The sequence below is a fragment of the Actinobacillus vicugnae genome (genome assembly GCF_901687125.1).
GTDB classification, from domain to species: domain Bacteria; phylum Pseudomonadota; class Gammaproteobacteria; order Enterobacterales; family Pasteurellaceae; genus Actinobacillus; species Actinobacillus vicugnae.
In genome coordinates this window covers 1-57,671 of record NZ_CABFJY010000022.1, presented here as the reverse complement: position 1 = coordinate 57,671, position 57,671 = coordinate 1, and the positions used below count along the sequence as shown (strand labels likewise).

At 38.6% G+C, this 57,671-nt stretch carries 55 protein-coding genes (1 of these 55 running past the window's edge); 25 read left to right on the top strand and 30 right to left on the bottom strand.

Annotated features, from left to right (window positions below; genetic code table 11):
• From F8M47_RS06220 to mlaF, 6 genes are all read right to left on the bottom strand, one after another.
• On the bottom strand, positions 1-118 hold the beginning of the coding sequence (locus tag F8M47_RS06220) for a BolA family protein (RefSeq protein WP_150539279.1). 143 nt of this gene lie to the left of the window's left edge; only the first 118 of its 261 coding nucleotides appear in the window; it begins with the start codon at positions 116-118; the stop codon falls past the left edge of the window.
• A 4-nt stretch (positions 119-122) separates the two neighbouring features.
• Positions 123-491 carry an STAS domain-containing protein gene (locus F8M47_RS06215; RefSeq protein ID WP_150539278.1) on the bottom strand — a complete coding sequence of 123 codons (369 nt, stop codon included), beginning with the start codon at positions 489-491 and terminating at the stop codon, positions 123-125.
• Positions 492-501: 10 nt separating this feature from the next.
• The gene (gene mlaC / locus F8M47_RS06210) at positions 502-1,140 is read right to left on the bottom strand and encodes a phospholipid-binding protein MlaC (RefSeq protein WP_150539277.1); all 639 of its coding nucleotides are present in this window, start codon (positions 1,138-1,140) and stop codon (positions 502-504) included.
• A 70-nt stretch (positions 1,141-1,210) separates the two neighbouring features.
• A complete protein-coding gene (gene mlaD, locus F8M47_RS06205; protein ID WP_150539276.1) occupies positions 1,211-1,735 on the bottom strand; it encodes an outer membrane lipid asymmetry maintenance protein MlaD in 525 nt (174 codons plus the stop codon).
• A gap of 18 nt (positions 1,736-1,753) precedes the next feature.
• Positions 1,754-2,530: a lipid asymmetry maintenance ABC transporter permease subunit MlaE gene (gene mlaE / locus F8M47_RS06200; protein WP_150539275.1), complete on the bottom strand. Its 777-nt coding sequence runs from the start codon at positions 2,528-2,530 to the stop codon at positions 1,754-1,756.
• The gene (gene mlaF / locus F8M47_RS06195) at positions 2,523-3,326 is read right to left on the bottom strand and encodes a phospholipid ABC transporter ATP-binding protein MlaF (protein WP_150539274.1); all 804 of its coding nucleotides are present in this window, start codon (positions 3,324-3,326) and stop codon (positions 2,523-2,525) included. Before mlaF ends, mlaE begins: the two co-directional genes overlap by 8 nt.
• A 268-nt stretch (positions 3,327-3,594) precedes the next feature.
• Here mlaF and F8M47_RS06190 point away from each other — a divergent pair, with 268 nt between their 5' ends.
• Positions 3,595-5,010 carry a Do family serine endopeptidase gene (locus F8M47_RS06190; protein ID WP_150539273.1) on the top strand — a complete coding sequence of 472 codons (1,416 nt, stop codon included), beginning with the start codon at positions 3,595-3,597 and terminating at the stop codon, positions 5,008-5,010.
• Between the two features lie 31 nt (positions 5,011-5,041).
• On the opposite strand, the gene F8M47_RS06185 is transcribed toward F8M47_RS06190, so the two are convergent.
• Complete coding sequence (locus F8M47_RS06185; RefSeq protein WP_150539272.1) at positions 5,042-5,935, bottom strand: TIGR01777 family oxidoreductase; 894 nt, start codon at positions 5,933-5,935, stop codon at positions 5,042-5,044.
• A complete protein-coding gene (gene argR / locus F8M47_RS06180) occupies positions 5,935-6,396 on the bottom strand; it encodes a transcriptional regulator ArgR (RefSeq protein WP_150539271.1) in 462 nt (153 codons plus the stop codon). Before argR ends, F8M47_RS06185 begins: the two co-directional genes overlap by 1 nt.
• Positions 6,397-6,587: 191 nt before the next feature.
• Between argR and mdh the strand changes: the two genes are divergently transcribed.
• Both mdh and F8M47_RS06170 read left to right on the top strand, forming a co-directional pair.
• A complete protein-coding gene (gene mdh, locus F8M47_RS06175) occupies positions 6,588-7,541 on the top strand; it encodes a malate dehydrogenase (protein ID WP_150539270.1) in 954 nt (317 codons plus the stop codon).
• Between the two features lie 101 nt (positions 7,542-7,642).
• Positions 7,643-7,909 (top strand): hypothetical protein, encoded by a 267-nt coding sequence (locus tag F8M47_RS06170; protein WP_150539269.1) that lies wholly within the window; start codon positions 7,643-7,645, stop codon positions 7,907-7,909.
• A 74-nt stretch (positions 7,910-7,983) separates the two neighbouring features.
• On the opposite strand, the gene adk is transcribed toward F8M47_RS06170, so the two are convergent.
• The 4 genes from adk to galE form a co-directional block, all read right to left on the bottom strand.
• Positions 7,984-8,628 carry an adenylate kinase gene (adk, locus tag F8M47_RS06165; protein ID WP_150539268.1) on the bottom strand — a complete coding sequence of 215 codons (645 nt, stop codon included), beginning with the start codon at positions 8,626-8,628 and terminating at the stop codon, positions 7,984-7,986.
• Positions 8,629-8,747: 119 nt separating this feature from the next.
• A complete protein-coding gene (locus F8M47_RS06160) occupies positions 8,748-10,718 on the bottom strand; it encodes a TonB-dependent receptor domain-containing protein (protein WP_150539267.1) in 1,971 nt (656 codons plus the stop codon).
• A gap of 303 nt (positions 10,719-11,021) precedes the next feature.
• Positions 11,022-12,302 carry an AmpG family muropeptide MFS transporter gene (locus F8M47_RS06155; protein ID WP_150539266.1) on the bottom strand — a complete coding sequence of 427 codons (1,281 nt, stop codon included), beginning with the start codon at positions 12,300-12,302 and terminating at the stop codon, positions 11,022-11,024.
• A 111-nt stretch (positions 12,303-12,413) separates the two neighbouring features.
• Complete coding sequence (galE, locus tag F8M47_RS06150; RefSeq protein ID WP_150539265.1) at positions 12,414-13,430, bottom strand: UDP-glucose 4-epimerase GalE; 1,017 nt, start codon at positions 13,428-13,430, stop codon at positions 12,414-12,416.
• A 483-nt stretch (positions 13,431-13,913) separates the two neighbouring features.
• Between galE and F8M47_RS06145 the strand changes: the two genes are divergently transcribed.
• From F8M47_RS06145 to F8M47_RS06115, 8 genes are read left to right on the top strand one after another with little or no spacing between them, the layout of a single operon-like run.
• Entirely contained in the window at positions 13,914-14,783 is an 870-nt protein-coding gene (locus tag F8M47_RS06145) for a polysaccharide pyruvyl transferase family protein (protein ID WP_150539264.1), read from the top strand.
• Positions 14,783-15,967, top strand: coding sequence for an oligosaccharide flippase family protein (locus F8M47_RS06140; RefSeq protein ID WP_150539263.1), 1,185 nt, complete (start codon positions 14,783-14,785; stop codon positions 15,965-15,967). The genes F8M47_RS06145 and F8M47_RS06140 overlap by 1 nt, the downstream gene beginning before the upstream one ends.
• A gap of 12 nt (positions 15,968-15,979) precedes the next feature.
• Positions 15,980-16,873 (top strand): glycosyl transferase, encoded by an 894-nt coding sequence (locus F8M47_RS06135; protein ID WP_150539262.1) that lies wholly within the window; start codon positions 15,980-15,982, stop codon positions 16,871-16,873.
• Between the two features lie 9 nt (positions 16,874-16,882).
• Positions 16,883-17,929, top strand: a complete 1,047-nt coding sequence (locus tag F8M47_RS12150) for an EpsG family protein (RefSeq protein WP_208790036.1) — start codon at positions 16,883-16,885, stop codon at positions 17,927-17,929.
• 6 nt (positions 17,930-17,935) lie between these two features.
• A complete protein-coding gene (locus F8M47_RS12145) occupies positions 17,936-19,069 on the top strand; it encodes a glycosyltransferase family 4 protein (protein ID WP_208790035.1) in 1,134 nt (377 codons plus the stop codon).
• A gap of 1 nt (position 19,070) precedes the next feature.
• Positions 19,071-20,279, top strand: a complete 1,209-nt coding sequence (locus tag F8M47_RS06125) for an exopolysaccharide biosynthesis polyprenyl glycosylphosphotransferase (protein ID WP_150539261.1) — start codon at positions 19,071-19,073, stop codon at positions 20,277-20,279.
• 42 nt (positions 20,280-20,321) lie between these two features.
• Positions 20,322-21,479: a polysaccharide export protein gene (locus tag F8M47_RS06120; protein WP_150539260.1), complete on the top strand. Its 1,158-nt coding sequence runs from the start codon at positions 20,322-20,324 to the stop codon at positions 21,477-21,479.
• Positions 21,480-21,506: 27 nt separating this feature from the next.
• Positions 21,507-23,612 (top strand): polysaccharide biosynthesis tyrosine autokinase, encoded by a 2,106-nt coding sequence (locus F8M47_RS06115; RefSeq protein ID WP_150539259.1) that lies wholly within the window; start codon positions 21,507-21,509, stop codon positions 23,610-23,612.
• 86 nt (positions 23,613-23,698) lie between these two features.
• On the opposite strand, the gene ligA is transcribed toward F8M47_RS06115, so the two are convergent.
• On the bottom strand, positions 23,699-25,747 hold the full coding sequence (gene ligA, locus F8M47_RS06110) for an NAD-dependent DNA ligase LigA (protein ID WP_150539258.1): 2,049 nt from the start codon (positions 25,745-25,747) through the stop codon (positions 23,699-23,701).
• A 62-nt stretch (positions 25,748-25,809) separates the two neighbouring features.
• A complete protein-coding gene (gene zipA / locus F8M47_RS06105; protein ID WP_150539257.1) occupies positions 25,810-26,814 on the bottom strand; it encodes a cell division protein ZipA in 1,005 nt (334 codons plus the stop codon).
• A 120-nt stretch (positions 26,815-26,934) separates the two neighbouring features.
• Between zipA and cysZ the strand changes: the two genes are divergently transcribed.
• Entirely contained in the window at positions 26,935-27,816 is an 882-nt protein-coding gene (gene cysZ, locus F8M47_RS06100) for a sulfate transporter CysZ (protein WP_150539256.1), read from the top strand.
• A gap of 58 nt (positions 27,817-27,874) precedes the next feature.
• Here cysZ and F8M47_RS06095 read toward each other — a convergent pair whose 3' ends face one another.
• From F8M47_RS06095 to nudE, 9 genes are all read right to left on the bottom strand, one after another.
• Positions 27,875-28,180, bottom strand: a complete 306-nt coding sequence (locus tag F8M47_RS06095; RefSeq protein WP_150539255.1) for a hypothetical protein — start codon at positions 28,178-28,180, stop codon at positions 27,875-27,877.
• Between the two features lie 92 nt (positions 28,181-28,272).
• The gene (gene gnd, locus F8M47_RS06090) at positions 28,273-29,727 is read right to left on the bottom strand and encodes a decarboxylating NADP(+)-dependent phosphogluconate dehydrogenase (protein ID WP_150539254.1); all 1,455 of its coding nucleotides are present in this window, start codon (positions 29,725-29,727) and stop codon (positions 28,273-28,275) included.
• Between the two features lie 143 nt (positions 29,728-29,870).
• A complete protein-coding gene (locus F8M47_RS12360; protein ID WP_150539253.1) occupies positions 29,871-30,764 on the bottom strand; it encodes a PDDEXK nuclease domain-containing protein in 894 nt (297 codons plus the stop codon).
• Complete coding sequence (locus F8M47_RS12355) at positions 30,736-30,900, bottom strand: DUF1016 N-terminal domain-containing protein (protein ID WP_150539252.1); 165 nt, start codon at positions 30,898-30,900, stop codon at positions 30,736-30,738. Before F8M47_RS12355 ends, F8M47_RS12360 begins: the two co-directional genes overlap by 29 nt.
• 141 nt (positions 30,901-31,041) lie before the next feature.
• Entirely contained in the window at positions 31,042-32,364 is a 1,323-nt protein-coding gene (locus tag F8M47_RS06075; RefSeq protein WP_150539251.1) for an MFS transporter, read from the bottom strand.
• A gap of 131 nt (positions 32,365-32,495) precedes the next feature.
• Positions 32,496-33,194 carry a 6-phosphogluconolactonase gene (gene pgl, locus F8M47_RS06070; RefSeq protein WP_150539250.1) on the bottom strand — a complete coding sequence of 233 codons (699 nt, stop codon included), beginning with the start codon at positions 33,192-33,194 and terminating at the stop codon, positions 32,496-32,498.
• Positions 33,195-33,261: 67 nt separating this feature from the next.
• A complete protein-coding gene (gene zwf, locus F8M47_RS06065; protein WP_150539249.1) occupies positions 33,262-34,749 on the bottom strand; it encodes a glucose-6-phosphate dehydrogenase in 1,488 nt (495 codons plus the stop codon).
• A gap of 75 nt (positions 34,750-34,824) precedes the next feature.
• The gene (cysQ, locus tag F8M47_RS06060) at positions 34,825-35,637 is read right to left on the bottom strand and encodes a 3'(2'),5'-bisphosphate nucleotidase CysQ (RefSeq protein ID WP_150539248.1); all 813 of its coding nucleotides are present in this window, start codon (positions 35,635-35,637) and stop codon (positions 34,825-34,827) included.
• Between the two features lie 12 nt (positions 35,638-35,649).
• Complete coding sequence (gene nudE / locus F8M47_RS06055) at positions 35,650-36,207, bottom strand: ADP compounds hydrolase NudE (RefSeq protein ID WP_150539247.1); 558 nt, start codon at positions 36,205-36,207, stop codon at positions 35,650-35,652.
• 137 nt (positions 36,208-36,344) lie between these two features.
• Between nudE and hslR the strand changes: the two genes are divergently transcribed.
• The 3 genes from hslR (at position 36,345) to F8M47_RS06040 (ending at position 39,516) form a co-directional block, all read left to right on the top strand.
• A complete protein-coding gene (hslR, locus tag F8M47_RS06050) occupies positions 36,345-36,749 on the top strand; it encodes a ribosome-associated heat shock protein Hsp15 (RefSeq protein WP_150539246.1) in 405 nt (134 codons plus the stop codon).
• A gap of 121 nt (positions 36,750-36,870) precedes the next feature.
• A complete protein-coding gene (gene hslO / locus F8M47_RS06045; protein ID WP_150539245.1) occupies positions 36,871-37,761 on the top strand; it encodes an Hsp33 family molecular chaperone HslO in 891 nt (296 codons plus the stop codon).
• Positions 37,762-37,908: 147 nt separating this feature from the next.
• Complete coding sequence (locus F8M47_RS06040) at positions 37,909-39,516, top strand: Tle-like phospholipase domain-containing protein (protein WP_150539244.1); 1,608 nt, start codon at positions 37,909-37,911, stop codon at positions 39,514-39,516.
• A gap of 101 nt (positions 39,517-39,617) precedes the next feature.
• Here the strand turns inward: F8M47_RS06040 and sohB are convergent, their stop codons facing one another.
• Together sohB and lpxB are read right to left on the bottom strand one after the other, a co-directional pair.
• Positions 39,618-40,670 carry a protease SohB gene (sohB, locus tag F8M47_RS06035; RefSeq protein ID WP_150539243.1) on the bottom strand — a complete coding sequence of 351 codons (1,053 nt, stop codon included), beginning with the start codon at positions 40,668-40,670 and terminating at the stop codon, positions 39,618-39,620.
• Between the two features lie 37 nt (positions 40,671-40,707).
• Positions 40,708-41,886, bottom strand: a complete 1,179-nt coding sequence (gene lpxB, locus F8M47_RS06030; protein ID WP_150539242.1) for a lipid-A-disaccharide synthase — start codon at positions 41,884-41,886, stop codon at positions 40,708-40,710.
• A gap of 145 nt (positions 41,887-42,031) precedes the next feature.
• On the opposite strand from lpxB, the gene F8M47_RS06025 reads away from it, so the two are divergent.
• Positions 42,032-43,150: a porin gene (locus F8M47_RS06025; RefSeq protein WP_150539241.1), complete on the top strand. Its 1,119-nt coding sequence runs from the start codon at positions 42,032-42,034 to the stop codon at positions 43,148-43,150.
• A 240-nt stretch (positions 43,151-43,390) separates the two neighbouring features.
• Here F8M47_RS06025 and asd read toward each other — a convergent pair whose 3' ends face one another.
• The 4 genes from asd to dnaA all read right to left on the bottom strand — a co-directional run bounded on the left by asd (position 43,391) and on the right by dnaA (position 48,451).
• Entirely contained in the window at positions 43,391-44,503 is a 1,113-nt protein-coding gene (gene asd, locus F8M47_RS06020; RefSeq protein ID WP_150539240.1) for an aspartate-semialdehyde dehydrogenase, read from the bottom strand.
• 96 nt (positions 44,504-44,599) lie between these two features.
• On the bottom strand, positions 44,600-45,682 hold the full coding sequence (recF, locus tag F8M47_RS06015; protein ID WP_150539239.1) for a DNA replication/repair protein RecF: 1,083 nt from the start codon (positions 45,680-45,682) through the stop codon (positions 44,600-44,602).
• 299 nt (positions 45,683-45,981) lie between these two features.
• Entirely contained in the window at positions 45,982-47,085 is a 1,104-nt protein-coding gene (gene dnaN, locus F8M47_RS06010) for a DNA polymerase III subunit beta (RefSeq protein WP_150539238.1), read from the bottom strand.
• 16 nt (positions 47,086-47,101) lie between these two features.
• Positions 47,102-48,451, bottom strand: a complete 1,350-nt coding sequence (dnaA, locus tag F8M47_RS06005) for a chromosomal replication initiator protein DnaA (protein ID WP_208790034.1) — start codon at positions 48,449-48,451, stop codon at positions 47,102-47,104.
• 345 nt (positions 48,452-48,796) lie between these two features.
• Between dnaA and prfA the strand changes: the two genes are divergently transcribed.
• The 9 genes from prfA (at position 48,797) to lolE (ending at position 57,420) form a co-directional block, all read left to right on the top strand.
• Entirely contained in the window at positions 48,797-49,879 is a 1,083-nt protein-coding gene (gene prfA / locus F8M47_RS06000) for a peptide chain release factor 1 (protein ID WP_150539236.1), read from the top strand.
• 62 nt (positions 49,880-49,941) lie between these two features.
• A complete protein-coding gene (locus F8M47_RS05995) occupies positions 49,942-50,472 on the top strand; it encodes a hypothetical protein (RefSeq protein WP_150539235.1) in 531 nt (176 codons plus the stop codon).
• A 55-nt stretch (positions 50,473-50,527) separates the two neighbouring features.
• The gene (gene prmC, locus F8M47_RS05990) at positions 50,528-51,400 is read left to right on the top strand and encodes a peptide chain release factor N(5)-glutamine methyltransferase (protein ID WP_150539234.1); all 873 of its coding nucleotides are present in this window, start codon (positions 50,528-50,530) and stop codon (positions 51,398-51,400) included.
• A 13-nt stretch (positions 51,401-51,413) separates the two neighbouring features.
• On the top strand, positions 51,414-52,280 hold the full coding sequence (locus F8M47_RS05985) for a SirB1 family protein (protein WP_150539233.1): 867 nt from the start codon (positions 51,414-51,416) through the stop codon (positions 52,278-52,280).
• A 41-nt stretch (positions 52,281-52,321) separates the two neighbouring features.
• Positions 52,322-53,173, top strand: a complete 852-nt coding sequence (gene kdsA, locus F8M47_RS05980) for a 3-deoxy-8-phosphooctulonate synthase (protein WP_150539232.1) — start codon at positions 52,322-52,324, stop codon at positions 53,171-53,173.
• A 56-nt stretch (positions 53,174-53,229) separates the two neighbouring features.
• The gene (locus F8M47_RS05975; RefSeq protein WP_150539231.1) at positions 53,230-54,180 is read left to right on the top strand and encodes a 2-hydroxyacid dehydrogenase; all 951 of its coding nucleotides are present in this window, start codon (positions 53,230-53,232) and stop codon (positions 54,178-54,180) included.
• A 115-nt stretch (positions 54,181-54,295) separates the two neighbouring features.
• Entirely contained in the window at positions 54,296-55,468 is a 1,173-nt protein-coding gene (locus tag F8M47_RS05970) for a lipoprotein-releasing ABC transporter permease subunit (RefSeq protein ID WP_150539230.1), read from the top strand.
• A 21-nt stretch (positions 55,469-55,489) separates the two neighbouring features.
• Positions 55,490-56,170: a lipoprotein-releasing ABC transporter ATP-binding protein LolD gene (lolD, locus tag F8M47_RS05965; protein ID WP_150539229.1), complete on the top strand. Its 681-nt coding sequence runs from the start codon at positions 55,490-55,492 to the stop codon at positions 56,168-56,170.
• Entirely contained in the window at positions 56,170-57,420 is a 1,251-nt protein-coding gene (gene lolE / locus F8M47_RS05960; protein ID WP_150539228.1) for a lipoprotein-releasing ABC transporter permease subunit LolE, read from the top strand. The genes lolD and lolE overlap by 1 nt, the downstream gene beginning before the upstream one ends.
• Positions 57,421-57,572: 152 nt before the next feature.
• On the opposite strand, the gene F8M47_RS05955 is transcribed toward lolE, so the two are convergent.
• Positions 57,573-57,671, bottom strand: a 99-nt coding sequence (locus F8M47_RS05955) for an IS3 family transposase (protein ID WP_150538323.1), incomplete at its 5' end; no start/stop codon positions are given.

Sequence of the window (57,671 nt, the reverse complement as noted above, 5' to 3'; positions counted from 1 at the left end):
GAGCTAATTCATCACTTACTACGATAACGCCATAGTGCGAATTTTCGCCTTGTGCATGAATTTCTGCTGCTGACGATAAAGCATTTCTTAAAATTTCTTCAAGTTGTTTTGGTTCCATTTGCTTATTGTTCCTTAAGCTTTTCACAACATAATTTGCCTTTTTCACAAACTATAAATCGATTAAACCAATCTGATAAATCAAATAATTCTGCAAGCGTTTTTACTGTCTCAGGAATATTAATTAAGCAGTTTGGCGTATATTTTTGATAATGATTGAGTAATTCAGCAAGTAATGTAAAACCCGCAGAATCAACTCGTTCTAACTCTTTTAAATCCCAATAAATGTGTTGATTCCCTTTTGGGGATAAAAAAGAAGCACGTTGCTTCCAAAGAGGAAGCAACGTGTCTCGAGTTAATTCGCCTGATAATTTCACAAATAGGCTTTCATTGTTCTGCTGAACGCCCCATTGTAATGTTTTTTGTGGCTTCATAAAACTAAAATTATTTACTTAATGTGATAGGTTGTTTAGCGGCTTGTGCAACTTGTGCTGTTAAAGCCTCAATACCTTTTTGGCGTAATACGCCGCTCCATTCGTTTTGTTTGGTAGCAACCATACTTACACCTTCAGCTGCCATATCATAAGCTTGCCATTCACCTGTTTTGCTGTTTTTACGCCATTTAAAGTCTAATTTAATTGGGGCAGCATTGCCTGATGATAACACATTCACTCGAATACTTACGATAGATTTATCACCTACTGGTTTTTCATTTTCAATTTGAACTTGCTGATCTTGATATTGTGTTAATACCTGTGCATATGATTGTTCAATGAATTGGCCAAAAGCATTAAAGAATTGCTCACGCTGTGCTTCTGATGCAGAAGAAAGTGATTTACCTAATACTAATTGGCCCGCATATTTCACGTGAACACGAGGCATTAAATCGTTGCGTACAATAGTACGCAAATATTCAGGATTTGCCTTAATTTTACTTTGGCTCGCTTTAATATCGTTAAAGAGTTTATCCGCCGTTTGTTGCATTAAAACGTATGGGTTGGTTTCAGCAAAAGCTTGTGCTGAGAATAAAGTTGCTACTGCGACAAAACCAGTTACGATGACTTTCTTGATATTTTTTAACATTTAAAATCTCCAAATGTAAGGTGGTGTTCCCCACCTGAAATAAAATATTACTCAGTACATTACTGGGCAATTATTGTGCTTTAGGCTCAACTTCGCCTTCTGCTTTTTCTCCATCAGCTTTATCCGATTTTTTATCTCCGTATAAGAACTGACCGATTAAATCTTCTAATACCATTGCTGAGTTTGTATCAGCAAAACTACTACCTTCTTTCATGTATTCCGTTTCACCATCCAACATAAAACCAATGTTCAAGGCAATATATTGCTCACCTAAAAGACCAGAAGTTTTGATTGAAAGAGAACTCGTATCAGGAATCTTATTAAAGTTTTCATTAATTGCGAGGCTAACTTTAGGGGTGTAGCTTTGTTCATCTAAATTAATTTCTGAAACACGCCCTACAACAACCCCCCCCACCTTGATTGGAGCACGGACTTTTAGTCCCCCGATGTTATCAAAAGTTGCGTAAAGAGTGTAAGTCTTTTCTGAAGTAAAACCTTGCACATTCGCTACTCGTAAGCCTAAAAATACTAAAGCTGCTAAGCCAAGTAATACAAATAAGCCTACCCAAAATTCATATTTAATTGATTGACGCATTGTTTTTTCCTTTGTGAATTAGCCGCCAAACATAATTGCGGTTAAAATAAAATCTAGCCCGAGTACAACTAACGACGCATGTACTACTGTTTTCGTTGTCGCTTGGCTAATACCTTCCGATGTCGCAACCGCATCATAGCCATTGAATAAAGCAATCCATACGACAGCAAAAGCGAAAATAACACTCTTGATAAAGCCGTTAATTAAGTCGCTCCAATCTACCGTATTTTGCATTACCGACCAGAAGCTACCACCATCAACACCTTTCCAATCAACGCCAACTAAAGAGCCGCCCCAAATACCAATAGCGGTAAAAATCGCTGCTAAAATAGGCATTGAAATCACTCCTGCCCAAAAACGAGGAGCAATAATACGTCTTAGCGGATCAACCGCCATCATTTCAAGGCTCGAAAGTTGTTCGGTAGCTTTCATTAAACCAATTTCTGCGGTGAGTGCAGAACCAGCTCGTCCAGCAAACAATAATGCTGTTACCACTGGCCCAAGTTCTCTGAGCAATGACAATGAAACAAGAGTGCCTAAACTAGTTTCCGCTGCAAAATCCACCAATACAACATAGCCTTGCAATCCCAATACCATACCAATAAATAAGCCCGAAAGCATGATGATCAGTAATGATTGAACACCTAAAACGTATAATTGCTTAATAAGTAAAGGCGTATGTTTACGAAATTGAGGTTTTCCAACAATAGCACCTAGCAGCATAAAAGTTGAACGGCCAAACGCTCGGATAAAATCAATCGCTGAAGAGCCAATACCGCTAATAAAATTAATCACTAAATAGCTCCTCCGTATAATCTTTTGCTGGATAGTGGAAACGCACAGGACCATCTGCTTTACCCGCAAGAAACTGAATCACTTGTGGATTTTCACTTGCCATCAATGCCTCTGGTGTACCTTCAGCAATGATACATTTATCCGCAACAATATAAGCATAATCTGCAATACTTAGTACTTCTGTCACATCGTGGGAAACTACGATTGAAGTTAGATTTAATGCTTGATTCAATTTTCTGATCAATTCTACGATCACCCCCATGCTAATGGGATCTTGCCCTGCAAAAGGCTCATCATACATGATAAGTTCAGGATCTAACGCAATTGCTCGCGCAAGCGCCGCTCGGCGTGCCATACCACCTGAAAGCTCTGCGGGCATTAAATGTGCGGCCCCGCGTAGTCCTACAGATTCTAATTTCATTAACACTAATTTTCTAATTAATGCTTCGGGTAATCTTGTATGCTCACGAATAGGGAAAGCGACATTATCAAAGGTAGATAAATCAGTAAATAATGCACCTGATTGAAATAACATACCCATGCGTTGGCGAATTTCGTAAAGCTTCGAATTTGAGGCAGTACAAACATCTTCACCATCAAATAATATCTGACCTTGCTGAGGAATAATTTGTCCGCCAATTAAGCGTAGTAAAGTTGTTTTACCTATTCCTGAAGGTCCCATAATCGCGGTAATTTTACCCTTCTGCACCCGCAGATTTAAGTTGTCATAAATAACCCTTTCACCTCGACTAAAGGTCAGGTTTTTCACTTCAACTAAGTATTCATTATCTCGCATTTGAATTTTCTTTAGTAATTTATAATCAACATAAAATGGTTGGCAATACTCTATTATCTGCCACATAAAGTCAAAGTTTTTTTAAATTTTGACAGAATATGTACAATTTAATAAGCATTTTGAGATAATTTTTGCAGAAAAAATAGATTATTTTTTATAACTCTCTTGCTTTTTAAAGGAACCGCCACCAAATTAGGTGGTCTGAATGGACACGAGCCTTACTTGAAGCTCGTTGAATTTTTTGACACAACAAAAAGGATAAATATAAATGAATAAAGTAATGAAAAAATCGATTTTAGCCTCATTGGTATTAGGTCTCGGTTTATTCTCAGTTTCAACAACGACTTTTGCTACTTTACCCACTGCGGTGGAAGGTCAAGCGCTTCCTAGCTTAGCGAATATGATCGAAAAAGTACGCCCAGCCGTGGTAAGTATTTCTGTAGAAGGTAAAACAGAAGAGAAAGCTCGCTACCGCCGTGATCTTCCTGAAGAATTTGAATTTTTCTTTGGCCCAGATATGTTTGGTGAGCGTAATGTTCCACGCAATTTCCGTGGGCAAGGTTCTGGTGCAATTATTAACGCCGAAAAAGGTTATGTAATCACAAATAATCACGTAATTAAAAATGCAGATAAAATCACCATTAAATTAGAAGATGGGCGTGAATTTAAAGCAAAATTATTAGGTGCTGATCCGTTATCTGATGTTGCACTTGTACAAATTGAAGAACCTAAAAATTTAGTTGAATTAAAATTTGCTGACTCAGATAAATTACGTGTGGGTGATTTTAGTGTAGCAATCGGTAATCCATTTGGCTTAGGTCAAACTGTAACATCAGGTATTATTTCAGCATTAGGTCGTTCAACGGGTAATTCTGATGAAGGTTACGAAAGCTATATCCAGACTGATGCAGCAGTAAACCAAGGTAACTCAGGTGGTCCATTAATCAATCTAAACGGTGAATTAATTGGTATCAATACTGCAATTATTTCTCCAAGTGGCGGTAACGCTGGTATTGCATTTGCTATTCCGAGTAATATGGCAAACAGCCTTGTTCAACAAATCATTGAATTTGGTGAAGTTAAACGTGGTATGCTAGGCATTAAAGGGGGCGAATTAAATGCTGATCTTGCTAAAGAATTCAAAATTGATGCTCAAAAAGGCGCATTTATTAGTGAAGTATTAACAGATTCTGCCGCAGCTAAAGCAGGCTTAAAAGCAGGTGATGTGATTACTGAGTTAAACGGTAAGAAAATTAATAGCTTTAGTGAATTACGCGCTAAAATTGCTACTTCTGGCCCAGGTACAGAAATCGAATTAACTTACCTACGTGATGGTAAAGAAGAAAAAGCAAAAGTAACACTTCAATCTGATAGTACAGATAAAACTGCTCAAAAAGGAAAAAATGCAACAAAAGCAACCAGCAAAGATATTATCCCAGGTTTAAAAGGTGCTGAGTTTGCAAACCTTGATAAAGACGGTGTGAAAGGCATTGAAATTGCTAAAGTGAACAAAGGTTCTATTGCAGAAAATAGAGGCTTAGCTGAAGGCGATGTGATTGTTGGGGTAAACCGAGTAAAAGTGGACAATATCACACAATTACGTGAAGTCTTAGATTCAAAACCTTCGGTGATTGCACTAAATATTTTACGTGGTAATTCAAACTTCTACTTAATTCTCCAATAACATCAAAAATCCCACCTAAAGGTGGGATTTTTTATTGCCGAAAAATCTGTTGAAAATCCAAATAGGGCTGGCGAAAACTAAAGCCATTTGCTAGCAATTTAGTTGGCACAAGCGGTTGATTATCAAGTAATAATTGCGAACGCTCGCCTAATACCAATTTAAGAACAAAAGCTGGCACACTAAAAATCGCACATCGCCGAACAAAGCGAGCCAAGCGAGTATTAAATTCTGCATTGCTGATCGGTTGCGGAGCAACTAAATTGAAAGCCCCCTGACAATTTGCATTTTTTAGTAAAAATAAGACCGCTTGTATATGGTCTTCCAATGCAATCCACGCCCAATATTGGCGCCCAGAACCTAATTTCCCAGCTAAATTCAAACGATACAATGGCAACATTTTTAATAATGCACCACCTTGAGGTGCTAGTACCATGCCCGTTCGAATCAGGCACACTCTCGTTTTGGCACTTTGTGCTTTTAGTGCGCTAGCTTCCCATTTTCGGCAAATTTCTGCACTAAAATTTGTACCGCTCACGCCCGTTTCATCTATTAACTGATCAGTGTCAATATTGCCGTAATAGCCCGAAGCAGAACCTGAAATAAAAGTATGCGGAGGATTATCACTTTGTTGAATCAATGTTGTTAATTGTTCTGTAATTTGAACTCGGCTCTCCATCAATTTTTGTTTTTGTTCATCGCACCAAGCTCGATTAAAAATCGGTTCACCTGCAAGATTAATCACCGCATCAAAATCATCTAACTGCTTGAAATTTGCAAGATTTTGGCAAAATTCAACTGCTTGCATAAATGCAATATTTGGTTTGGCTTGACGAGTCACTAAAGTGAGTGAATGCCCTTCTGCTAACAAAGCCTGAACCACCCCCTGTCCAATAAAACCCGTTCCGCCTGTAACTAAAATTTTCATTAAAGTGATGACTCAAATAATTCCGTAATATTTTGGATTAATTGTTCCATTGAAGTTGAGCGTGTTGGGGTAATAAAAATGGTATCATCACCTGCGATTGTGCCTAAAATCCCTTCACTTTTGCCCATTGAATCTAACAAGCGAGCAATCAATTGTGCCGCACCTGGGCTAGTTTTAACCACAATTAATACATCATTATAATCAATATCCACTACCAAATTTTTTAACGGACTTGAAGTTGTTGGCACACTTAATTCAGCTGGTAACTGATAAACCATTTCCATTTTTGTGTTACGCGTTCTCACCGCACCAAACTTAGATAGCATACGAGATACTTTAGATTGATTGATATTCTCAAATCCTAACTCTTGTAAGGCGCTCACGATTTCGCCCTGTGAACCAAATTTCTCTTGTTTTAACAATGATTTAAACGCTTCAGATAAATTATCAAGCTTTTCCATCTCATCTCCTTTGGCAATATTTATTCAACTTTGACGCATAATTCTTGCTTACCAAGGGTAAAAAATCAATCTAAATCAAACATTAGAAATATTTTTGCCTGAAATTCGTTTTATTTGGCATCAATATTTATAAATGTTTGCTACACTTAGCGCAGTTTTATTTTATAACTATTATTGATTAGGAGTTGTTTATGAAAGTTGCACTTTTAGGCGCTGCTGGTGGGATTGGGCAAACTCTTGCTCTGTTATTAAAACTTCGTTTACCTGCAGGAACAGATCTCGCATTATACGATATTTCTCCTGTCACCCCAGGTATTGCGGTGGATATTAGCCATATTCCTACCTCAGTAAATGCGGTAGGTTATTCAGGTGAAGATCCGAGTGAAGCATTAAAAGATGCCAATCTGGTACTCTTAACAGCGGGTATCGCCCGTAAACCAGGTATGACACGCGCAGATCTATTTAATATCAATGCGGGAATCATTAAAAATTTAGTTGAGAAAGTCGCTGAAGTTTGCCCGAATGCTTGTATTGGCATTGTCACCAACCCAGTAAACACTCTCGTGCCAATTGCGGCTGAAGTGTTACGCAAAGCAGGCGTATACGATAAACGTAAATTATTTGGTGTAACGACACTTGATGTTGTTCGTGCCAAAACGTTTACGTCTGAACTAAAAAATAAAAATGTTGAAACTGTGAAAGTGCCCGTCATTGGCGGTCACTCTGGTCCAACTATTTTACCATTACTTTCTCAAGCGCTTGCCGAAGGTAATCCGCTGTCATTTAGCCAACAAGAAATTGAAAACTTGACTTACCGCATTCAAAATGCGGGTACTGAAGTAGTAGAAGCCAAAGCAGGCGGCGGTTCAGCAACCCTTTCAATGGCGGAATCTGGCGCTCGTTTTGCGGTTGCAGTCTTTAAAGCATTATTAGGTGAAGATTGTGTACGTTATGCTTATGTTGAAAGTGAAGAAAGTTCTGATTATCCAGAATTTTTTGCACACCCTGTTCGTTTCGGTTTAACAGGAGTAGAAGATATTCTGCCAATTGGTAAATTAAGCGAATATGAGCAAGCAAAATTAGATGAAATGAAACCTATTCTCAAGGCGGATATTGAATTAGGGAAAAGCTTTGTAAATTCATAACTTACAGTTTATAAAAGGGTTGAGCTATTCAACCCTTTTTTATAAACTCAAATACAGCAATCAGTATTAATTGTCGTCTATAATATACAAGGGATTTATGTATGAAAGCGCACAACTTAGTTTCTTTAATTGCTCTTGCAGTCACAATTACTGCTTGTAGCTCAAATCAACCTGTCCAAGTCGTTAAAGAACCCGCTGCTAAAACGGAATATGTTCCGATTCAAAATACTCATTCAGCTCAACAACCACTTCCTGCAAATGTTACTGCTATTTGCGTTGATGGAAGCTATTCAACATCACCAGTAAATGAAGCTTGTGTTGGTAATGGTGGAGCAAAACAAATCATTTCCCGCTATCGTTCCGAGTAAATAAAATAAGCGGTCATTTTTAACTAAAAATTTACAAATGCTTTAGTAAAAATGACCGCTTGTATTTTATGAAATTAGCCTAAAATTTTTGCTAATTCTGCGCTAACTTGTTCAACTGGCTTAGTACCGTCTAAACGCTCATAACGAGTATTACCCGCTTCTGCTTCAGCTGTGTAATAAGCGATTAATGGTTTAGTTTGTTTATGGTAAATTGCTAAACGTTCTAATACTGTTTCAGGTTTGTCATCCTGACGAATAATTAAATCTTCGCCTGTTACATCATCTTTACCTTCAACTTTCGGTGGATTATAAACCACATGGTAAGTACGACCTGATGGTTGGTGTACACGACGACCGCTCATACGTTCAACAATTACTTCATCAGCAACATCAAACTCTAATACTAAATCAATTTTAACTCCTGAATCTTTTAATGCATCCGCTTGTGGAATCGTGCGTGGGAAGCCATCTAATAAGAAACCGTTCGCACAGTCTGGTTGGGCAATACGATCTTTTACGAGCGCAACTGTTAATTCGTCTGGTACTAATTTACCTTCGTCCATTAACGCTTTTGCTTGTTTACCAAGTTCAGTTCCCTCTTTAATTGCGGCACGGAACATATCGCCTGTTGAAATTTGCGGAATACCGAATTTGTTCATAATAAATTGCGCTTGTGTGCCTTTACCTGCACCTGGTGCACCTAACAGAATAATTTTCATAGGAGTCCTCTTCTCTTAAATAATAAAAATGAAACAAAGGCAGTAACCTTACCGATTACTGCCTTAAATTGCAAATTTTTCTAATGATCATAGCTCATTAAATAATTAACTTGCTTCACTTAGAATGTATAGTTCATACCTAAAGTAAACTCACGACCCGTTGCAGGAAGCGAGTTCGTTCCATGGCGTTGGCTATGACTATAGTAATATTTATTAAATGCATTATTTAATGCAACATTAATATTTAGATTATCTTTACTTGTTGGTTTCCAGTTAATATAGAAATCACTTACACCATATCCTGCACGTTTATTAGTTGTTGTACCACCACCACGGTTGTTGGTTGCAGTATCATAGCTTGAACTTTCTACAAATCGACCATTCCAACCTAACTCAACACTTGGCTCAACAAATTCATAAGCAATACCAGTTGTCCAAGTACGCCCTACAGGAACAGCGGTAACAACAGCATCATAAGTAGTACCTTCAAGTTTTGGTTTACTGTGCGCAACACCTGCACGTAATGTTAAACCTTCAATACGATATGAAGCCCCGACTTCATAACCATTATTTTTTAGTGTACCTGAATTATAGATGTTATATACACCATTACCTACTGATTCACTATTTTGTAGATGCTGGATTGTTTGCCAGAAATAGCTACCATTTACTTCAAAGTTTTCATTAATACGATAGTTAAATCCTACTTCAGTATTACGAGCATGTTCTGCTTTTAAATTATTTGCCACAGAATAGACTGCTTTTCTACCTCGTGTAGCACCACTTGCAAGTTGTGCTTCATAGAAGCGAGGGCTACGTGTTGCATAGTTATGACTCGCATTAAAGCTTAAGCCATCTAATGCTTCCCAAATCAATCCAACGCTTGGATTTAATTTACCATCACTAACTTCTTTACCGTCCATTGCTCTAAACTTGAAGTGATCATAACGAGCTCCCGTTGTAAGTGTCACGGTTCCAAGCCCCCAAATACCTTCTACATAAGCTGCAGAGTCTGTTTTTTCTTGGTTATGTGTCGCATAAGTTTTAGTTGCTGGTTTTGCTTCCTGATGGCGATAATTTACGCCATATTTAATCATATGATTTTCACCAATAGGGCTATCTAAATTAATGTTAGCACTATCAGTAACAATACGTACCTTACTTCTAGTCGTACCATATGTTTCACGTGCATTTACCATATGCGATGCATTCATATCTACACGCGAAACAAATCCTAAATTTTTCCCTGTGTAAGCAAGATTAGTTGTATCTGTTGACGTTACTCGATAACTTGGTGAGTTATTTGCTTCATTATTTGATTGGGCAAAGTCAAATTCTTCACGTAAATTACGTTCACCATAGTGACGCTCTTGACGATGGCTTAATACTACTCTGTGTTCTGGAGTAATATCGATGCCAATTTTTCCAAGTAACCCACGTTGATCTAAACCACTATTTTTAACCAAATAACCATTACCCGCTTTATACTCTTGATTTGTTACCCAGTTACCACTAATTAAAGCATCTACATTACCATAACGTCCAAATACAGAGCCTCCTTCAGACCAACCTTTATTTGAACTATAAGTACCATTTACTTTAAAACCTACATCTTGCCCATCTTTCAGTAAATCTTTCGCATCAACAGTTGTTACAGAAATAGAACCACTCGTCGCACCAATACCAGCACTCGCTGAACCAGCTCCTTTCTGTACGTCTATACGCTTGATTAAAGTTGGATCAATTAAAGTAAAACGACCTTGATGGTGGAACATTTGTGCATCAGAATAAGCATTATCAATTTTTATATCAATTTGATCTTGCCCCCAACCACGTAATGTAATCCATTGTGATGTCCCATTACCACTACCAAAACCAATTGAAGGTTCATTTTTTAATAATCCTTTTAAATCAGTTGCATTGCTTTTTTGAATGTCCTTCAATGTAACCACATTAGTTTTGGATTTAGCTCCCGTATTACTTTCTACCACTTGAATCAGATCCAACTGAGTTGAGGCTTCTTGCGCATACACAAAAGGCGTTGTTACACCTAAAATTGCTAAAGTAAGTTTAGATTGATTAAACTGCATAAATGACCACCTATAATTGATAATAACTATCATTAATGAAAATGTTTCGTAAATATACTTAAATCAATAATGATAGTCAATATTATTTACTTATACAAAAATAACCGAGAAGCATAACTTTTAATCAAATTGAATATGATTTTTAATGCTTTCTTGTAAAAACAGAATGATATATATAAAAACTTACAATAAATCTCTCTAGTAATATGACATAAAAAAAGCCTGTTCTAAGACAGGCAGGAATAACAAGCTGTATTTTTAACCACTTATATTCAATACTTTTTAAGTATTTTAATTAAAAGATTAGTGATTCTCAAACCAAGGTGCAACTTTAATGAGTATTAACATCCCAGGAATCGCAACAAAAAAGCAGATCCAAAAGAATTGATAATAGCCAAATGCTTCAACCAAATGCCCTGTATAAGCACCTAAAAGTTTACTTGGAAGTGCTGCAAGGCTAGTGAAAATTGCTAATTGCATTGCGGTATACATCGGGTTAGTTTCACGTGCCATAAAAGCAACAAAAGCCGCTGTACCAAGCCCAACACCGAGATATTCCCCTGCCATTACAATCCCTAATTTAAAGAGTTCGGCAGAACCAATTGAAGCGGTCGGAAATACGCCAAAACTTGCAAGATAAGCAAAACCTAAAATCGTAATCAGTTGCACTGAACCAAAAATCCACAACGCACGGTTCACGCCCAATTTCAGCATCGCAATACCACCAATAATGCCACCACCAATACTGCACCAAAGCGATGTAGTTTTTACCACTGCAGCAATATGTGATTTGGTAAACCCCATATCTAAAATAAATTTGGTTTGTAAAGAAGTAGCAAGTGAGTCACCTAATTTATATAAGAAAATAAAGAGAATAAGCCCCAATGCGCCCCACACACCTTTACGGCGGAAAAATTCCTTAAATGGATCAACAAACGCCATATAAAACGGTTTGCTAGTATCAATCGGTGCAGATTTTGGTTCATGCGCAAACAGCGTTACCAATAAACATGGCAGCATAAAAGCTGCGGTAATCATAAATACCGTTTGCCATGGGTAATGATCTGCTAAGAAAAGCGATAAGCCACCAGGAATGAGTCCTGCAATCCGATATGCATTTACATGAATCGAATTGCCTAAACCTAATTCATTATCCGATAAAATCTCTCGGCGGTAAGCATCCACTACAATATCTTGTGTCGCAGATAAGAATGCCAATAGCACTGAAAGCAAGGTAATTAGCTTAATATCCACCACAGGATCAAAAAAACCAAAGCTGGCTAAAATGGCGAATAAGCCAAGCTGAGCAACAAAAATCCAACTGCGACGGCGCCCTAAAAACGGTGGAAAGTAGCGGTCTAATAATGCCGCCCATAAGAATTTCCATGTATAAGGCAAAGAAGTTAGCGTGAAAGCAGCGATAGTTTTAATATCAAGATCCACCGAGGTAAACCACGCTGGCATTAGCTGAATCAGTACAAATAAAGGTAATCCAGAACAGAAGCCCGTATAAACACAAAGCAACATATTTTTGGTGAAAATTTGTCGCCAAATTGAGGGTTGAGGAGAGAGAGAAGCGGTCATTTTTTCCTTGAATTTTGCAAGTAATCTGTTGATGAAACATCATAACAGAAATATTTAGAGATAAAAAAGGCACAAACTTAAATGTTTGTGCCGTACTTTTACTCCACTTGATTAGCCTTTATAACCATTTGGGTTATTTTTTTGCCAATTCCACGTATCCTTCATCATTTGCTCTAAACCACGTTCTGTTTTCCAACCTAACTCTTTTAATGCCTTAGAAGGTTCAGAGTAACAAACTGCAATATCTCCAGGGCGGCGATCAACTAATTTGTAAGGAACTTGAATGCTATTTGCGGTTTCAAATGCTTTTACCATATCAAGCACAGAATAGCCTGTACCTGTACCTAAGTTATAAACATGAAAACCCGCATCACCTTGATGGCGATCTAATGCTTTTAAGTGACCAAGCGCTAAATCTACGACGTGAATATAGTCACGCACACCTGTGCCATCATGAGTATCATAATCACTACCAAACACAGAAAGCTCTTTTAGCTTACCTACTGCTACTTGACTAATATAAGGCAATAAATTGTTTGGAATACCGTTAGGATCTTCACCAATTAAACCGCTTGCATGTGCACCAACTGGGTTGAAATAACGTAACACTACTGCGCTTAATTGTGGGAACGCTTTTACTGTATCTTCTAATACACGTTCTACCATATATTTTGATGTGCCGTATGGGTTAGTGGTATCGCCAACAGGGCAAGATTCCACAATTGGAATAATTTGTGGATCACCATAAACGGTTGCTGAAGAACTAAATACAATGGTATTTACCCCTGCAGCTAGCATCTCTTCAACTAATACGATAGAGCCTGTCACATTATTTTGATAATAACGTAATGGCTCACGCACACTTTCTCCCACCGCTTTTAAGCCTGCAAAATGGATTACAGAATCAATCCTATTCTCTGCAAAAATTTTGCGTAGCATTTCACGATCTAAAATATCACCTTGATAAAAAGTAACCGCTTTACCTGTAATTTGTTTTACACGTTCAAGTGAAACTTCGCTTGAATTAGATAAGTTATCTAATACTACTACTTCACGATTTGTATTTAATAATTCCACTAGCGTATGCGAACCAATGTAGCCCGCACCACCTGTTACTAAAATAGCCATACAGCCCCCTCATTAAGAATCATGCGCGCCATTATACCCTTTTTCGGCTAACAATGAACCCGCTTCGCGTAGGTTTACGCTTTATTTTACGATTGGAAAAATTTAAAAAAATTTAACCGTTTGTATCATAAAAATAATAAAAAGTTCAAAACAATTAACATATAAGACCTCCTTTATTTTTACATCTTATATGACATATAAGACCTCTATAACTATTGATCACACTATAAATATTAATCTATAATCCTAAGAGCCATACTTATATAACACAACAAGTTACAAAAACTTAATAAATAAACGATAACTTTATCCTAAAGTAAGATATTTTATAGAAAATATCGGACAAGTAATATAGACCCTATTTTATTAAAAATAGCCATTAGTCGTGGCTATTTATCGCCAAAGAATACTCAAAAGAAATAGATATACACATTATATTTATTGAGTAAAGCTACGAAAAATAAACAATTATAGAGGTCTTTTATGTCTAATTTACATAATGTATTTAAAACACTTTCAACATATCAACAAGGTAACATCTTTTACTACCCCAATGGAGGAAATGCTGGTGATGCGTTGATAGACATGGGATTTTACACTTTAGCTGAACAATTTAAGCTCAGCTTTTCTTTAATCTCACAGGATAAAATTAATCAACTAAAAAATGATGATATTGTATTAATCGGCGGAGGCGGTTGTTTGGTTCCTGAATGGGATTCAACACCTAACTTTATAAGATCTTTAATTAACTCAAAAATAAAAATTAAACTTATTATTTTACCTCATTCTATTCGAGGTATAGATGAATTAATTTCAAACTTACCTGAAGATAGCATTATCTTTTGCAGAGAAAAATACAGTTTTGAATATTGTCAGCAAACATCAAATGCTAAAGAAGTATATCTCGCTGATGATATGGCATTTTGCATTAATCCAATGCAAATTTTGACAAGCACCCCTCATTTTAAAATTAAATTAACGAGTAAAAACATTATTCGTAAAATATTGATCAATTTCCACCGCTTACGTGCATTATTTACCTCCAAAATAAATGCAATGCGTACAGATAAAGAGAGCAATCAAAATTTAGCAGTTAAAAGAAGTTTAGCCAATGACCTATCCTTAGTTGCAAGTTTTGGTACCGATAGCTACCAAGCCTCGCTCTATAGCGCAAAACAATTCTTACAACTGATTAATTTATACGAAGAAGTCTGTACTGATAGGCTACATGTCGCTGTTGGTGCATATCTTTTAAACAAAAAATTGAGCATTTATAACAATGGCTACTATAAATGCAAGGGGGTATATGAACAAAGTATGTCCCACTCGAATAACGTGACATTTATTGAATAATGAAAAAAGTATTTTTCCTTCTTGTACTTAAAGCAATCGGTGCAGGTTCATCGCTACTCTTAGGTATGGCAATCTCAAGATATTTTGGGGTTGATGTATTAGGTCAATATGGGTTGGTAACAACCTATATTTTGATCTTATCTCTTATCGCTAACTGGGGTAATTATGTTCACATTATTGAATTTAACCAACGCACAGTGGCGCCAAAATTTTTAGGGTTTTGGACACTCACCTCATTAATGGTTACTGCCTTTTCGGTTTGGTTATTTCAGTTTGAGTTTGGGCTTTGGTATATCGGATTTGTCGTACTGTTTTACTCTTTCTTTTACTGTAAATCCTCAATATTTATCGTAAATCAGCAACAGTATCTGAATACCGCAATTGATGATGGATTGCGGTATTTATTACCACTCATATTCATTTTGGTATTTAGTTATTTTATTAAAGACGTTGATTTTTTCTGGTTGTATTTTTATGCAACCTTTGCGCTATTTTTATTTGCAGCGCTACTGACCACAAAATATGTAAAAAACGATAAAAATCTTACCGCTTATCACTACAAAGATTTATTGAAATACGGCGCAATTCCAACATTGTCTGCGCTTTTTGTTCTATTAAATGCACAGTTCGACCGTATTATTCTCTCTTACTTTGTTGATGATAAAGCCATCGGAATTTATGTTATTTGCTATAGTTTTATGGCGCTAATTTCTTATTTTTCTGCGTCAGTAATGGCTGTCGTTACTCCGACTATCGTCAACTTATATAAGCAACAAAACTATACACAGCTTTATAGCTATACCAGAAAATATACGCTTTTCCTCTGTGTATTTAGTCTCTCAATCGTTGCTGCAAGCGCACTGCTTGGGGATTTCTTATTCTATTTATACGGTGTCGAGAATACCGATGAAGGATATATTTCGTTACTGATTTTAATACTTGGTGTCTCTGTCTCTCAAATTTGGGGATTTGGTATGACCCTAGCTAGTTACACAGAAAATAAAAAGATGTTACTTAAATATCAGGCTATTGTATTCTACATTAGCACGGTATTGTGTATTTATCTTTCTCATTTATACGGCATCATTGGCGCAGCCATTTCAACCGCGCTCGGTGTCAATATGATTAAAGCATTAGTATGGAACACTTACCGAAAGGAAAATATTAAACTCGGCATTATTTAGGTACATAAACAATTGAAAATCGGAATTACTTTAAAAAGGAACGCATATACTCCTGAAGCATTTGCTTATAGCGATTATTTAACGAAACGTAATCACTTAGTGCAATTAGATTATGAAGAAAATCTAGATCCGAATAACGATATTAATATTTATTTTTTAGGCATTCGCCCATTTTGGAAACGATATGCCTCACAAAAAGCAATTGAGATACATGAATATCAAAGTCTCTCAACCCCTAAGTGCGCCAAAATGAAAAATTTTATTAAGAAATATACGAATACCAAGCCTCAAGGGCGCATATTTCTTAATGAAATTGTAAAAGATGAGTTAGCCTTCTGCGATAAGCTACCCTATATTTATCGGGATATGGGAATTGATTCGGCACTCTTTCAAACGCCGAACCCACGCCCTGAATATGATGTAGTTTATGCAGGTTCAATCATTGGTCGTGCAGGATTAATTCAAAGTTTGGTGCATTTATCTTCATCTTATAAAGTGGTTGTAGTAGGTGAAGTCGATGATGAAACCAAACGTATATTTAAATCAGCTGGCATTTATATGACAGGCAAAGTTAATCGAACTGAGCTACCGCAAATTTATGCTAATGCTCGTTTTGGATTAAATTACACCCCAGATGTATATCCATTTAATATTCAAACTAGTACCAAGACCTTGGAATATTTAGCATCAGGATTACGCTTAATATCGAATCGTTATCACTGGGTTGAAAAATTTTGCAAAGAAATTGGCTATCAACCAATCTGGCTTGAAGAGATAAATTCAAATCAATTAGAACTTGCGCAAGAAAAAAATCATCCAATTGATATGTCTAGATTTTCTTGGAAAGCAATCTTAGATAACTGTAATTTTGAAAAATTTTTAACCAAATTTTTAGAAAACAAATAGAAAGTATTTATGTTTATATATTGGTATATCTGGGCAACCGTTGTTGTTATGAACCTCATTAACCTACCTAAAAATAGAGGTGGAGAAATATGCTTGTTTATTTTCTCTGCATTTATCTTTATTTTTATTGGTGGTCGTTTTGAAGTGGGAGGCGATTGGTACAGCTACCTATATATATTCGATCTCTATAAAGAAGATAACTTTTTTAAAGTCGCAAATACTTCAGAATATGGATATGGATTTTTTAACTGGTTAGCACATCAGTTAAATTATTCTATTTCATTTGTGAATTTTGTTTGTGCATTTTGTCTTATCATCGGTTTTTATCAATTATCTCGCCAATTTAAACATCTGTTTTTGGCATTTCTAATTGCATTTTCTTATACCATTATTGCGGTAGGTATGGGCTATACGCGCCAATCTGCTGCAATCGGTTTAGTTTGTTATGCATTCTCTACCTTATTTACTCAAACACCCCAAAAGTGGAAATTCTTTTTATGGATTGCTTTGGCTTATTTATTCCATAAATCTGCCATTATTTTCCTTGCATTTTTACCTTTAATAAATTCTGATTTTTATAAGAATAAAATATTTTATTTATATTCTTTTTTCGTTGTTCTTTTCTCTTTTTATATCATTTATATGATTTCACAAGGAGAAAGCGCATACACCTCTGGTGAATTATCATCAGCGGGAGCAGTATTTAGGATAGCACTGCATTTATTGCCTATTGCCGTTTATTTATGGAAAAAGCATATCTTTGTTGAAAGTTATCCAAATACTTATAGATTATTAGATTTAATGTGCATCTTAATTCTAATATTTTTACCTGTTAGCTTTGTTTATTCAACCATTGCTGATCGTTTTAACCTTTATTTTATTATTTTCGACATTGTTGTCTTTGCGAAACTCTTTGAATATTTAAAATCATTCGAATTAAAATCTCTATTTTTAATTGCATTAATTGTTGAAAATAGCGCACTATTTTTTATATGGATTAATTATTCTCCTTATGCATTATGCTGTTTCGATTACCGCAATGTTTTATTTATGTAACTTATTATGAAAAAGATCGTACTTATTGGCAATATTGCTTCTATGATTACTAATTTCCGTAAAGAATTAGTCATTGAGCTGGTTAATAGAGGCTACACCGTTTATTGCTATGCTTATGGCTATACAGCAAAAGAACAAAAAGAAGTCAGTGACTGGGGAGCAATTCCTAAAGCGCATTCCATTAATCCAAAAGGAATGAATCCGATTAAAGATTTAAAAGCAGTTTATCTTCTAATGAAAGAATTAAAACAGCTTCAACCTGACATCGTATTTAGCACATTTATCAAACCTGTAATTTTTGGTTCGCTTGCAGCGAAACTAGCTGGCGTACCAAAAATCGTTGGCATGATCGAAGGGCTAGGTAATGCATTCACACCTTACAAAGAAGGAAAAACCCTAAAAGCGAAAATTGTGCAAGCTATCCAAATTTTGCTTTATAAAATTGCGCTACCTTTCTTAGATAAATTAATTTTCCTAAATCCTGATGATAAAAAAGATTTAATTGATAGCTATCGAATTTCAGCCAAATCGACTGCGATTTTAGGTGGAATTGGGGTTGATTTAGATCGATTCAATTATCAACAAGTGGATACTAGCAAAGAGGTTTCTTTCCTGTTTATTGCTCGCTTATTAAAAGAAAAAGGTATTTTTGAATATCTTGAAGCAGCTAAAAAAATTAAAGCGGAATACCCAACAACCCGTTTCACAATTATTGGTGGCTTTGATGAAGGAAATCCTTTTGCAATCTCAAAAGACGCTTTAGACGACTATATAAAACACAACATCATTGAATATCTAGGCTATGTCGATAATGTGCCAGAAGTGATTGCCAATAGTTCAGTTTTTGTACTGCCATCCTACAGAGAAGGCGTGCCAAGAAGTACTCAAGAAGCTATGGCAATTGGTAGAGCCATTATTACTACTGATGTACCAGGTTGTCGAGAAACCGTAGTGCATCAAAAAAATGGCTTACTAGTTCCTGTGTATGCGGTTGATGAACTCGCAAAAGCAATGCGTTACTTCATTGAAAATAAAGCAGAAATTCTTTCAATGGGGATTGAGAGCCGCAAAATGGCTGAACAGCAATTCGATATTGTTAAAGTAAATAACAAACTGATTTCTATTTTACAGGAGAGTTAAGATGAGATTTATTATTTGTGGTGCAATCGCCATTTTTATACCTGCGCTTATATTAGGTATATTTGCTGATTTACCTGAAGGCTTTATTTCGCATAGTATCTTTATCGGTGCTATGTGCTACGTATTTCATTCATTGCTATCGCATAAATTATCAAATTTCCCAGGCAAACACGAAAACCTGATTCTATTACCAAGTGTAATTGTAACTTATAGCTTTAGCTTAGTGATTGTTACCCTATTCCAAGTCACTTACTCGGTTACCTATTTCATTTTACATATCCCACTGGTAATCGGCTTAGATTATTGGGCAAACCGTATGAAATATAGCGGTCCAAAACCAACTATTCATTACATACCATTAGGTAAAGCGAAGCATCTTGAGCAAATTCCAAATGTAAATTGGGTAAAACTCGAAGATCCAAATCAATCTGTACAAGATATTGATACCTTAGTAGCGGATCTATATTCGCCCAAATTAACTGATGAATGGGAACGCTTTATCTCGAAAAGAACCTTAGCGGGAGTGGATACTTACAATGTACGCCAAATTCGAGAAGCTCTCACTGGGCGTACCAAGATCACTCATATGTATGAAAACGATCTTGGCTCATTGCAACCTTCGGTCGCTTATTTAAGAACCAAGCAATTTATTGACTCGGTATTAGTGCTACTCAGCTTCCCAATCGTGCTACCGATTATGTTAATTACCGCAATTCTGATCAAGCTAGAGAGCGAAGGCCCTGTACTTTTTATTCAAAAACGTATCGGACAAAAAGGCGAAGAATTTAGCATCTATAAATTCCGTAGCATGTGTAAAGATTCAGAAAAAGACGGTGCAAAATTAGCAACCGTAGGCGATATGCGAGTGACCCGTGTTGGTAAATTTATTCGTAAAACCCGTATTGATGAATTACCACAGTTTTTCAACGTATTAAAAGGCGATATGGCATTAATTGGCCCACGCCCAGAACAGAAAACCTTTGTGGAACAGTTCGATCAAAATATCCCGTTCTACAGCTATCGTCACATTGTAAAACCTGGCATTACTGGCTGGGCACAAGTTACACATGGCTATGCAGCAACGGAAGATGAAACCCAAGTGAAAATTGAGCATGACTTCTATTACATCAGACATTTCTCATTTGCACTTGATGTATTAATTTTCTTTAAAACAATCCAAACCATGCTAACTGGTTTTGGCGCCCGCTAAGCGGTCTAATTTTGGCTATTTTTTACAAAGAGCATTGTATTTATGAATAAATTAGTAAAAAAACTCTCGATTATTACCGCTTCTTTAGCGCTTGCAAGTTGCTCGCTTTTCCCAAGCAGCCACTCTCCTATTCGTTATAAAAACGTTGAAGTAAAGGGCGAAGTGCTGGATGTAGATAAAGCCGTTGATGCGTATCTTATTACACCTCAACTGTTAAAAGAACTCGCACCGTTTAAAGCTAGCGCACAAAATAATCCTGCGTTAGATCAGCAAATTAAGGCTTATCAATATTTCGTTGGTATTGGTGATGTATTAAATGTAACAGTTTGGGATCACCCTGAATTAACTACGCCTGCGGGTACTTACCGCTCGGCGGCTGATTCAGGTAACCAAGTGCACGCGAACGGCACGATTTTCTACCCTTATGTCGGCACAATTAAAGTTACAGGTTTAACCGTAAATCAAATTCGGGACCGTATCACCAGCCGTCTTGCAGCTTATATTATGGAGCCACAAGTAGAAGTTACCGTAGCTTCTTTCCAATCGAAAAAAGCGTATGTAACGGGTGAAGTAAAAAATCCAGGTCAACAATTTATCAGCAATGTACCTTTAACATTACTAGATGCAATTAATAAAGCAGGCGGATTATCTGCCGATGCGGATTGGAATAACGTCACGATTACCCACCGAGGTAGAGATGAAATCGTTTCCGTAGAAGCGCTATTACAAAAAGGTGACCTCACTCAAAACCGTTTATTAACCGATGGGGATATTATTCATATTCCACGTAACGATGCTCAAAAAGTATTCGTAATTGGCGAGGTACAAGCACCTCAATTGCTGAAAATCGGTCGTAACGGCATGAGCCTCACCGAAGCCATTTCAGCCAGCGGTGGTATCGATAAGTTAGCTGCCGATGCGACAGGTATTTTCGTTATTCGGGGCGAAAGAGGTACAAAGCCAGTGGTGGATGACCAAGATGATAAGCGTATTGAGAAAGTGGCAAATATCTATCAGCTAGATGTAACCAATCCAACATCTTATATTTTAGGAACAGAATTCTTCCTCAAACCGTATGATGTGGTTTACGTGACAACTGCGCCACTTACTCGTTGGAATCGTGTAATTACTCAAGTATTACCAACAATTACAGGCTTTAACGATTTAACCGAAGGCACACTCCGTATCAAAAATTGGTAATTAAACCTCACACAAAAAGGGAATGGAATGAATAACAAAGACATAAAAAATGATGAAATCGATTTAATGAGGTTCATCAATGTATTACTTGATAATAAGTATTTAATCCTATTGTGTACGATCATATTTGCCGCTTTAGGGTTAAGTTACAGCATTCTTTCTACACCTGTTTATACCGCCAATGCAGTAGTACAGGTTGATGAGAAAAAATCGGGTAATATTTTAAAAGAGCTTTCCGATGGTTTTACTCAAGAATCTTCATCAAATACTGAAATTCAAGTGATTAAATCTCGCTTAGTTTTAGCAAAAACCGTTGAAGATCTTAATCTAACCACGGAAGTAAAACCTGTTCGTGCAATTCCTTTTATTAGTAAAGGATTGGACAATCTTGCAGGCTATACCCCTGATATTTTTGTCGCAGAGTTTGTGCCTGAAAATGAAAATTTAGAGGAATTAGTACTCGAAGTTGGTGTGAATAAAGGCGAATATCGCCTTTATCAAAAAGATGGCGATACACTGATTTTAGAAGGATTAGTTAATCGCTCTTATGTAAACGACCAACTTAAATTTAAAGTTTCTATCTTGCACGGTAACGCAGGGCAACGTTTTCAGTTGAAAAAAATCCCTGAATTGGCAGCAATTGAACGATTACAACAACGTTTAAATATCAATGAAAAAGGTAAAGAAACGGGTGTAATTGAAATCGCTATCCGAGGTGAAAACCAACGAGATATTAAAAATATTATTAAAAGCGTATCAGAAAGTTATGTGCAACAAAATGCGCATAAAAATGCAGCTGAAGCGTCAAGAAGTTTAGCGTTACTCCAAAACCGCTTACCTGAAGTTAGAGAAAAATTAATTGAAGCAGAAAACAGCTTAAACAAATATAAAGAAGAGAATAGCTCTATTGATTTAGATTTAGAAGCAAAGTCTTATTTAGATCGACTCGTACGTATTGATGCTGATTTAAACGCACTTACCATTAAAGAAGGTGAAATTGCGCAGAAGTATACCAAGCGCCATCCAACTTATGTTGCATTATTAAATCAGAAAAAATCATTACGTGATGAGAAAGCAAAAATCAACAAAGAAATGGAAAACTTACCCGCAACCCAACGTGATATGGTAAGCCTAAACCGTGAACTTGAAGTTGATCAACAAATCTATATGCAACTTTCCAACAAATTACAAGAGTTAGACGTAGTAAGAGCTGGCGCAGTTGGTAATGCTCGCATTCTTGATGTTGCACAAGTGTTACCTAATCCAAGTGCATTAAGTAAAGGTGTCTCTACGCTGTTATCTGGCTTCTTCGGATTTGTATTGGGCATGATTTTCTCTTTACTTAAAGCGTTATTTAATCGTACGATTCAATCCACAGCGATTGCTAAAAAATTTAATCTAACCGCTTATAGCAGTGTGCCAAATAGCCAAAAGCAGCCGAATTTCTCTTTTGATAAATTCAAACAAGGCTACTTCACTAAAAATAACACCAAGCTATTATCAGAAAGCGCTCCCGCAGATCCCGCGATTGAAGCAATACGTAGCCTGCGAGCAGATATTCACTTTGCAATGCAACAAGCCGACAATAACGTATTGATGGTTTCGAGTGCCTCGTATGACACAGGCAATACCTTTATCGCAACCAACTTAGCTAATATTGTCGCTAAAGCGGACAAAAAAGTACTCTTGATTGATGTAGATACTCGTTACAGCTATTTAAACAAAATGTTTGATGCCGAAAATAACAACGGTATTGGTGAAGTACTAAGTCAAAACTTAGCGTTTGAATCAGCAGTAGCGCCCGCAGCAAATGCACATTTTGATGTATTAACAAAAGGTAAAATTTCAGAAAACCTGTCTGAATTATTACTTGGTGAACGATTCCAACAATTACTCAGTTGGGCAAATGCAAATTATGAATTTGTGATTATTGATACACCGCCAGTGCTTAGCTCAAGCGATGCGGCAATTATCGGGCGTTTTGCTGGCACCACGATTTTAGTGGCTCGCTTTGGTGAAACCACTAACCAAGAGTTAGAGGCAACATTACAGCACTTCGAACGAACTGGCGTGAAGCTAAATGGCTTCGTATTAAACTGTGCAAAAGCAACCGCTAATCACCGCTATATCTAATCAATCGACAAAAAAGCCATCCTGTTACGGATGGCTTTTCTTATGATTCAAACTCACAAGCGGTCAAATTCCGCCTCCTTTTTACATTAAGCAGGCATTAAATCAACTAATTCTTGTTCAGTTAATACTTTAACCCCAAGCTCTTGTGCCTTTGCTAATTTCGAACCTGCTTTTTCGCCCGCAATTAAATAATCGGTCTTACTGGATACCGACCCAGAAACCTTACAACCAAAACTTTGTAATAACGCTTTTGCTTGATCACGGGTTAATTGGGTTAGCGTACCTGTTAAAACAACATTTTTACCTTTTAACGGATTATCCGCAATTTCCAGTGGCACAACATCTTGCCAATGTACGCCTTGCGTAATCAAGTCTTCAACAACCACCACGTTATGTGGTTCTTGCCAAAAGCTAACAATCCGATTTGCGACCACCTCGCCTACATCTTGCACTTCTTGTAACTGCTCAAATGTTGCCACACGAATCGCATCCAAATTATGAAAATGATTTGCTAAATTTTGTGCGGTAGCTTCGCCTACATCTCGAATACCTAACGCAAATAAAAACCGAGCTAAGCTGGTATTTTTTGCTTTTTCGATACTGTTTAAAGCATTTTGTGCTGATTTCTCCCCCATTCGATCCAAACGCATTAACGTGGTTTGATCAAGTTTAAATAGATCCGCTGGTGTATGAATCAATTCACGTTCCATTAATTGCTCAATTAATTTCTCACCTACGCCATCAATATCCATTGCTTTACGAGATACAAAATGTTTTAACGCTTCTTTGCGCTGTGCGCCACAGAATAATCCCCCCGTACAACGAGCTACCGCTTCACCCTCTACTCGCACCACCGCCGATTCACACACAGGACAAGCGGTCGGAAATTCAATTTTTTTTGCATGTTCAGGGCGACGTTCGATTACCACACCGACAATTTGCGGGATCACATCCCCCGCACGGCGAATAATAACCGTATCGCCAATCACAATGCCTAAACGCTCGATCTCATCACCATTATGTAAAGTCGCATTACTTACCGTTACCCCTGCTACAAATACAGGCTCCAGCTTCGCCACAGGAGTAATTGCACCTGTTCTACCTACCTGAAATTCTACATCATTTAACACCGTCATTTCTTCTTGTGCAGGGAATTTATAAGCAATTGCCCAACGTGGTGAGCGAGAAACAAAGCCAAGTTGCTCTTGCAAGGTAATCTGATTAACTTTTAACACCGTACCATCAATGTCATAACCGAGTGTCGGTCGCTTAGTTTGAATATCAGCATAAAACGCGAGTAATTGCTCACGACCTTGAGCAAGGCGAATTTCATTATTTACTGGAATCCCGATAGATTTCAGCCATTGCAGACGCTCAAAGTGCGTTGAAGGCAACTCATCATCCGATTCATACACTCCAATGCCATAAGCATTTAACACTAATGGGCGCTGGCGAGTAATTTGGGGATCGAGCTGGCGCAACGAGCCTGCCGCCGCATTACGAGGGTTCGCAAAAGTTTTCTCACCTTTTGCCAATGCGCGTTCATTCAATTCTTCAAAGCCTTTTTGTGGCATAAACACTTCACCACGCACTTCTAAACGAGCAGGCGGATTATCCATAGCAAGCTTTAACGGAATATTACGAATCGTACGAATATTGGCAGTAATATCTTCGCCCGTTGTGCCGTCGCCTCGTGTCGCAGCTTGGCTTAACACACCATCAATATATAAAATACTGACGGCTAAACCATCTAATTTCGGCTCACAACAAAATGAAAGAGTAGCAGGTTCTTCCGAAATATAACTTTCCATACGGCGTAAAAAGCCATCTAAATCTTCATCTGAGAAGGCATTATCAAGCGATAGCATTGGGATTTCATGAGTCACTTGTGCAAAACCATCAAGCGGTTTTGCCCCCACTCGTTGCGTCGGAGAATCTGGCGTAATCCAGTCAGGATGCTGCCATTCGAGATTTTTTAATTCATTCATTAATCGATCATATTCAGCATCGGGCACTAGCGGGTTATCTAACACATGGTAGTGATATTCATATTCTCGTAATTTTTGACGAAGTGCTTCCAACTCGGCAAAAGTTGTTGTATTCGTTTCAGTTTGCATTTGGGATAATAATGGCATGGGGAATTCTCTATAAAAAAGACCGCTTAACAAGCGGTCGTTTATGTTCAAAATTTTACAACTTAGCTTACACGAGCTAAATAAGCTTGACGAGAAGCTTCATCAAAAATTTCTCGTTGTTCGTTTAATACGAAACCACCGAGTGATTGTGCGAGATTCTCCGTTGTTTTCAATAGTAATTTAAGATTTACTTGATCATTACCTTCTGACGGCAAGTGCATAAATAATACTAAACCCACCGTGCTGAATTGCTCAATTTTCGTTAAATCGAATACACCTGGTTGCATCATATTCGCCACACTGAAAATCACTGGCGAAGCACTGTTGCCCATATGTTGGTGACGGTGGAAAATTTGATATTCGCCATATTGGAAACCTAATGCTTCCAAGCTTTGTACCACATAATCGCCACGGAATTGTTGGTTTTCTGGTGCCACCACATAAAGGGTAATTATATTATTTTCAGCTACTGGTGCAGATGCCTGTTCTGTTGTTTCAGCCTCTGTTTGTAGCGAATTTTTTGCTAATTCCACTCGCACAGATGCATCTGAATAAATATCAACTTCCCCTAATTCTGCTTGACGTTCTAGCTCTTCGACCGATTGCTCTAAAACAGAAGTGGCTTGTGCAATCGGAGATTGTGGCGCTTGGTTAAACACTGGCTCAACAGGTTGTTGATAAGCAGGTTGCGCAGGTTGTGACTGTACGGGTGCGCTGTTGTAGCCATAAACAGGTGCGCTAGGCTCATTGTTATAAACCGTAGGCTGTTGCCCTGGTAAATTAATTTTAATCTCACGTAATGAACTTTCTACTTCTTGTTGAATTTGAACTGGATTTTCTACTTCTTCAACATTTGTTGCTGTGCTACCCGTCGTATTATATTGCTGTGGATTAAGCGATTCAGGAATATCGGTTACCACATTATTAATCGGCGTTGCTGGTGGGCGAGTTGAAAATGTATTTGAAAAAATACGTGATTTTTCACGGCGACCAGACCAAATACTAAAGCCAATTAACAGAGCAATTAACAAGCCCGCTAAAATAAAGAAAAGAACATGAAGCTCCATTTGAGATCCTCTTTCACTTAAAATAATCTACAAAATTTAAATTTCACTATTTGCGAAAATAATGTGCGTAGCTTAACATATTTCTTTGCGAATTTTGAACAAATTAAGGATCGAATCTATATGTCATCAGCATTTAACGAGCCACAAAGCGAATTAGGCTTAGGCTTTCATTACTTTATTTATGGTTGGAGGCTTATACTACAACGCCAGCTCCTACCATTTGTATTAATTCCAATTGCGATTAATAGCGTATTAATGATTGCACTACTTTGGTTTTTTATTGGCAATATTGTCAGTTGGGCAGATTGGATCGTCAGCTTTATGCCTTCGTGGCTAAATTGGCTTACCATTATCTTAGTACCACTTGCGGTACTTTCGTTAATTATGCTGTTTTATTTTACCTTTACCACGATCACCAACTTTATCGCAGCTCCATTTAACGCTTTGCTAGCAGAAAAAGTGGAATTGCAGCTCACAGGCGAACAGTTAAACAATATGAGCATGCTAGAAATGTTGAAAGATGTGCCTCGAATGCTCAAACGTGAGTGGCAAAAGATGATGTATAGCATTCCTCGCTTTATCGCATTGTTTTTATTAAGCTTTGTCCCTGTTATCGGGCAAACTATTGTGCCAATTCTCACCTTTGTTTTTGGTGCTTGGTTACTTGCGATTCAGTATTGTGACTACCCATTCGACAATCACAAAATTAGCTTTAAACGTATGCGCAATGCACTTGGACAACGCAAACTATTAAATTTCACCTTCGGAACTTTTGTCAGCATTTTTACGGCTTTACCCTTTGTGAATTTAGTGGTGATGCCCGTTGCTGTATGTGGCGCAACTGCGATGTGGGTGGAAGAATACCGCGACTTTATGTTAGGGCGCAAAAGCGATTTTAGTGGCGCAGATTATACGACGAAAACCAGCCACGAATTAAGCACAGAAACACGTTCAAGTGCGGTAAGCACCGATGTTCGCAATGGTGATATAAAACCTCGTTAAGCGGTCAAATTTCGCCATTTTTTTACAAAAAGAAGCCTCTCGAATGAGAGGCTTTCTGCTATTTTGTACTAGTCTGTTTTACTTTTTTCACTGCTTTTTTAGCATCTGATTTTTTATTTGAAATCTCTTCTTTTACTTTTCCTTGTATTTGATCATGATGTTGTGCTGGTTTTTCAAAGCCTTTTTCTTGCATACAAGCATCAAATTTTTCACGATCTTGCATTGAGCCGACTGACTCATGACACGCCTTTAATGCCTCTTCTACCGCAGGATTTGCTTTATGTGGGTATGGATGATGTGGACGCTCATTTGAACAAGCTGCAAGTAACATTGCTAAAACTGAAATACCAAGTAATTTTTTCATAATTTGCTTCCTATGTTTAAAATGTAAAAAAAGCGGACTGAAAATCAGTCCGCTTGTTAGAACATTTAGTGTTCAATTAGTTCTAGCATTTATTACACATCATAAGTGGTTGAAGCTGTATTACCGCCACGACCTGTCCAGTTAGTATGGAAGAATTCACCACGTGGTTTATCGGTACGTTCGTAAGTATGCGCACCGAAGTAATCACGCTGTGCCTGCAGTAAATTTGCTGGTACACGCTCTGAAGTATAGCCATCTAAGAAGGTGATCGCAGACGCCATACATGGCATTGGAATACCGACTTCGATAGACTTCGCCACCACTTTACGCCAATCTGCCATAGCATTTTCTAAAATACCTTTGAAGTAATCATCAGAACCTAAGAAGATTAAGTCTGGATTCGCTTCATACGCATCACGAATATTGCCTAAGAAACGGCTACGGATAATACACCCTTCACGCCATAATAGTGCAGTTGCGCCGTAGTTGATGTCCCAACCGAAGTTTTCTGATGCTTCACGAATCAACATAAAGCCTTGTGCATAAGAAATGATTTTTGAAGCAAGTAATGCTTTACGCACTGCTTCAATCCATACTTTTTTATCGCCCTCAACTGGTGTGATGGTTTTGTTGAATAATTTTGAGGCTGCAACACGTTGATCTTTAAATGAAGAAACACAACGTGCAAACACAGATTCCGTGATTAACGTTAATGGAATACCGAAATCTAAAGCATTGATCCCTGTCCATTTACCCGTACCTTTCTGACCTGCGGTATCCAAAATTTTCTCAACTAATGGCGTACCGTCTTCATCTTTGTAGCCTAAAATATCGGTGGTAATATCAATTAAATAGCTATCTAATTCCGTTTTCTTCCACTCAGCAAAAATGGCTTGCATTTCATCATAGCTTAGGCCTAAACCGTCTTTTAAAAATTGGTAGGCTTCACAAATTAATTGCATATCACCGTATTCGATACCATTGTGAACCATTTTCACAAAATGCCCTGCACCTTCTTTGCCCACCCAGTCACAGCAAGGCTCGCCTTTATCAGTTTTCGCTGAAATCGCTTGTAAAATAGGCTTCACATAAGGCCACGCTTCTTCGTTACCGCCTGGCATAATTGATGGCCCGTGGCGAGCACCTTCTTCACCACCCGACACGCCTGTGCCGATAAAGCGAATACCTTTCTCTGCTAATGCTTTCACACGACGATTAGAATCAGGATAGTTTGAGTTACCGCCATCAATAATGATGTCGCCCTCTTCCAAATGAGGCACTAACGCATCAATAAATTGATCCACCACTTCACCTGCACGCACCATTAACATCACTTTACGCGGTTTTTCTAATTTCGCAGCTAAATCTTCTAATGAATACGCACCGATAATATTGGTACCTTTCGCCGCTCCCGCTAAGAACTCATCCACTTTTGAAGTAGTACGGTTATACGCCACCACTTTAAAGCCGTTGTCGTTCATATTTAAAATTAAATTTTGACCCATTACCGCTAAACCGATAACGCCAATATCGCCTTTTACTGACATTGTTTTCTCCTGTTGGTTTTAATTCGCGACAAGCGGTCGAATTTGTAAAAAATTTTGCAAAATTAACCGCTTGCTATACTCCATACGCACATATGGAGTGACTAAATTATGTGGTTACACTGCAACCAAGTTACTCTTTTATTTTAGCCAAATTGCTGTTCAAAGATAATTTTTTGCTGTTCAATTTCTCGTACTAATTCTTCCTCGCTTGGCAAGTACGCCATATATTTGCTTGTAAACAGTTGTGAGCTGTCATTTAGCACGGAATATTTAGCTACAACGCTATCAGCCTCGGTACAAAGTAACAAGCCAATGGTTGGATTATCATCTTCACGTTTTTGCAAATCATCATACATTCGCACATACATATCCAGCTGTCCGATATCCTGATGAGTGAGCTTTTCTGTTTTAAGTTCAACAATCACAAAGCATTTAAAAATGTAGTTATAAAACACTAAATCAATAAAGAAATCAGAAGTTTCCGTGCGTATATGCTGTTGGCGAGCGACAAAGGCAAAACCTTTGCCCAACTCCAACATAAATTGTTGTAAATTATCAATCAGAGCCTTTTCCAACTCTGCTTCGCTATAAGCTAAATGGCTCGGTAAATTGAGAAATTCTAAAACCGTTGGTGATTTTATAAAATCACTCGCCTGCAGTTTTTGCGTTTTTTCTTGCATTTCTGCCCGCACAAGTTCTTTGTCTTGGCTTGCAAGTAAGCGGTCGTAATATAGCGTTGAAATATTGCGATCTAAGGTGCGTACCGACCAATGATTTTCTGCTGCTTCGGTTAAATAATACAAACGAGCTTGGTCATTAGACACTTTTAAACAACGTTGAAAATGTGACCAACTTAATTTGGCGAACAGTGTTCGCCACTTTGTTAGATCATTGAATAATAAATAAAACTGGCGAATTTCTCGTAATGAACGATAGCTAAATCCTTTGCCAAATTCATTAGTTAATTCAATCGAAAGCGTTTGTAAGATTTGTTTACCATACTCCGCTCTATCTGAACCATTTTGTTCTTCTAGCACAATACACAATACGTTGCCCAATTTTCCAATAAGCCTCCACCATTGCGGAATTAACCGCTGCATAGGCTTGTTGGCGAGCTGAATGTAAAATGTGCTTAATTTCATTAAGATAAGATGTTGTTAGATTGTTTTTCATACTTTCTCCTTTTAAAAAACAACATTCTTATACATGCAAGCGGTCGAATTTGCAAAAAGTTTCGCAAATTCGACCGCTTATGATTGTGTTTAGAAGCAAATTTTTGCTTCTGCTATCGGCAGATTGGCTCTGTCGTTACAATCAAATTTTGTTTTCTCGTTTAAATGCTAATGCAATGGTTGCTAATAACATCACACCTGCTACGGCGATATAAAGCGTTTGTTTTTCTAATCCCGCATCTAATAGCATTCCCGAGACAGTTGGCGCAAGAATTGAGCCTGCACGTCCTGCGCCAATTGCCCAGCCCACGCCTGTATTACGAATATCTGCATCGTAGGTAGCTGGGTTGATGGTGTATAAACCGCTGATACAACCATTAATTAATGCGCCAACCACAACGCCCATAGCCATTGCAATCGCTAAAGCCGATGAAGAAAGGATAAATACAACAATCGCAATCGCTGATAGCACCGTAAACAGCATTAATACTGCTCGTGCTGACCAACGGCTGGCAATTAAACCGTAAATCAATGAGCCACCTGCACCACCAATCGAAATTGCCATACCAACGTTGATACTGTCCTCAACCGTCATTCCTGCTTCTTTTAACAATGCGGGCGTCCATGAGCTAATAAAGTAGAAGCTGAACATAATCGCAAAGAACGACAACCATAATAATAAGGTTGAACGACGATATTTCGCGTTAAATAGCTGTGAAATCGGTAATTTTGCTTTAATTACCTCTACTTTTACAGGTAAATCCCAATAGCCACCAAAGCCTATTTTTTGCGCGATTTGATTTAAACGTGCTTTTGCATTAGCGGGCTGTTTAGTGGTTAAAAAGTCGATTGATTCTGGTAACCAAATAAATAACACTGCCCATACTACAGCGGTCATTGTCGCACCTGCAAAATACACCGCATGCCAGCTGTATGCAGCTTGTAATTCTTTTGCCAACATACCACCGATCATCGCACCAATCCCGAAACCTGCCGCATATACGCTGATCGCAAAACTACGCCATTTTTTCGAAGAATATTCGCTCGTGATTACGTTTGTACCGACTAAAATACCGCCAACACCTAAGCCTGTAATCACGCGAGAAAAACCAAGCACAAACGGCGTAGTAGATAAGCCTGAAATTAACAAGCCAATCGCCGATAATGCGACTGAAAGCAATAATAACGGACGACGACCGAATTTATCCGCCAAAGGCGCGAGAAATAACGACCCTACCGTCATCCCCGCTAAACCCGCGCTAACTAACACGCCAAATTCGGTTTTAGATAAACCAAATTCTTTAGAAATATTGGTTGCGGTAAAAGCGATAGCTAGTACGTCAAAACCATCTAAAAAATTCATTACGGCAGCCATAATCACAATCGCCCATTGGTAACCCCCCATTGGGCTGTTATCGATTGCTTGCCTTAAATTATTATTATGTTGTTGTGCTTGAATTGTCATAGGAATTCCTTATTAAAGATTTTCATTTAATTGGAATCCTAAATGAAACAACCCTAAAGAACAACGCTAAATTGTGCTAAAACTGCTGAAAAATTTTAAGCTGAATCATGAATTTTATTCATATTCAACCATTATAATAATTTTGCAGCCTCCTTGTCTAAATACCACTCAGTTACGCCTTGTTTCGCTTTGATACGAGCGGCTGGATACGCTAGTTGTTCTGCAGGTGTTTCACTAATTTCTTTTAATACTTCCGCTTTTGCCTCACCTGTAACCAAATAAGTGATTCGTTTCGCTTGCTCAATTAATTTTGCAGTTTTTGAAATACGAATTTGACCGCTTTCAGGGTGTTTAGCAATTACCGCCACATTTGGGTCGTTGAAATCAGTTTGATGAGGGAAAAGCGAAGCGGTATGACCGTCATTCCCCATACCGAGAATGATCCAATCAAAGGCTAAATTAGGTACACAAGCGGTTAATTCTTGTGAAAATCTTGCAAGTTCTTGTTCGACAGGTTGCTCACCACGAATACGGTGAATATTTTCGTTTGGGATTTGAATATGATCGAACAATAATTTTTGTACTTCACCATAATTGCTTTCAGGATCGGTAGGTAACACCATACGGTCATCACCCCACCAGAAATGCAGATTTTGCCACTGAATTTCAGTATTGAAAGGCGCTTGTGCCAACGTTTTAAACAATAATTTTGGGGTTGAACCACCCGAAAGTGAAATATGAACAGGACGGTTGAGCTGACTATAAAGCACAAATTCCTGCGCAATTTTTTCGACCACTTGTTGTGCAGTTGGGAAGATGATTGTGTTCATATCGTTTCCTCGAAACTCAGTGTAGGATGGGCTTTCGCCCATCACATTAATTAATAGGATTGATGAATTAGACTTTTTTCTTCATCATACCTGAAGGTTTACGCCACACTTTACCGCGTTTAGCGATTAATTTATCTGCTTCAGTTGGCCCCCAAGTACCCGCTTCGTATTCATAAATTCTGCCTCTTTCCGCTTTATAATCTAAAATCGGCTGAACAAATTTCCAACAAGCGTGCACCGCATCGGTTCGAGCAAATAAAGTTGCATCGCCTTTTAGCGCATCAAGTAATAAACGTTCATAAGCGGTTAAAAGACTTGAAGCAGAGCTTAAATCTGAGTAGCGGAAGTCCATTGAAACTTCTTTTGCCTCAAAACCTGCACCAGGTTTTTTCAAACCAAAACGCATTGAAATACCTTCGTCTGGCTGTACTCGGATAATCAATTTATTATCTGGTGCATTTTGACTAAATACTGGATGTGGCGTAGTTTTGAAATGAATCACAATTTCAGTCACTCGCACTGGTAAGCGTTTACCTGTACGCACATAGAACGGTACGCCAGCCCAACGCCAGTTATCAATTTCACATTTCAACGCCATATAGGTTTCTGTATTTGAATCTGCTGGCACGCCTTTTTCTTCTAAATAGCCAGCCACCATTTGATCATCTACTTCACCTTTTACATATTGCGCTAATACCACATTATTTTTTACATCTTCTGCGCTTAATGGATGTAAACAGTGCAATACTTTTGCAACTTCATCACGCATTGAATCTGCATTAATAATCGCAGGCGGCTCCATTGCGACCATTGCTAGCACTTGCAATAAATGGTTTTGGAACATATCCCGCATTGCGCCCGAGCCGTCGTAATAACCTCCACGCTCTTCTACGCCAATTGCTTCTGCGCCTGTAATTTCAACATAATCAATAAAGTTACGATTCCATAACGGCTCAAATAAACCATTTGAGAAACGCAATACAAGCAAGTTTTGTACCGTTTCTTTACCTAAATAATGGTCGATACGGTAGATTTGATGTTCTTCAAAATAGTGGTGAATTTTCTCATCCAGTTCTTTTGCAGTTTTAATATCGTAACCAAACGGTTTCTCAACAATAATGCGCTTCCAACCAAATTCTTCGGTAGTTAAGCCGTGTGCTGCTAAGCATTCTGGGATAACGCCGTATAAACTTGGTGGCGTAGAAAGGTAGTAAAGCGTATTGCCACAGCTACCATATTTATCGTGTAATTCATCTAAACGAGGCAATAATTTGGCATAATCCACCGCATCAGAAGTGTTCACTGCTTGGTAATAAAGATGTGAACAGAAATTTTCTAATGCTTGCCCTTCCGCTTTTTCGAATTTAACTAATGCATCACGCATTTTGGCACGGAAGCTATCATCATTAAGCTCTGAACGAGCAACACCTAATACAGAGAAATGCTCTCCAAGGCGACCAATTTTAAATAAGTTATAGAGCGCAGGAATTAATTTACGGAAAGTTAAATCGCCCGATGCGCCAAAAATAACAATACAACTATTTTCGATATTCATTTTTTTTATAATTCCCGAGTTCGTTAGTCAGATATGAATAATATGTAACATTTTTCACAATGTTGCAAATAGCTATTACAAATTAAATTGAAAGATATTTTGCCAATTTAGCTGCTGATCCGCCACCATCACAAAGTATGGATTAACAAATGTTGGGCGCTGATTATAGGTAAGTGGCTCAAACTTCAAATCAAAAATTTTGCCGCCTACCTCCGCCAGCAAAATCTCCGCAACCGCAGTATCCCATTCCCCTGTATCACCAAACCGAACATAGCAATCCGCTTTGCCTTCTGCAACTAGACCAGCTTTTAAACTACTCGATCCGTATTGGAGAATTTCTGCTGAATAAGCAGGAGCTACCGCATGCAGCACTGCAGTTTGCGAGGAAGCCCCCATCGTGATTTTCAAACGATTCTGGTTAAGCAAACCTCGTTGCCCAACAAGCGGTCGAATTTGATCATTTTCTTGCAAAAACGCACCGCTTGCCTGCATAGCAAAATAGGTCTTAGCTAAAATTGGGGCATGAATAACGCCTAACACAGGACGATTTTGCTGCACCAAACCAATCACAATCGAAAATTGATCAGTGTGATCAATAAATTGCTGTGTGCCGTCTAGTGGATCAATAATCCAATATTCTTGCCATTTTTGGCGTTCTGCAAAAGGAATATTACAATTTTCTTCCGATAAAATTGGTACATTTGGTGTGAGTTGGCGTAATTTTTCACTCACAAATTGGCTGATAAACAAATCTGCTTCGGTAACGGGCGTATGATCTGCTTTGATTTTGATTTCAACCGAATGTTGATAAAACCGCTTAAGATGTTCGCCTGCTTCTAACGCTATATTTTTAACCGCTTGTAACAATGTTGAATTAAGTGATTGCATGCAAAAATCCTCTTATTTTTGACCGCTTGCAAGATAGACTTTGAGCATAAACAAAGCAGATAAATTACGAGATTCAGCAAAATTCGGATCCGCTAATAATTCATCAATGTTAGCCAGTGGAATACGGACAATCTCAAGCGGTTCAGGCTCATCGCCTTCTAATTTGGATGGGTAAAGATCTTGCGCCACAAATACGTGCATCAGCCCAAACATATGACTCGGGCCTGTATAAAGCGAACGTAAAAATTCAATACGGTTGGCACCAAAACCAATTTCTTCTTGTAATTCTCGATTTGCGCTGATTATTGGCTCCTCGCCCTGATCAACAATTCCTTTTGGAAAACCTAATTCATAGCGTTCCGATCCCACCGCATATTCTTTAATAAAAATCAGTTCGTTATCTTGAATCGGCATCACTAACACCGATGAACGGCGTTGCGGTGTTAAACGCTCATAAGTCCGCTCTTCGCCATTTGAAAAACGCAAATCAATCGCTTGCACTTCAAAAATACGCGTTTTAGCGATGGTTTCGATAGCAAGGATCTGTGGCAGCTTAGATTTTGAGGTCATACAGGCGTTCTCATTTCAATATTTAATTTCCTAAAGATAGCATATTTTATGCTAAAATTTCTCGAAAATTATACTGTGCGAAACCGTTTGCGCACAAACTAATTTAATCGATTAAATTGAATACATTGGATATTTTAATGAAACAGACACAAGCACAAGATAATGAAGTTCGGCTGGACAAATGGTTATGGGCTGCGCGTTTTTATAAGACTCGTTCAATTGCCAAAGCGATGATTGAAGGCGGGAAGGTACATTACAACGGGCAACGGGCGAAAGTGAGTAAAGCGGTGGAAGTGGGGGCGATGATTAAACTTCGGCAAGGCAACGAAGAAAAAGAAGTGGAAGTGCTTGCCCTAAGCGACCAACGGCGAGGTGCACCAGAGGCTCAATTGCTCTACCAAGAAACCGAAAAAAGCGTGAAACAGCGTGAGGCAATTACCTTTGCTCGCAAAGCGAATGCACTTTCAATGCCACATCCCGACCGCCGCCCGAATAAAAAAGAGCGTCGTGATTTGGTTAAATTTAAAAATCAAATATTGTAATTTATAAATTCATCCCTATATTAGTAACAATTCTACGGCGCACGTTTTACGTGTGCCTTCTTTTATTTTAACAAGCGGTCAAATTTTTTTGCAAATCCTGCCGCTTCTACTAGGAACAACCATGAGTTATACAAAAGACAACGACAAACTTTATCGCTATTTATTCCAAAATCGTGCAGTGCGTGGCGAATGGGTGCGCTTAAACGATACTTTTACTGAAACGTTAAATACTCACCAATATCCGAAAGCGGTGCAAAATTTACTAGGTGAAATGTTGGTAGCAACTAGCTTACTCACTGCAATTATGAAGTTTGAAGGCACTATCACGGTGCAAATTCAAGGTGATGGCCCACTTAAATTAGCGGTTGTCAATGGTAATGAGCAACAACAATTACGTGCGCTTGCACGTACTCAAGCGGAAATCACCGACAATTCCACCCTCAGTGAAATGATCGGCAATGGTGTATTAGTTATCTCCATTATGCCAAACGATGGTGAACGTTACCAAGGTGTTATCGCATTAGATAAACCAACAATCCGTGAATGCTTAGAAGATTATTTTATCCGATCTGAACAGTTACAAACTCATTTAGTGATCCGTACAGGCGAATACGAAGGCAAACCAGTGGCTGGTGGCTTATTATTACAAATCATGCCAGATGGTACGGGTACGCCAGAAGATTTTGAACATCTAATGACACTTGCTGAAACAGTAAAAGACGAAGAATTATTTGGCTTAGAAGCAGAAGAATTATTGTTCCGCCTCTATCACGAAGAACAAGTTGAAGTGTATCCAGCACAAGAAACGAAATTCCATTGTGGCTGTTCACGCGAGCGTTCTGGCAATGCAATTTTATTATTACCAATGGAAGAAATTGATGAAATGCTGGCCGAAAAAAATGGCGTAATTGATATGCAATGCGAATGTTGTGGTACGCAATATTTCTTCGATAAAAATGCAATTTTATCTTTTAAAGAAGAAGCGGATAAATTAGCAAGCTTAAACTTATAAATTAAAATCTATAAATATAAGCGGTTGAATTTAAATGATTTTTTATAAATTCGACCGCTTTTTTGTAAACATTATTGCAGCTAAATATTGGCTAAAATAGAATCTCGCTGGGAATTATCCCTCGTTTATAATTATAAGGAGATCGTTATGGTCAATAAATTTACTAAACACACAGCGTCAACGCATATCGTTGATAATGTTTTAGCAAAATATGCACACATATACCCTAATATTTCGAAACTGATGTCTGCATCACGAACCGAAATAACCGAATCGAATTTATCCTCTCGCCCTTCCTCATTATCTACTTTTCCAAAACCTTCCGCTAACGTGATTAAAGCCCTAGAAGATTATGCTGCTAAGCATCAACAGCAATCTTTTGAAAATGTACATAAAGCCTACAAACCAGATACCGATAAAGACGGTATTATTGATTTATATGATAAAAATCCAGATATGTGGAATGTGTCCGATCGTGATTTAAGGGTATTCTCTACACTTGCTTATCAAGATAAATCCAAATTAAGTGCATATTTCAGCGGTAAATACGCCGATTCACCTTACGCTCAACAAATTAAAGAAGTGGTAAATAATTGGGAAGTGTTACGCACAGAAAGCCCAGGAAGTGGCTTAGATTATGTGATCTTTGGTAATGGTAAAAATGCGGACGGTAGCTATAATAATGTTGTCATTGCTTTCCGAGGCACATCTGAATTTGCAGATTTAACCGCTGATTTACGTCTTACATTCGGTGATACACCAATGCAAACCGCCTATTTAGATCAAGCAGCCCAATATATTGAAGCTTATAAACCCAAAAATGTTTATTCAACAGGACATTCTCTTGGTGGTTATTTAGCAGAATATTTTGTTGCACATACTATTCAAAGTCGTGCAGGCTGGGACGATATGTTTGAACGTAGTGCCTTGTTCAACCCCGCAGTATTAAAACATCACGGACTTTCAAGCCAAACCCTCAAACAAGCGGCTAATTTAGCCAATACATTTACCAAAACCGAGGTAATCGACGACAGCGATAAATCCAATGTTGTAACCAAACACAAAACCGATTCTTACGTTATTCGTGGTGAATTTGTGGATAAATTCCTTGGTCGTTATGACGGTACAACTTTCTTTGATTTCAAAAAAGGGAAATTATCTGGACTTCATGCGCTTTCCAGCTTCTATGAAAAAGATAACCAACTAAAAGAAGAGTTTTCACAAGGCTATCGAATGGATTACCACTACTCCAACGATGATACCGATAAAGACGGCTTAACCGATGTAATGGAAAAGCGTATTGGTAGTGATATTAACAATGCAGATAGTGATAATGATGGCTATGCCGATGGCTTGGAAATTTATTTAGGCTCAGATGCGTTAGCTTCAAATATCATTCCAGTGCTTACCGAAAACGGTATTCAAATCGTTGATCTGAATGCTGATGACAATCATACCGCTTATACATTGAGCGCTGAACCACTCTCACTAATGAGCGCGGTGCGAGAAGTTGAAACTACTGAAACTGTTGCAAATGATAGCGAGTTAGCGGAATCTCACTTATTGGTGAGTGAAGCCGAACAGCCTATTGAAACTGATGAACTTAGCTTACCAGCAGAGTTAACGGCTAGCGACAGCATTGATGAGCTAAACTTGGCTGCTAACGATAGCGAATTTAGCTATGCTGAAAATGGATTTGAAGCGGTTAATTTTGCAACATATTCTGCCCCTCAATATGAAGCAATTGTGGTGTAATATTTTACTTATTCACTAAAATAAAATAAGCGGTCTAACTTTGCTCTATTTTTACCCAAAGTAAAATCTTGCAAAAATTAGACCGCTTGTTTTGTTTCAAACTACATCATACTTGAACGGCTTTTATTAAGCAGTTTAGCAATGATATTTTCTATCGATTGCTCCATTTGAGCACCTAAACGTTGAGTAAGGTTTTTCTTCTCTTTAAAACTCAGCTCCACCACGTCTTTTTCTTTTACCGCATTAAGCAATAAATCATCGCTGGTAGAGATTTCATCAACCAAATTCAGCGCTAACGCTTGCTGACCAAACCAATGCTCACCTGTTGCGATTTTTTCAATCTCCAATTGTGGACGATTCTGTGCGACAAATTGCTTAAATAATTCGTGTGTTTCTTCTAATTCTTGTTGGAATTTTTGTTTACCTTTTTCAGTATTCTCACCAACTAACGTAACGGTGCGTTTATATTCACCAGCGGTCATTACGTCTACATCAATATCGTGTTTTTTCAGTAAACGATGAATATTTGGCACCTGCGCCACCACGCCAACCGAGCCTATAATCGCAAAAGGCGCAGACACAATTTTATTCGCCACACACGCCATCATATAACCACCACTTGCTGCTACTTTATCCACCGCAACCGTAAGCGGAATATTGTGATCGCGTAAACGTTGCAACTGTGATGCAGCTAAGCCATAACCATGCACTACACCACCAGGACTCTCTAATTTAAGTAGCACTTCATCTGTCGGCTTAGCAAGCGATAACACTGCACTAATTTCTTTTGCCAACGAACTCACCGCACTCGCTTGCACATCACCATTAAATTTCAGTACAAATAAACGCGCTTTTTCCGCTTCTGTTTTCTCCGCGTCTTCTTTAATTCGTTTTTTCTCGGCTTTCGCTTTTTCTTTAGCGGCTTTTTTCTCGTCTTTTTCGAGCTGTTTTTGCTCTTCTTCGGTTAAGAAAAAGCACTCTAACGCTTTTTGTTGTTCGTTATATTTTTCGGTTAAATTAGTGATTGTAATTGAGCCATTTTCAGGCTGTTTTTTCGCTTCTAAGATTAATAAAATTGCCACCGCAATAATGCCGAACACGGTGAGCAATTCGAGTAAAAAGATACCGTAATTAAGTAAAATTTCTTTCCACATTGAGTGAGATTTCCTTTTGTTAATCGTAAAAATCAGATTAAATTTGACCGCTTGTTTCCGCTTCTAACATATCCACCACAGCAAGAGCTGCTTGTGCATCCGCATCACATTGAATCAATTTATGTAACTCAGTAAAACGCTGTTTTAATTCGTTTCGCTGTTTTCTATGGTCTGCATCATCGGCTAAATAATTACCCAAATACCATGCTAAATTTTCAGGATTGCATTCATCTTGAATTAATTCAGGCACCAGCATTTCATCAGCTAATAAATTAGGCAAAGAAATATATTTAGTTTTTACTAAGTGTTTCGCTAACCAATAAGTTGCCGTTTTCATTTTATAGCCTACCACCATTGGCGATTTGCATAGCATTCCTTCTAACGCAGCTGTACCTGATGCCAATAATGTTGCTTCTGCTACAATCATCGCTTGGCGAGCATTACCTTGTAAGATTTGCACTTCAAGTTCTGGTGCCACTTGTGCTTTAATTTGCTCAAACTGCGCAATACGTTTGGCATTTACCAATGGTACTAAAAATTGTAAATCTGGATATTTCTGCTTAAGAATTTGTGCTGCTTTTAAAAATGGCTCGGTTAAAAAGTCCACTTCACTCGCTCGACTACCGACTAAAATCGCTAGATAACGCTGGTTTTCCGCTAAATTTAAACTTGCACAAGCTTCTGAGCGATTTGGCTTAAGCGCAATTGCATCTGCCATCGTGTGTCCAATAAAACGGCACGGCACATTAAAACGGTCATAAAACGCTTTTTCAAACGGTAAAAATGCCAGTACTAAATTAGTTGCTCGCGCAATCTTATGTACACGTTTCTGGCGCCACGCCCAAACCGAAGGGCTAACATAATGAATAGTTTTAATTCCACTCGCTTTGAGTTTTTCTTCAACCGTTAAATTAAAATCAGGCGCATCAATACCAATAAAAATATCAGGCTTTTCAGCCAACATTGTTTCAATGACTTGCTTACGACGTTTGAGTAAACGAGGTAAATGTTTTACCACTTCTGCCAGCCCCATTACAGCTAACTCTTCCATATCAAACAAACTTTCACAACCAGCTTGTATCATTCTAGGCCCCGCAACACCGATAAAACGGGCATTCGGATAATGTAATTTCAGTGCATTAATCAAACCTGCGCCTAGAATGTCGCCAGAAATTTCACCTGCAACCAGTGCAATGAGAGGTGCTTGTTTTGTCATAGTGCTTTCACTCTTATTTATTATTCAGAGTTTTATTATAGGCAGATTATCACTAATCACAATATAAACTAACAAAATCGCATTGATTGACTTTTTCACACCAAGTAAAATATCAACTCTAATTTATATTTCATTTGGAGTGATTATGAAAAAAACAGCATTGGCACTTTTCGCATCTGCTTTTGTGGCAAGTTCAGCATCAGCGCTTGAATTATTCAACATGGATTCAACAGGCACTAAAGTAGAGTTTATTGGTTCTGCACGTGTAAAATGGACGAGTACTTCAACGAAAGAGACTTACCGCAATGGTTCTGTAGTGCGCAACCATGTAAATAAACCTGTGCAAAATAACGGTTCACGTTTTGGCTTCCGTTTAACGCAACAACTTACTAACGATTTCTATGCATTAGGTCGTGTCGAATGGCGTTTACGTGGTTCAGATGAGCGTGGCATATCAAACTCTCAACACGATTTTGATCATATTTATGCGCATCAACTTTACGCAGGTTTAGGTCATAACCAATACGGTGAGGTAACTTACGGTAACCAAACGGTGATCACCGATGAAGTAAAACAAACTGATCTTCCAAATACATTAAGTTTATCTGATGGCTTATTAGTCTCTGGCGCTCGTCGCTCTGTGCAATATGTATATAAAGGTATCAAGGGCTTAAAAGTGGGGGCATATTATGGTGGTAATAACCAACGTGCAAACAACAACACAGATTTAGCTCAAGATCGTAAAGACGTTTGGGGTTTCGGCTCGATTTACAACCATAAATTTGATGATGTACAAAGTGTACAAGTTGCAACAGGTTTCTCTCGTGAGCGTTTTGAGCGTGTAGGTTCTGCGCCTGCTTATGACCGCAATGCATACGCTTTAGGTACAGCTTATACTTACGACAAAACTACTTTCGGTGTAGATTTAGAACGTCGTAAAACCGAAGATCAAAATGCATTAGGCAATAAACGCACTGAAAAAGAAGTCCGTACTGTGGTTTACCACCGTTTAACCGATGATTGGCGTGCGTATGGGATGTACGCATACAAAATCAATAAAAACGATGTAGTAGTGGGTACTGATACCAAAACCAGAAAACATCAATTTATGTTAGGTACCGAATACTTCTTACCAAAAGTAGTTGACCAGCTAAAAACCAAACTCTTCGTAGAATGGCAAGCAACACGTGCGAAAAACTTCACCGCTGCGGTGAAAAAATCTCGTGATTACACCACTGTAGTTGGTTTCCGTGCTTATTGGTAATTCTTATCTTTAATTCGAAAATAAAAGCCCAAGCATTTGCTTGGGCTTTTTCGTATATAACAAAGCGGTCAAATTTTGTAATTTTTCGAAATTATGTAGTATATGCACAAAGTTGCGAGTTTATTTCAATGATGTGAGGGCAAGCACAAGCCCCCTACAAAAAATACTTGTGTAATTACTACATAATACCGCAATTTTTTTACAAAATCTGACCGTTTGTCATTAGAGCGTTAGTCCAGATTATTTAGTTAACTGAACTAAAATACGGCGAACTGGCTCTGCAGCGCCCCATAATAATTGGTCACCCACAGTAAACGCTGCCAGATACTCTGGTCCCATTGCTAATTTACGTAAACGCCCTACTGGAACGCTTAATGTGCCAGTTACTTTCGCTGGTGTTAATTCACGTAAAGTGGTTTCTTTATCGTTTGGAACCACTTTTACCCACTCATTGTGCGCGGCAATAATTTGCTCAATTTCCGCTAATGGTAAATCTTTTTTGAGCTTAATGGTAAACGCTTGGCTGTGGCAACGTAATGCACCAATACGCACACATAAACCATCAACAGGGATTGGGTTATCGCTTAAACCTAAAATTTTGTTGGTTTCCGCATAACCTTTCCATTCTTCTTTCGTTTGACCGCTTTCTAATAATTTATCAATCCAAGGAATTAAGCTACCTGCAAGCGGTGCGCCAAAGTTATCTGTTGGGAAGCTCTCTTCACGCATTTTGGCAGTGACTTTACGCTCAATCTCTAAAATAGATGAAGCAGGATTTGCAAGTTCTGCTTTTACAGAATCTTCTAATTCACCCATTTGTGAAAGTAATTCACGCATGTTTTTCGCTCCTGCACCAGAAGCAGCTTGGTAAGTTGCAACAGAAACCCATTCCACTAAATCTTTTTCGAATAAGCCACCGATTGCCATTAACATTAGGCTAACAGTACAATTACCACCAACAAAAGTTTTTACACCATTTTTTAACCCATCTGTAATAACATGCTGGTTAACAGGATCTAACACGATAATTGCGTCTTTTTCCATGCGTAAGGTTGAAGCTGCATCAATCCAATAGCCATTCCAGCCTGCCGCACGTAATTTAGGATACACATCAGTAGTATAGTCACCACCTTGACAGGTTACGATAATATCTAACTTTTTCAGTTCTTCGATATCAAAAGCATTCTTTAAATCGCCAGCATCTTTACCTGCAAAAACAGGTGCTTTTTGACCTGCTTGTGAAGTCGTGAAAAAAATTGGGTTAATGTTTGCGAAGTCATTTTCTTGAACCATGCGATCCATTAACACTGAACCGACCATGCCACGCCAACCGATAAAACCTACATTTTGCATTGTGTTGCTCCTAAATTGAAAAGTACAAAGTTGTGTTTGAATTTATTTTGGAAATAGATGTGATAAATACAAGATTTTATGCAAAAATGCAATTAATTATTTAATCACTCTTCCTTGCTGAATATGAAACAGCTGATCTTGTGCGTTTTCTTGCCACTGCATTTGGTTCAACTGTTCTTTAGTTATCGCCGTTACAAAAACCTGTGAACCGCTTTCTCGCAAACGGTGTGCTAGTAACTCTCGTTTAGTCGGATCTAATTCAGAGGCAAAGTCATCAATCAGAAATAAACATTGGCGCTCTTTTTGCGCGACTAAATATTCACCTTGTGCTAAACGTAATGCACACATTAATAATTTTAATTGCCCACGAGATAGCGCATCTTCCACAGGCAAGCCATTTGCACGGAAACGGAAATCTGCTTTTTGCGGTCCGACCATGGTGTATCCCATTGCTTTATCTCGTTCAAAGCCTTGCATCAAAATCTCGGCATAATCTGCTCCTTTTTCCCATCCTTGATGAAAGCTCACTCCGATTTCTAATTCTGGTAAGAAGAATTGGCAAGTTTTTTCGATCTCTGGGTGTAATGCTTCCGCATAATTCGCTCGCATTTGACTCACTTGCTCCGCCAATTTGGCTAGCTCAATATCCCATGGTCTTAATTCAGCATAATTACGTACCTGATGCAGTGCAGCATTACGTTGTTTAAGCAAGCGCTTTAAATTCGCCCAACAGCTATAAAATTCTGTATGTTGATGAAAAAGTCCCCAGTCTAAAAATGCTCGACGATAAGTCGGCCCTCCGTTTAATAGCGTAAGCCCTTCTGGCGTAATCACCTGCATTGGTAATAAATGCGCTAAATCAGAGATTTTATTACCGTCTTCACCATTAATTTTTAGTACCGTATCGCCTGAGCGTTTTTTTTGAATTCCCACCGACCAAACGTGTTGCCCCTCATTAATTTTACCGTGCAATATAAAATCATCCGCTTGATAGTGAATAATTCGATTGCTGATATGGCTTTTAAATGATCTACCATGCCCTAGGTAAAAAATCGCTTCCAACAAACTGGTTTTACCGCTACCGTTATGCCCTACGATAAAATTAAAATTCGGACTAAGTTCAAGATCGATAGATTGAAGATTGCGGAAATTATTGATGAGTAATCGAGATAGGGGCATAGTAGATTCTTTAAGATTAAAAATGCTTAAGTTAGCCTATGAGAAGAAATGCTTATTTTACAGATAACAAGCGGTCATTTTTTAGAAAATTTTTGCAAATACTAAAATACTTTTACCCCCTATTTTCCGCTGAAGCGGTTGTGTAAACTTTTGAGGATAACTTTCCTTGTTTGAGCTTGCTTACAAGCGAGTTTGAAAGTTCATCCCAACAGTTAGCAATAAGCGGAAAATAGAGGAAAATCGGGGGCATTTTTCTTTGGTTACTTTCTTTGGCAAAGCAAAGAAAGTAACACTTCAGATTATAAGCGCATTGGCATAATGACATATTCAGCAGTGCTATTATCGCAGTCTTCAATCAAACAGCTAGAACTTGCATCTACCAAATTAAAACGCACACGCTCGCATTTCAGTGTATTTAACACGTCAAGCAAATAACTCACATTAAAACCGACTTCCATTTCAGGGCTTTGGTAAGCAACATCAATCGTTTCTTCCGCTTCTTCTTGCTCTGGGTTATTAGCAGTAATTTTGAGCAAGTTTTCACTTAACGCTAAACGCACACCACGGAATTTTTCATTTGACAAAATCGCTGCACGCATTAATGCACGTTTTAGCACTTCAGTCTCTGCTTCTAAAATACGATCCGCATTACGTGGTAATACACGACGATAATCAGGGAAACGCCCATCAATCAATTTAGACGTAAACACTACGCCGTTCATTGATACACGCAAATTGCTGGTGCCGATTTCTAAACGCACCGTTTCATCGCTTACCGCAACTAAACGAGATAATTCTAACACTGCTTTACGAGGCACAATCACAGAATGCGTAAGCAATTCTTGATTTAACGCCATGGTACAAACCGCTAGACGGTGGCCATCGGTTGCTACAGTGCGTAATAAATTGCCTTCGGTTTCAAACTTCATACCGTTTAAGAAATAACGCGCATCTTGGTTTGCCATTGAAAACTGAGTCGCATCGATTAACCGTGCCAAAGTAGATTGCTCAATTGAGAAATCTACTTCTGGTTTCCAATCCATTAAATTTGGATAATCGCTCGCTGGGAGTGTGGCTAAATTAAATTTACTACGTGCCGCTCTCACTAATGCACGATCTTCTTCGAATTGCACCGAAATGCGACTATCTTCTGGCAAACTACGGCAAATATCGAGGAACTTTTTGGCTGGAATGGTAAATTTTCCAACAAAATCGACCGCTTGTTCTAAAGTTGCTACCGTGGTTAATTCCACTTCTAAATCGGTTCCAGTTAAAGATAGGCGGTCGCCTTTAATTTCAAGCAAAATGTTATTGATCACAGGCAATGTTGGGCGGCTGCTTAATACGCCACAGACCTGTTGTAAAGGCTTGAGTAACTGTTCTCTGGTAATCGTAAATTGCATAAAAATCCCTTATCGCCTATGACGATAACTTTCTAGTTAAATTAGTATAATCTTCTTGAATACCGCTATCGGTATCGCGTAATTCATTAATCGTTTTACAAGCGTGCATCACTGTGGTGTGATCTCGCCCACCAAATTCTCGACCAATTTCAGGCAAACTGTGGTTAGTTAATTCTTTTGCCAATGCCATCGCCATTTGGCGAGGACGAGCTACAGAACGGGTACGACTTTTAGACTTTAAGTCGGACATTTTGATGTTGTAGTACTCGGCAATCGTTTTCTGAATATTTTCAATCGTGATTAAATGGTCGTAAGAAGCAATTAAGTCTTTTAATGCTTCACGCACTGCATCAATGGTAATTTGGCGTTTAGTGAAGTTGCGCCATGCAATTACACGGTTTAATGCGCCTTCTAATTCACGCACATTAGTCCGCAATTTTTGCCCTATAAAAAACGCGACTTCTTCAGGGAGTTCCACACCACGTTCTTCTGCTTTTTTCATCAGAATTGCCACTCGAGTTTCTAACTCAGGTGGTTCAATTGCTGTACTCACCCCCCAACTGAGGCGAGATTTAATCCGCTCTTCAATATTCTCAATATTTTTTGGGAAGTTATCTGAAGCTAGAATAATTTGCTTATTACGCTCAAATAACGAATTGAATGTGTGGAAAAATTCTTCTTGCGAGGCTTCTTTATTGGCAAAAAATTGAATATCGTCAATCATCAACACATCAAGCGAACGATAAAATTTCTTAAAATTTTCAATCGTATTGCCTTTTAAGGCTTTCACCATATCTTGCACAAAGCGTTCTGAGTGAATATAAACCACTCTTGCTTGCGGATTACGCTTTAAAATTTCGTTACCCACTGCGTGCAATAAATGGGTTTTACCCAAACCAGTGCCACCATAAAGTGAAAACGGATTGCAATGGCTTTCACCTGGGTTATCCGCTACCTGTTGCGCCACAGCTTTTGCCAGTTGATTCGATTTACCTTGTACAAAGTTATCAAACGTCAGCAATTCATTTAAACCTGTTCTAAAAATTTTATTGGTTTCTTGCGTTTCTTCTTTAATAGGTGCACTGGTTGCAGAATTCGGTTTATGTTCGGCAGGTTTGATCCCCACTTTAATCGAAACCGATAAGTTATCATTTTTCGCCAAAAAGCGAGCAAGATCGACGATCTCCGCCAAAAATTTATCTTTTACCCAATTTTCAACAAATTGATTTTGAGCATACAGAGTGAGTTCCCCGTTTGCAAAACTTGCCTGTAAAGGGCGTAGCCAAGTGCTGTAATCAGTCGGCGATACTTTCGTTTGTAAGTGATTAAGACAATCAGACCAAAGGGAAGACACGATTTGCTCCAAAGGATATAAAAAAGAGTGAAAAAGATTGGTTATAATACCTGAAAATCCTGTGGAAATCTTGTAAATTTTTGTGAAAAATTTACCGCTTGTAACATTGACAGCCTTTAAAATTTTAGCTAAATAGAACCCGTCTGTAAGTGCGAAATAGTAATATCTCTTCCATTTCGGCGCTCCTGCACAAACGAAGCGTTCTTATAGGCGCTACCCTGCAAACCTCTCAAAATACAAGCGGTTGAAAATTGCAAAAAAATTGCAAATTTCGATCGCTTATCCCGTTTTACTACGAGCATTTTTCTGCGTTTTCCGCTATAATCCCATCATTTTTCACTCAATATAAATCGAACAATGAAAGACTCTATTATCAACAAATTAGAAAGCCTCAGCGAACGTCATGAGGAACTGCAAGCCTTATTAGGCGACCCTTCCGTGATTAACGATCAGGATAAATTCCGAGCTTATTCAAAAGAGTATTCGCAACTTGAAGAAGTGGTTGCGACGTTTAATCGTTGGAAAAAATTAAACCACGATATTGAAGAAGCACAGCTGTTGCTTGACGATCCTGATATGAAAGATATGGCAGCCGAAGAAATTGCTGAAAACAAAGCTGAAATCGAAAACCTTGAACAGCACTTACAAATCTTATTACTGCCAAAAGATCCAAATGATGAATACAACGCATTCTTAGAGATCCGCGCAGGAACAGGCGGTGATGAAGCGGGTATTTTTGCGGGAGATTTATACCGTATGTACAGCCGTTACTGCGAAAGCAAGCGCTGGAGAATTGAAGAAATGTCTGCTAACGAAAGCGAACAAGGCGGATATAAAGAGATTATTGTGAAAATCAGCGGTGAAGGCGTATATGGTCAGCTGAAATTTGAATCGGGTGGTCACCGTGTGCAACGTGTACCAAAAACAGAATCGCAAGGCCGTATCCATACATCTGCTTGTACCGTTGCGGTAATGCCTGAATTACCAGAATCTGAAATGCCAGAAATCAATCCTGCGGATTTACGTATTGATACTTACCGCTCATCGGGCGCGGGTGGTCAGCACGTTAATACCACCGACTCTGCAGTACGTATTACTCACCTTCCGACAGGGATTGTGGTTGAGTGCCAAGACGAGCGTTCACAACACAAAAACAAAGCAAAAGCACTTGCTGTGTTAGCTTCTCGTATCGTACAAGTTGAGCAAGAACGTCAAGCCGCAGAACAAGCTGATACCCGTCGTAACTTACTTGGCTCAGGCGATCGTTCAGATAAGATTCGTACTTACAACTACCCGCAAGGTCGTGTAACGGATCACCGTATCAATCTAACGGTTTACCGTTTAGATGAGGTAATGAATGGTAAAATTGATGAATTAATTCAACCAATCATTACTGAATACCAAGCAGATCAGTTAGCAGCACTTTCTGATAACGCTTAATTATTTTATTGTTTGAGGGAGAATGTTCTCCTTCACTTTTACCCTTACTTTGGAAAGCAAATATGAAAAAAATCGTGTTAGCCACAACGGTTGCGCTATTAAGCGCTTGTACCACTTACACTACCAGCACAGCACCAGCCGCTAGCCGTGAAGCAACCTCAGAAAGCTTTATTGGCGAATGGGAATGTCGTATGGACGGTGGTAGTATTGCGACCAGCAACCGAGTTCAACTCACTGCAGACGGCCAAGCAACTTATTTCGGCAAAATGGTGTTACCAAACGATAACCCAATTTTTGGCTACGACATTAATCGTACAGGTACTTGGAGCTACGCAAACCACACACTTACCTACAAATTTACTCAAGGTAGTGTAATGCGTGCGCATACAGATGAAATTCAACAATCACTAAAAGTGGACAACGCATTAAATAGTTCTGAAAAACAGTATTACAGCGCATTAAACAAGCAAATGACCAAAGCTAGCAATCCTATTAATTTAGCGGTAAGTAATTTCGCACAAAATGCGTTTACGATTCAGCAAAAAGTGGGAAATACCGCACGCACAGGTCACTGCGTACGCCCTGTAAACTAAATTCATCAACGGGGCAGAGCCTATCTGCCCTATGATAATTCAATAAAAGGTTCTAATGACTTATACCGAATGGCTCACTTATGCAGTAACTGCATTGCAAGCGAATCTCGCTCAAGATCCCTATCTTCATCCTAAAACAGATGCCAATATCCTGCTACAAGCGGTCGTAAAACGCTCAAAATCTGCAATTTTTGCCTTTGCCGAAACTGAGCTAAATCAGACCGAAATTTCAGCATTGGAAACGCTACTTAACCGTCGTTTACAAGGCGAACCCATGGCGTATATTTTAGGTGAAAAAGAGTTTTGGTCGCTGCCATTAAAAGTTTCTCCGCATACGTTAATTCCTCGTCCAGATACGGAACGTTTGGTAGAAGTTGCGCTAGAATGTGCTTACAAGCGGTTAAAAAACCAACCTAATTTGCAAATTTTAGATTTAGGCACTGGCACGGGCGCTATTGCGTTAGCACTGGCTTCAGAGCTAGCGGATAAAGCACAAATTATTGGAGTCGATTTCAAAGAGGAAGCGGTAGCGCTTGCCGAAAGCAACCGCCAACATTTAGCTTTTAGCAACGTGAGCTTTTTGCAAAGCGATTGGTATTCTGCACTTGAAAATCGCCAATTTGATCTTATCGTAAGTAATCCGCCCTATATTGATAAGGCTGATGAAAATCTCAAGTATGGCGATGTAAGGTTTGAACCTCTCTCTGCACTTGTTGCCGAACAAGACGGTTTAAGCGATTTGCAAAAAATTATTGAAAACGCACCGCTTTACTTACGGCCAAATGGTGCGTTAATTGTGGAACACGGCTGGCAACAAGCACAGGCCGTTCAGAAAATTTTTCAACAGAATCAATGGGATGAAATCGCCTCATTCCAAGACTACGGCGGTAATGACCGTTTGACCCAAGCAGTAAAAAAGTCAAAATAAACAAGGCAAAAGAATGGACGATATTATTCAACAATTACTCAACGAACTCGAAGATCCGAAAATTACGATTAGCCGTAGCGAGCTGCAAAAATTCTTATACCGAGAAATGGTTCGCCTCACCCTATTGGTGGACGAGAATTTGAGTGAACCACAAGTATTTGGCTTAATGTCGGCATTAGTAAAAAAAGCACGTTATCAGGTTAATGCTTCTTCGGATGCCGAACGCGTTCAGCAATTACTGGATTTAGTTTACCAAGAATGGGGCTTTAACTGCGATTACGAAGGCTATTTCCATACGGATAATTTATTACTCAACCGAGTTATTCGCCGTCGCCAAGGTATGCCTGTTTCAGTAGGGGCGATTGTGTTGTATTTAGCTGCAACGCTTGATTTACCACTCTACCCTGTGAATTTCCCAACCCAATTAATTTTGCGTGCGGAAATAAAAGATGAAAAAGGCAAAACCAGCGTGCGTTTTATCAATCCGTGGGATGGTAGCTTTCTCTCAATGGAACTATTGATAAAATGGCTCGAAGGCGAAGTTGGCTATGGTGTAGAATTGTCGCCCGATTTACTGCGTAAAGCACAGCCAAATGAATTACTTGAACGAGTAGAAACCGTATTTAAAATGGCACTCACACGTGAAAGAAAATATGAAGAAACGCTACGTTTAATTGAATACCGCTTAATCTTTAGCCCAGAAGATCCATACGAAATTCGAGATCGAGGTATGGTTCTGGCAAGTATGGATTGCTACCAAGCAGCCTATGATGACTTAAGCTACTTTATCGACCAATGTCCAGAAGATCCTTCTGCAGTAATGCTAAAGCTTGAAATGCAAAGCTTAGAGAAAAAAAGTAAAGAGAATAGAATCCATTAATTTTCACCCTATAAAATTCCATTGAATGAAGGAAACAGAATATGAATAAAATCGTAAAAGTTGGCACTATTGAAGTGGCAAATGATAAGTCATTTACATTATTTGGTGGCATGAACGTGCTAGAAAGCCGTGATATGGCAATGCGTGTGTGCGAAAAATACGTAGAAGTAACCAATAAACTTGGTGTGCCTTACGTATTCAAAGCATCGTTTGACAAAGCCAATCGTTCATCAATCCACTCATATCGTGGGCCAGGTATGGAAGAAGGTTTAAAAATCTTCCAAGAGTTAAAAACCACTTTCGGGGTAAATATCATCACTGATGTCCACGAAATTTACCAATGTAAACCCGTTGCGGAAGTGGTGGATATTATCCAATTACCCGCTTTCTTAGCACGCCAAACAGACCTTGTGGAAGCCATGGCTCGCACAGGTGCAGTAATCAATGTGAAAAAACCACAATTCTTAAGCCCAGGACAAATGGGCAATATCGTAGAAAAAATTGCAGAATGCGGTAACGAAAACGTAATTCTTTGCGACCGTGGCACCAACTTCGGCTACGACAACCTTGTTGTAGATATGCTTGGTTTCAACATTATGAAAAAAGTCTCAAAAGGCTGCCCTGTGATTTTTGACGTGACTCACTCATTACAATGCCGTGATCCATTTGGTGCAGCTTCAGGCGGTCGCCGTGACCAAGTGACCGAGCTTGCGCGTAGCGGTATGGCAATTGGTTTAGCAGGTTTATTCCTTGAAGCGCACCCAGATCCTAACAGCGCAAAATGTGACGGCCCTTCTGCTTTACCATTATCAAAATTAGAAGCTTTCGTTAGCCAAATGAAAGCAATTGATGATTTAGTGAAATCATTTGAAGAGATCGATACTTCAAATTAATCCCTTCAATTACCACAGAGAACTCTTCTCTGTGGTAAAACTTTAAGGAGCCTGCTATGACTACACTGAATATCGTTTTTTTAGATAAAACTGGTGTGCCTACCCACGAAATCCCTCGCCCTTCTTTTGCACACACTTGGACTGAATACGACAGCACCGATGCTTCACAAACCTTCGAACGTGTTAAAGATGCGGATATTATTATCACCAGCAAAGTACTGCTTACCAGAGAATTACTCAGCCAGCTACCAAAACTAAAATTAATTGCTATTACTGCCACAGGTACAAATAACGTTGATTTAGTAGCTGCGAAAGAATTTGGCATTACGGTAAAAAATGTAACGGGTTATTCCACCACCACTGTACCTGAACACGTGTTGGCAATGATCTTTGCCCTTAAACACAGCTTGATTGGTTATCACCGTGATCAAATCACCTCTGATCGCTGGGCAACTTGTGGGCAATTTTGTTATGTCGATTATCCCGTTACCGATATTCGAGGCTCAACGTTAGCCGTATTTGGTAAAGGTAACACAGGTTCAGAAGTGGCTCGCCTAGCACAAGCGGTTGGAATGAATGTTATTTTTGCAGAGCATCAAGGTGCAACGGAAATCCGTGCTGGCTATACTGCTTTTGAAGACGCCTTCAAACAAGCGGATATTATTTCGCTTCATTGCCCATTAACTGAATCAACCCAAAATTTGATTAACGCAGAAACCTTAGCGCTAATGAAGCCGACAGCTTATCTAATCAATACAGGACGAGGTCCATTGGTTGATGAAGTCGCATTATTAAATGCGCTAGAAAATGGCAAAATCGCAGGAGCAGCATTAGATGTGTTGGTAAAAGAACCACCTGAAAAAGATAACCCATTAATGCAAGCGGCAAAACGTTTACCGAATTTATTGATCACGCCACATGTGGCATGGGCAAGTGATTCTGCGGTAACCACATTAGTGAATAAAGTTACGCAAAATATGGAAGAATTTGTCCGCACTGGCCAATAAGTTTCCATAAAATATAAACAAAACAAGCGGTTAAAAATCAGTGAAAAGTTGCAAAATGTTATGCAAATTTGACCGCTTGTTTTTTACGTCTGTATGATTCAAATAACACACAAATATGAATTTAACCACTCTTTTTATTGCTTTTCGCTACTGGCGATCTAAAAGTGCCGACAGATTCGGACGTTTGGTGACCAACTTAGCAAGCGTTGGCATTGTACTTGGGGTAATGGCGCTTGTTATCGTGCTATCGGTGATGAATGGCTTGGAAAATATGCAAAAACGCAATCTACTTTCGAGTCTTCCGCACGCCATTATTGCGCCACAAACAGCGCATTTCGGAAAAAATCAGCCACTTGAGTTGCCAAATTTTGTAAACAAAAGCGTTGCCATCAATAAAGCAAATGTGATTATCCAAAGCCAACAAGGTATCAATGCTGGGCAACTTCTCGGGGTTGAAAATGAAAGCGATGATCCCATGCTGACAGGCGAAGATGTGAAGGCGCTTCTACCAAAAGGCGAATTTAATGTGCTGATTGGCTCACGTCTTGCAGATAAATTAAACATTGGTGAAGGCGAAAAAATCCGCCTGATGATCACCGAAAATAGCCAGTACACACCAATGGGACGAGTACCCGTTCAACGTTTGTTTAATGTAGTTGGTGTTTATCATGCGAATAATGAAGCAAGCGAATACACGTTATTTGCTAATCTTGCTGACGTTGGGCGTTTATTACGTATCACTGAAGACCAAGTACAAGGTGTGCGTTTATATCTGCAAGATCCATTCCAAGTTACCGAACTTAATCAGTATTTCGATGCAGATCGTTACCAAATCAGTGATTGGAGGGAGCAAAAAGGCGAATTTTTCCAAGCGGTACGTATGGAAAAAAATATGATGAGCTTATTAATTAGCTTGATTATTATTGTTGCGATTTCCAATATCGTGACTTCACTTAGCCTAATGGTTGTAGATAAACAAGGCGAAATTGCCATTCTACAAACACAGGGCTTAACCAAACCACAAGTTACACAGATTTTTATTTTCCAAGGCGCAATTGTTGGCGTTATCGGCTCAATTTTAGGTGGGCTAATTGGTACTGTTATCACACTCAATTTAGATGAAATTGTGGCATTGTTGAACCCTAATATTCACTTGCCAACTCTGATTTCAGCCACGCAAGTACTGATTATTATTGCGACCTCGATTGTACTTTCGCTTATTTGTACGCTTTATCCTGCATATCGAGCAGCAAAAATTGAGCCTGCACAAGCGTTACGCTATGAATAAATTTTAATTGAAGACAAAAATATGACTGAATTACTACGCTGTGAAAATATCAGCAAATTTTATGATGAGGGCAACCAAAAAGTACAAGTCCTCAAAGATGTTTCCTTCTCAATGAATACGGGCGAGTTAGTCGCTATTGTTGGGAGTTCTGGTTCAGGTAAAAGTACCTTATTACACACGCTCGGTGGTTTAGATCAGCCAAGTTCGGGCGAGGTTTGGATCAAACAACAATCACTACAAAAATTAAGTGCGAATAAATTAGCGCAATTGCGTAATCGAAATCTCGGTTTTGTTTACCAATTCCACCACTTAATGGCAGATTTTACTGCGCTTGAAAATGTGATGATGCCAATGTTAATCGGCAATCAAAACAAAAATGAAGCGAAAGATCGCGCCGAAAAAATGCTACAAGCGGTCGGATTATCACATCGAATGACTCATCGCCCGTCAGCCCTTTCAGGGGGAGAGCGCCAACGTGTTGCTATTGCGCGTGCGTTGGTTAATAACCCTGCGCTTGTACTTGCCGATGAACCAACGGGCAATCTAGATCAAAAAACTACCGAGAGCATTTTTGATCTGATCAAACAATTAAACGCTGAACAAAATATTGCGTTTTTATTAGTAACCCACGATTTAAATTTGGCAAATAAATTATCTCGTCGTTTTGTAATGCGTGATGGTGTGTTAAGCGAGGCAGGCTAATGAGTACTCCTTTTTTTATTAGTTGGCGCTATCAGCGAGGCAAACAGAAAAATCGGTTGGTTTCGCTGATTTCACTGTTTTCCAGTATCGGGATTGCACTTGGCGTGGCAGTATTAATTATCGGCTTAAGTGCGATGAACGGTTTTGAGCGAGAGCTAAATCAGCGCGTACTTTCTGTTGTGCCGCACGCCGAACTCTATTCATATAACGGTAATGAAAATATACCAATACAAGCGGGTAAAAAACTGGAAGAACTTGCAAATAGTAACCCAAATGTGAGCGCTTCTTCGCCTTTTGTGAGTTTTACAGGTTTGATTGAAAATGGCACGCAATTAAAAATTGCACAGGTGCGAGGGGTTGATCCTGCTAAGCAAGATCGCGTTAGCTCACTTAGTCATTATATTCCAAGCGAACAATGGCAAGCCTTTCATCAACAAGGAGGTTTGATTCTTGGTGCTGGAATTGCTAAAGCGCTAGAAGTTACCGCTGGCGATGAAGTTACTTTATTGTTACCGCAACCCACTGATGACGGCAAATTAGCGCAGCCTCTACGTTTCAGCTTGCCTGTAACGGGCGTACTAAAACTAGAAGGACAGCTTGACCATAGCTATGCGTTACTGCCGATTGAAAAAGCACAAGAGTTATTAGAATATCAACCAAATGAATATTCGGGGATTGAATTATCGTTAAAATCGCCATTCGATGTGCAACAGCTACGAATGCCTGAACTCGCTAACTTTAATCAACCACTTTATCTAAATACTTGGATTGAGAAATTTGGCTATATGTATAACGACATTCAGCTAGTACGCACAGTGATGTATATTGCGATGGTATTAGTAATTGGCGTAGCGTGCTTTAATATTATTTCTACGCTAATTATGGCGGTAAAAGATAAGCAGGGCGATATTGCGATTATGCGTACACTTGGCGCGAATAACAGTTTTATCAAACGTATTTTCCTTTGGTATGGTTTGCTTTCTGGTATGAAAGGTGCATTAGTCGGTATTGTACTTGGTGTACTACTATCACTTAATTTAACCGCTATTATTCAAGCAATTGAAGGATTTTTTAACATTAAGCTACTTTCCGACGGGGTTTATTTTGTAGATTTCTTACCCAGCGAATTGCATTGGCAAGATGTTGTCTACGTATTAACTGCGACCATTATTTTAAGCTTATTTGCCAGCCTCTATCCTGCTAGCCGTGCAGTAAAATTAGAGCCTGCAAAAGTATTAAGCGGCCACTAATCCTCAATTTATTGCAAATAAAATGCCAATATGTTTTTCGCATATTGGTATTTTTTATTCGGCTTAATTTGCAAAACTTCAGTAAAATTCAACCGCTAGTACGATAAAAAACCTCAATCCTTTCTGATCTGACCCCAAAAAGTTAGACACATTTAATTCAAGGACTGGGTTCTGTATTCAACAGGGCTTAGTCCTTTTAGTTTCACTTGAATACGCTCGTGGTTATAGTAATACATGTACTCGTGAAGGGT

Coding starts and splice junctions, on each gene's coding strand:
- recF (WP_150539239.1), bottom strand. CDS start 45,682: ATGCCCCTATCTCGATTACTCATCAATAATTTCCGCAATCTTCAATCT.
- mlaD (WP_150539276.1), bottom strand. CDS start 1,735: ATGCGTCAATCAATTAAATATGAATTTTGGGTAGGCTTATTTGTATTA.
- cysZ (WP_150539256.1), top strand. CDS start 26,935: ATGTCATCAGCATTTAACGAGCCACAAAGCGAATTAGGCTTAGGCTTT.
- F8M47_RS05975 (WP_150539231.1), top strand. CDS start 53,230: ATGACTACACTGAATATCGTTTTTTTAGATAAAACTGGTGTGCCTACC.
- nudE (WP_150539247.1), bottom strand. CDS start 36,207: ATGACCTCAAAATCTAAGCTGCCACAGATCCTTGCTATCGAAACCATC.
- F8M47_RS05995 (WP_150539235.1), top strand. CDS start 49,942: ATGAAAAAAATCGTGTTAGCCACAACGGTTGCGCTATTAAGCGCTTGT.
- prfA (WP_150539236.1), top strand. CDS start 48,797: ATGAAAGACTCTATTATCAACAAATTAGAAAGCCTCAGCGAACGTCAT.
- F8M47_RS06170 (WP_150539269.1), top strand. CDS start 7,643: ATGAAAGCGCACAACTTAGTTTCTTTAATTGCTCTTGCAGTCACAATT.
- sohB (WP_150539243.1), bottom strand. CDS start 40,670: ATGTGGAAAGAAATTTTACTTAATTACGGTATCTTTTTACTCGAATTG.
- galE (WP_150539265.1), bottom strand. CDS start 13,430: ATGGCTATTTTAGTAACAGGTGGTGCGGGCTACATTGGTTCGCATACG.
- zipA (WP_150539257.1), bottom strand. CDS start 26,814: ATGGAGCTTCATGTTCTTTTCTTTATTTTAGCGGGCTTGTTAATTGCT.
- F8M47_RS06120 (WP_150539260.1), top strand. CDS start 20,322: ATGAATAAATTAGTAAAAAAACTCTCGATTATTACCGCTTCTTTAGCG.
- hslO (WP_150539245.1), top strand. CDS start 36,871: ATGAGTTATACAAAAGACAACGACAAACTTTATCGCTATTTATTCCAA.
- F8M47_RS12145 (WP_208790035.1), top strand. CDS start 17,936: ATGAAAAAGATCGTACTTATTGGCAATATTGCTTCTATGATTACTAAT.
- lolE (WP_150539228.1), top strand. CDS start 56,170: ATGAGTACTCCTTTTTTTATTAGTTGGCGCTATCAGCGAGGCAAACAG.
- mdh (WP_150539270.1), top strand. CDS start 6,588: ATGAAAGTTGCACTTTTAGGCGCTGCTGGTGGGATTGGGCAAACTCTT.
- ligA (WP_150539258.1), bottom strand. CDS start 25,747: ATGCCATTATTATCCCAAATGCAAACTGAAACGAATACAACAACTTTT.
- F8M47_RS12150 (WP_208790036.1), top strand. CDS start 16,883: ATGTTTATATATTGGTATATCTGGGCAACCGTTGTTGTTATGAACCTC.
- F8M47_RS06185 (WP_150539272.1), bottom strand. CDS start 5,935: ATGAAAATTTTAGTTACAGGCGGAACGGGTTTTATTGGACAGGGGGTG.
- F8M47_RS06145 (WP_150539264.1), top strand. CDS start 13,914: ATGTCTAATTTACATAATGTATTTAAAACACTTTCAACATATCAACAA.
- mlaC (WP_150539277.1), bottom strand. CDS start 1,140: ATGTTAAAAAATATCAAGAAAGTCATCGTAACTGGTTTTGTCGCAGTA.
- F8M47_RS06025 (WP_150539241.1), top strand. CDS start 42,032: ATGAAAAAAACAGCATTGGCACTTTTCGCATCTGCTTTTGTGGCAAGT.
- zwf (WP_150539249.1), bottom strand. CDS start 34,749: ATGAATATCGAAAATAGTTGTATTGTTATTTTTGGCGCATCGGGCGAT.
- F8M47_RS06155 (WP_150539266.1), bottom strand. CDS start 12,302: ATGACCGCTTCTCTCTCTCCTCAACCCTCAATTTGGCGACAAATTTTC.
- F8M47_RS06140 (WP_150539263.1), top strand. CDS start 14,783: ATGAAAAAAGTATTTTTCCTTCTTGTACTTAAAGCAATCGGTGCAGGT.
- argR (WP_150539271.1), bottom strand. CDS start 6,396: ATGGAAAAGCTTGATAATTTATCTGAAGCGTTTAAATCATTGTTAAAA.
- F8M47_RS06215 (WP_150539278.1), bottom strand. CDS start 491: ATGAAGCCACAAAAAACATTACAATGGGGCGTTCAGCAGAACAATGAA.
- F8M47_RS06075 (WP_150539251.1), bottom strand. CDS start 32,364: ATGACAATTCAAGCACAACAACATAATAATAATTTAAGGCAAGCAATC.
- asd (WP_150539240.1), bottom strand. CDS start 44,503: ATGCAAAATGTAGGTTTTATCGGTTGGCGTGGCATGGTCGGTTCAGTG.
- lolD (WP_150539229.1), top strand. CDS start 55,490: ATGACTGAATTACTACGCTGTGAAAATATCAGCAAATTTTATGATGAG.
- F8M47_RS12355 (WP_150539252.1), bottom strand. CDS start 30,900: ATGAAAAACAATCTAACAACATCTTATCTTAATGAAATTAAGCACATT.
- F8M47_RS06115 (WP_150539259.1), top strand. CDS start 21,507: ATGAATAACAAAGACATAAAAAATGATGAAATCGATTTAATGAGGTTC.
- F8M47_RS06190 (WP_150539273.1), top strand. CDS start 3,595: ATGAATAAAGTAATGAAAAAATCGATTTTAGCCTCATTGGTATTAGGT.
- adk (WP_150539268.1), bottom strand. CDS start 8,628: ATGAAAATTATTCTGTTAGGTGCACCAGGTGCAGGTAAAGGCACACAA.
- hslR (WP_150539246.1), top strand. CDS start 36,345: ATGAAACAGACACAAGCACAAGATAATGAAGTTCGGCTGGACAAATGG.
- lpxB (WP_150539242.1), bottom strand. CDS start 41,886: ATGACAAAACAAGCACCTCTCATTGCACTGGTTGCAGGTGAAATTTCT.
- mlaF (WP_150539274.1), bottom strand. CDS start 3,326: ATGCGAGATAATGAATACTTAGTTGAAGTGAAAAACCTGACCTTTAGT.
- F8M47_RS06160 (WP_150539267.1), bottom strand. CDS start 10,718: ATGCAGTTTAATCAATCTAAACTTACTTTAGCAATTTTAGGTGTAACA.
- prmC (WP_150539234.1), top strand. CDS start 50,528: ATGACTTATACCGAATGGCTCACTTATGCAGTAACTGCATTGCAAGCG.
- cysQ (WP_150539248.1), bottom strand. CDS start 35,637: ATGCAATCACTTAATTCAACATTGTTACAAGCGGTTAAAAATATAGCG.
- kdsA (WP_150539232.1), top strand. CDS start 52,322: ATGAATAAAATCGTAAAAGTTGGCACTATTGAAGTGGCAAATGATAAG.
- F8M47_RS06095 (WP_150539255.1), bottom strand. CDS start 28,180: ATGAAAAAATTACTTGGTATTTCAGTTTTAGCAATGTTACTTGCAGCT.
- gnd (WP_150539254.1), bottom strand. CDS start 29,727: ATGTCAGTAAAAGGCGATATTGGCGTTATCGGTTTAGCGGTAATGGGT.
- dnaN (WP_150539238.1), bottom strand. CDS start 47,085: ATGCAATTTACGATTACCAGAGAACAGTTACTCAAGCCTTTACAACAG.
- pgl (WP_150539250.1), bottom strand. CDS start 33,194: ATGAACACAATCATCTTCCCAACTGCACAACAAGTGGTCGAAAAAATT.
- F8M47_RS06040 (WP_150539244.1), top strand. CDS start 37,909: ATGGTCAATAAATTTACTAAACACACAGCGTCAACGCATATCGTTGAT.
- F8M47_RS06125 (WP_150539261.1), top strand. CDS start 19,071: ATGAGATTTATTATTTGTGGTGCAATCGCCATTTTTATACCTGCGCTT.
- F8M47_RS05985 (WP_150539233.1), top strand. CDS start 51,414: ATGGACGATATTATTCAACAATTACTCAACGAACTCGAAGATCCGAAA.
- F8M47_RS05970 (WP_150539230.1), top strand. CDS start 54,296: ATGAATTTAACCACTCTTTTTATTGCTTTTCGCTACTGGCGATCTAAA.